Origin of the sequence: Sphingomonas sp. CD22, from assembly GCF_034556155.1 — a bacterium.
Taxonomy (GTDB): domain Bacteria; phylum Pseudomonadota; class Alphaproteobacteria; order Sphingomonadales; family Sphingomonadaceae; genus Sphingomonas.
Window position 1 is genome coordinate 443,164 of the sequence record NZ_JAYDYX010000002.1, and the last position, 55,773, is coordinate 498,936.

54 protein-coding genes and 1 tRNA gene (2 of these 55 cut by a window edge) are annotated in these 55,773 nt (G+C 69.0%); 25 read left to right on the forward strand and 30 right to left on the reverse strand.

Annotated features, from left to right (window positions below; genetic code table 11):
- The 5 genes in view from argH to SFC76_RS05470 are tightly spaced (at most 22 nt apart) and all read left to right on the forward strand, a layout consistent with a single transcriptional unit that may run on beyond the window.
- Positions 1-806, forward strand: the 3' portion of a protein-coding gene (argH, locus tag SFC76_RS05450) for an argininosuccinate lyase (protein ID WP_322848646.1). The gene continues 562 nt to the left of window position 1, outside the view; the window shows 806 of its 1,368 coding nt (coding positions 563-1,368); its start codon lies beyond the left edge, outside the window; the stop codon is at positions 804-806.
- The gene (locus SFC76_RS05455) at positions 803-1,039 is read left to right on the forward strand and encodes a hypothetical protein (RefSeq protein WP_322848455.1); all 237 of its coding nucleotides are present in this window, start codon (positions 803-805) and stop codon (positions 1,037-1,039) included. The genes argH and SFC76_RS05455 overlap by 4 nt, the downstream gene beginning before the upstream one ends.
- A 22-nt stretch (positions 1,040-1,061) precedes the next feature.
- Complete coding sequence (lysA, locus tag SFC76_RS05460; RefSeq protein ID WP_322848456.1) at positions 1,062-2,339, forward strand: diaminopimelate decarboxylase; 1,278 nt, start codon at positions 1,062-1,064, stop codon at positions 2,337-2,339.
- Entirely contained in the window at positions 2,309-3,094 is a 786-nt protein-coding gene (locus SFC76_RS05465) for a precorrin-2 dehydrogenase/sirohydrochlorin ferrochelatase family protein (protein WP_322848457.1), read from the forward strand. Before lysA ends, SFC76_RS05465 begins: the two co-directional genes overlap by 31 nt.
- Positions 3,091-4,044 (forward strand): zinc transporter ZntB, encoded by a 954-nt coding sequence (locus SFC76_RS05470; RefSeq protein ID WP_322848458.1) that lies wholly within the window; start codon positions 3,091-3,093, stop codon positions 4,042-4,044. The genes SFC76_RS05465 and SFC76_RS05470 overlap by 4 nt, the downstream gene beginning before the upstream one ends.
- Positions 4,045-4,388: 344 nt before the next feature.
- Here the strand turns inward: SFC76_RS05470 and fliS are convergent, their stop codons facing one another.
- From fliS to SFC76_RS05560, 18 genes are read right to left on the reverse strand one after another with little or no spacing between them, the layout of a single operon-like run.
- Complete coding sequence (gene fliS, locus SFC76_RS05475) at positions 4,389-4,787, reverse strand: flagellar export chaperone FliS (protein ID WP_322848459.1); 399 nt, start codon at positions 4,785-4,787, stop codon at positions 4,389-4,391.
- Positions 4,787-6,289 carry a flagellar filament capping protein FliD gene (fliD, locus tag SFC76_RS05480; RefSeq protein WP_322848460.1) on the reverse strand — a complete coding sequence of 501 codons (1,503 nt, stop codon included), beginning with the start codon at positions 6,287-6,289 and terminating at the stop codon, positions 4,787-4,789. The genes fliS and fliD overlap by 1 nt, the downstream gene beginning before the upstream one ends.
- A gap of 49 nt (positions 6,290-6,338) precedes the next feature.
- Positions 6,339-7,478 (reverse strand): flagellar type III secretion system protein FlhB, encoded by a 1,140-nt coding sequence (locus SFC76_RS05485; RefSeq protein ID WP_322848461.1) that lies wholly within the window; start codon positions 7,476-7,478, stop codon positions 6,339-6,341.
- Positions 7,478-8,248, reverse strand: coding sequence for a flagellar biosynthetic protein FliR (gene fliR, locus SFC76_RS05490; protein ID WP_322848462.1), 771 nt, complete (start codon positions 8,246-8,248; stop codon positions 7,478-7,480). Before fliR ends, SFC76_RS05485 begins: the two co-directional genes overlap by 1 nt.
- A 4-nt stretch (positions 8,249-8,252) precedes the next feature.
- The gene (gene fliQ / locus SFC76_RS05495) at positions 8,253-8,522 is read right to left on the reverse strand and encodes a flagellar biosynthesis protein FliQ (RefSeq protein ID WP_037535176.1); all 270 of its coding nucleotides are present in this window, start codon (positions 8,520-8,522) and stop codon (positions 8,253-8,255) included.
- An 11-nt stretch (positions 8,523-8,533) separates the two neighbouring features.
- Entirely contained in the window at positions 8,534-9,418 is an 885-nt protein-coding gene (gene fliP, locus SFC76_RS05500; RefSeq protein WP_322848463.1) for a flagellar type III secretion system pore protein FliP, read from the reverse strand.
- Positions 9,415-9,669 (reverse strand): flagellar biosynthetic protein FliO, encoded by a 255-nt coding sequence (locus tag SFC76_RS05505; RefSeq protein WP_038664023.1) that lies wholly within the window; start codon positions 9,667-9,669, stop codon positions 9,415-9,417. Before SFC76_RS05505 ends, fliP begins: the two co-directional genes overlap by 4 nt.
- 10 nt (positions 9,670-9,679) lie before the next feature.
- The gene (gene fliN / locus SFC76_RS05510) at positions 9,680-9,982 is read right to left on the reverse strand and encodes a flagellar motor switch protein FliN (RefSeq protein WP_038664020.1); all 303 of its coding nucleotides are present in this window, start codon (positions 9,980-9,982) and stop codon (positions 9,680-9,682) included.
- Positions 9,979-10,917: a flagellar motor switch protein FliM gene (locus SFC76_RS05515; protein ID WP_322848464.1), complete on the reverse strand. Its 939-nt coding sequence runs from the start codon at positions 10,915-10,917 to the stop codon at positions 9,979-9,981. The genes fliN and SFC76_RS05515 overlap by 4 nt, the downstream gene beginning before the upstream one ends.
- 4 nt (positions 10,918-10,921) lie before the next feature.
- Complete coding sequence (locus SFC76_RS05520) at positions 10,922-11,539, reverse strand: flagellar basal body-associated FliL family protein (protein ID WP_322848465.1); 618 nt, start codon at positions 11,537-11,539, stop codon at positions 10,922-10,924.
- Between the two features lie 20 nt (positions 11,540-11,559).
- Entirely contained in the window at positions 11,560-14,109 is a 2,550-nt protein-coding gene (locus SFC76_RS05525) for a flagellar hook-length control protein FliK (RefSeq protein WP_322848466.1), read from the reverse strand.
- A gap of 35 nt (positions 14,110-14,144) precedes the next feature.
- Positions 14,145-14,576 (reverse strand): hypothetical protein, encoded by a 432-nt coding sequence (locus tag SFC76_RS05530; protein ID WP_322848467.1) that lies wholly within the window; start codon positions 14,574-14,576, stop codon positions 14,145-14,147.
- Positions 14,569-15,897, reverse strand: coding sequence for a FliI/YscN family ATPase (locus SFC76_RS05535; protein WP_322848468.1), 1,329 nt, complete (start codon positions 15,895-15,897; stop codon positions 14,569-14,571). Before SFC76_RS05535 ends, SFC76_RS05530 begins: the two co-directional genes overlap by 8 nt.
- Complete coding sequence (locus tag SFC76_RS05540) at positions 15,891-16,652, reverse strand: FliH/SctL family protein (RefSeq protein WP_322848469.1); 762 nt, start codon at positions 16,650-16,652, stop codon at positions 15,891-15,893. The genes SFC76_RS05535 and SFC76_RS05540 overlap by 7 nt, the downstream gene beginning before the upstream one ends.
- Positions 16,645-17,667, reverse strand: coding sequence for a flagellar motor switch protein FliG (gene fliG / locus SFC76_RS05545; protein ID WP_416222386.1), 1,023 nt, complete (start codon positions 17,665-17,667; stop codon positions 16,645-16,647). Before fliG ends, SFC76_RS05540 begins: the two co-directional genes overlap by 8 nt.
- On the reverse strand, positions 17,664-19,346 hold the full coding sequence (fliF, locus tag SFC76_RS05550; RefSeq protein ID WP_322848470.1) for a flagellar basal-body MS-ring/collar protein FliF: 1,683 nt from the start codon (positions 19,344-19,346) through the stop codon (positions 17,664-17,666). The genes fliG and fliF overlap by 4 nt, the downstream gene beginning before the upstream one ends.
- Before the next feature lie 3 nt (positions 19,347-19,349).
- A complete protein-coding gene (gene fliE / locus SFC76_RS05555) occupies positions 19,350-19,709 on the reverse strand; it encodes a flagellar hook-basal body complex protein FliE (RefSeq protein WP_322848471.1) in 360 nt (119 codons plus the stop codon).
- A complete protein-coding gene (locus SFC76_RS05560) occupies positions 19,706-21,028 on the reverse strand; it encodes a sigma-54 interaction domain-containing protein (RefSeq protein WP_322848472.1) in 1,323 nt (440 codons plus the stop codon). Before SFC76_RS05560 ends, fliE begins: the two co-directional genes overlap by 4 nt.
- Positions 21,029-21,297: 269 nt before the next feature.
- Between SFC76_RS05560 and SFC76_RS05565 the strand changes: the two genes are divergently transcribed.
- Positions 21,298-22,323 (forward strand): flagellin, encoded by a 1,026-nt coding sequence (locus SFC76_RS05565; protein ID WP_322848473.1) that lies wholly within the window; start codon positions 21,298-21,300, stop codon positions 22,321-22,323.
- Between the two features lie 222 nt (positions 22,324-22,545).
- On the opposite strand, the gene SFC76_RS05570 is transcribed toward SFC76_RS05565, so the two are convergent.
- Positions 22,546-23,469 (reverse strand): L-threonylcarbamoyladenylate synthase, encoded by a 924-nt coding sequence (locus tag SFC76_RS05570; protein WP_322848474.1) that lies wholly within the window; start codon positions 23,467-23,469, stop codon positions 22,546-22,548.
- A gap of 36 nt (positions 23,470-23,505) precedes the next feature.
- Here SFC76_RS05570 and SFC76_RS05575 point away from each other — a divergent pair, with 36 nt between their 5' ends.
- Positions 23,506-25,224, forward strand: coding sequence for an acyl-CoA dehydrogenase (locus SFC76_RS05575; protein ID WP_322848475.1), 1,719 nt, complete (start codon positions 23,506-23,508; stop codon positions 25,222-25,224).
- A gap of 174 nt (positions 25,225-25,398) precedes the next feature.
- Positions 25,399-26,217: an arylamine N-acetyltransferase family protein gene (locus SFC76_RS05580; protein WP_322848476.1), complete on the forward strand. Its 819-nt coding sequence runs from the start codon at positions 25,399-25,401 to the stop codon at positions 26,215-26,217.
- A gap of 100 nt (positions 26,218-26,317) precedes the next feature.
- On the opposite strand, the gene SFC76_RS05585 is transcribed toward SFC76_RS05580, so the two are convergent.
- A complete protein-coding gene (locus SFC76_RS05585) occupies positions 26,318-26,674 on the reverse strand; it encodes a GntR family transcriptional regulator (protein ID WP_322848477.1) in 357 nt (118 codons plus the stop codon).
- Positions 26,675-26,724: 50 nt separating this feature from the next.
- Positions 26,725-27,303, reverse strand: coding sequence for a nitroreductase (locus SFC76_RS05590; RefSeq protein ID WP_322848478.1), 579 nt, complete (start codon positions 27,301-27,303; stop codon positions 26,725-26,727).
- A 118-nt stretch (positions 27,304-27,421) separates the two neighbouring features.
- Between SFC76_RS05590 and SFC76_RS05595 the strand changes: the two genes are divergently transcribed.
- A complete protein-coding gene (locus SFC76_RS05595) occupies positions 27,422-29,014 on the forward strand; it encodes a peptide MFS transporter (protein WP_322848479.1) in 1,593 nt (530 codons plus the stop codon).
- A gap of 128 nt (positions 29,015-29,142) precedes the next feature.
- Here the strand turns inward: SFC76_RS05595 and SFC76_RS05600 are convergent, their stop codons facing one another.
- Entirely contained in the window at positions 29,143-30,363 is a 1,221-nt protein-coding gene (locus tag SFC76_RS05600; RefSeq protein ID WP_322848480.1) for a dicarboxylate/amino acid:cation symporter, read from the reverse strand.
- Between the two features lie 59 nt (positions 30,364-30,422).
- Between SFC76_RS05600 and glmM the strand changes: the two genes are divergently transcribed.
- The 7 genes from glmM (at position 30,423) to SFC76_RS05635 (ending at position 37,137) form a co-directional block, all read left to right on the forward strand.
- Complete coding sequence (gene glmM / locus SFC76_RS05605; protein ID WP_322848481.1) at positions 30,423-31,775, forward strand: phosphoglucosamine mutase; 1,353 nt, start codon at positions 30,423-30,425, stop codon at positions 31,773-31,775.
- Complete coding sequence (locus SFC76_RS05610; protein WP_322848482.1) at positions 31,775-31,999, forward strand: DUF1272 domain-containing protein; 225 nt, start codon at positions 31,775-31,777, stop codon at positions 31,997-31,999. Before glmM ends, SFC76_RS05610 begins: the two co-directional genes overlap by 1 nt.
- A gap of 273 nt (positions 32,000-32,272) precedes the next feature.
- The gene (gene thiD / locus SFC76_RS05615; protein ID WP_322848483.1) at positions 32,273-33,040 is read left to right on the forward strand and encodes a bifunctional hydroxymethylpyrimidine kinase/phosphomethylpyrimidine kinase; all 768 of its coding nucleotides are present in this window, start codon (positions 32,273-32,275) and stop codon (positions 33,038-33,040) included.
- Positions 33,041-33,727, forward strand: coding sequence for a ribonuclease HII (locus SFC76_RS05620; protein ID WP_322848484.1), 687 nt, complete (start codon positions 33,041-33,043; stop codon positions 33,725-33,727).
- 175 nt (positions 33,728-33,902) lie between these two features.
- Positions 33,903-35,054 carry a site-specific DNA-methyltransferase gene (locus SFC76_RS05625; RefSeq protein ID WP_322848485.1) on the forward strand — a complete coding sequence of 384 codons (1,152 nt, stop codon included), beginning with the start codon at positions 33,903-33,905 and terminating at the stop codon, positions 35,052-35,054.
- A gap of 71 nt (positions 35,055-35,125) precedes the next feature.
- A complete protein-coding gene (gene folP / locus SFC76_RS05630) occupies positions 35,126-36,181 on the forward strand; it encodes a dihydropteroate synthase (RefSeq protein ID WP_322848486.1) in 1,056 nt (351 codons plus the stop codon).
- A 71-nt stretch (positions 36,182-36,252) separates the two neighbouring features.
- Positions 36,253-37,137, forward strand: coding sequence for a bestrophin family protein (locus tag SFC76_RS05635; RefSeq protein ID WP_038663948.1), 885 nt, complete (start codon positions 36,253-36,255; stop codon positions 37,135-37,137).
- Here the strand turns inward: SFC76_RS05635 and SFC76_RS05640 are convergent, their stop codons facing one another.
- Both SFC76_RS05640 and SFC76_RS05645 read right to left on the reverse strand, forming a co-directional pair.
- Positions 37,138-37,878 (reverse strand): SDR family oxidoreductase, encoded by a 741-nt coding sequence (locus tag SFC76_RS05640; RefSeq protein ID WP_322848487.1) that lies wholly within the window; start codon positions 37,876-37,878, stop codon positions 37,138-37,140.
- Between the two features lie 36 nt (positions 37,879-37,914).
- Positions 37,915-39,333: a sigma-54-dependent transcriptional regulator gene (locus SFC76_RS05645; RefSeq protein ID WP_322848488.1), complete on the reverse strand. Its 1,419-nt coding sequence runs from the start codon at positions 39,331-39,333 to the stop codon at positions 37,915-37,917.
- Positions 39,334-39,488: 155 nt separating this feature from the next.
- Between SFC76_RS05645 and SFC76_RS05650 the strand changes: the two genes are divergently transcribed.
- The 7 genes from SFC76_RS05650 to SFC76_RS05680 all read left to right on the forward strand — a co-directional run bounded on the left by SFC76_RS05650 (position 39,489) and on the right by SFC76_RS05680 (position 44,320).
- On the forward strand, positions 39,489-39,611 hold the full coding sequence (locus SFC76_RS05650) for an aa3-type cytochrome c oxidase subunit IV (protein ID WP_322848489.1): 123 nt from the start codon (positions 39,489-39,491) through the stop codon (positions 39,609-39,611).
- An 11-nt stretch (positions 39,612-39,622) separates the two neighbouring features.
- Positions 39,623-40,744, forward strand: a complete 1,122-nt coding sequence (locus SFC76_RS05655; RefSeq protein WP_322848490.1) for an NAD(P) transhydrogenase subunit alpha — start codon at positions 39,623-39,625, stop codon at positions 40,742-40,744.
- A gap of 68 nt (positions 40,745-40,812) precedes the next feature.
- Positions 40,813-41,208, forward strand: coding sequence for an endonuclease domain-containing protein (locus tag SFC76_RS05660; RefSeq protein WP_322848648.1), 396 nt, complete (start codon positions 40,813-40,815; stop codon positions 41,206-41,208).
- 2 nt (positions 41,209-41,210) lie between these two features.
- Complete coding sequence (locus SFC76_RS05665) at positions 41,211-41,510, forward strand: NAD(P) transhydrogenase subunit alpha (RefSeq protein ID WP_322848491.1); 300 nt, start codon at positions 41,211-41,213, stop codon at positions 41,508-41,510.
- A 45-nt stretch (positions 41,511-41,555) separates the two neighbouring features.
- Complete coding sequence (locus SFC76_RS05670) at positions 41,556-43,055, forward strand: NAD(P)(+) transhydrogenase (Re/Si-specific) subunit beta (protein WP_322848492.1); 1,500 nt, start codon at positions 41,556-41,558, stop codon at positions 43,053-43,055.
- A 195-nt stretch (positions 43,056-43,250) separates the two neighbouring features.
- Entirely contained in the window at positions 43,251-44,189 is a 939-nt protein-coding gene (locus SFC76_RS05675; RefSeq protein ID WP_322848493.1) for a MarR family transcriptional regulator, read from the forward strand.
- Positions 44,190-44,244: 55 nt separating this feature from the next.
- A tRNA-Val gene (locus SFC76_RS05680) sits at positions 44,245-44,320 on the forward strand.
- On the opposite strand, the gene SFC76_RS05685 is transcribed toward SFC76_RS05680, so the two are convergent.
- Both SFC76_RS05685 and SFC76_RS05690 read right to left on the reverse strand, forming a co-directional pair.
- Positions 44,321-45,052 (reverse strand): hypothetical protein, encoded by a 732-nt coding sequence (locus tag SFC76_RS05685; protein WP_322848494.1) that lies wholly within the window; start codon positions 45,050-45,052, stop codon positions 44,321-44,323. It abuts the tRNA gene before it with no gap.
- A 4-nt stretch (positions 45,053-45,056) separates the two neighbouring features.
- On the reverse strand, positions 45,057-46,265 hold the full coding sequence (locus SFC76_RS05690; protein ID WP_322848495.1) for a toxic anion resistance protein: 1,209 nt from the start codon (positions 46,263-46,265) through the stop codon (positions 45,057-45,059).
- 199 nt (positions 46,266-46,464) lie between these two features.
- On the opposite strand from SFC76_RS05690, the gene typA reads away from it, so the two are divergent.
- Positions 46,465-48,309 carry a translational GTPase TypA gene (typA, locus tag SFC76_RS05695; RefSeq protein WP_322848496.1) on the forward strand — a complete coding sequence of 615 codons (1,845 nt, stop codon included), beginning with the start codon at positions 46,465-46,467 and terminating at the stop codon, positions 48,307-48,309.
- Between the two features lie 57 nt (positions 48,310-48,366).
- On the opposite strand, the gene SFC76_RS05700 is transcribed toward typA, so the two are convergent.
- Entirely contained in the window at positions 48,367-49,173 is an 807-nt protein-coding gene (locus SFC76_RS05700; protein ID WP_322848497.1) for an SDR family NAD(P)-dependent oxidoreductase, read from the reverse strand.
- Positions 49,174-49,244: 71 nt separating this feature from the next.
- Here SFC76_RS05700 and SFC76_RS05705 point away from each other — a divergent pair, with 71 nt between their 5' ends.
- Positions 49,245-49,682, forward strand: coding sequence for a helix-turn-helix domain-containing protein (locus SFC76_RS05705; RefSeq protein WP_322848498.1), 438 nt, complete (start codon positions 49,245-49,247; stop codon positions 49,680-49,682).
- A gap of 18 nt (positions 49,683-49,700) precedes the next feature.
- Here the strand turns inward: SFC76_RS05705 and SFC76_RS05710 are convergent, their stop codons facing one another.
- From SFC76_RS05710 to SFC76_RS05720, 3 genes are all read right to left on the reverse strand, one after another.
- A complete protein-coding gene (locus tag SFC76_RS05710; RefSeq protein ID WP_322848649.1) occupies positions 49,701-52,016 on the reverse strand; it encodes a TonB-dependent receptor in 2,316 nt (771 codons plus the stop codon).
- Between the two features lie 226 nt (positions 52,017-52,242).
- Entirely contained in the window at positions 52,243-54,603 is a 2,361-nt protein-coding gene (locus SFC76_RS05715; protein WP_416222387.1) for a TIM-barrel domain-containing protein, read from the reverse strand.
- A gap of 116 nt (positions 54,604-54,719) precedes the next feature.
- Positions 54,720-55,773, reverse strand: the 3' portion of a protein-coding gene (locus SFC76_RS05720; RefSeq protein WP_322848499.1) for a tryptophan halogenase family protein. It continues 461 nt past the right edge of the window; only the last 1,054 of its 1,515 coding nucleotides appear in the window; its start codon lies beyond the right edge, outside the window; the stop codon is at positions 54,720-54,722.

Consider the following 55,773-nt stretch of genomic DNA (forward strand, 5'->3'; position numbering starts at 1 on the left):
ACCTGTGTCCGTTGGGCTCGGCGGCGCTGGCGGGAACGAGCTTCCCGCTCGACCGGCAGATGACCGCGGCGGCCTTGGGCTTCGACGGCCCGACGCGCAACAGCCTCGATGCGGTGAGCGACCGCGACTTCGCGATCGATTACCTCACCGCCGCGACGCAGACCGCGCTGCACCTGTCGCGGCTCGCCGAGGAATTCGTGCTGTGGGCGTCGCAGCCGTTCGGCTTCGTCGCTTTGTCCGACCAATGGTCGACAGGCAGCTCGATCATGCCGCAGAAGCGCAACCCCGATGCCGCCGAGCTGGTGCGCGGCCACGCCGGGCGCATCCTCGGCTGCCAGACCGCGCTGATGGTGACGATGAAGGGCCTGCCGCTCGCCTATTCGAAGGACATGCAGGACGACAAGCCGCCGGTGTTCGAGGCGCACGACCTGCTCGGCCTGTCGATCGCGGCGATGACCGGCATGATCGAGAGCGCGACCTTCCGCACCGACCGGATGCGCGGGCTGGCCGAGAGCGGCTTCGCCACCGCGACCGATTTCGCCGACTGGCTGGTGCGCGAGGCCGGCCTGCCGTTCCGCGAGGCGCATCACGTCACCGGCCGCGCGGTCAAACGCGCCGAGGAACTGGGAGTGCGGCTCGACGAACTGCCCTATGCCGAATTCCAGGCGATCGACGCGCGGGTGAACGAGAGCCTGTACGACGTGCTGTCGGTCGATGCCTCGGTCGCCAGCCGGACCAGCTTCGGTGGTACCGCGCCCGCCAACGTGCGCGCCGCGATCGCGGCTGCGCGGGAGAGCCTGTCATGAAGCGCCTGATCCCCCTCGCACTGGTGCTGGCGCTCGCCGGCTGCGGCGCCGCCAAACAATTGCAGCCCGCACCGGGCGCGTCGTTGCCGCCTGCGCCCTATGGCGCCAAGGCGACGCCCACCCCGGCGCAATTGCTCACTCCGACGACGCAGCAGCGACCGCAGCGCAGCGACGAGTTGCTCAGCAACTCCGAACAGCGGCGCAGCGACGATTTCGACCTGCCCCCCAATTGATCGCGAGATAGATCAAGGCCCGATGAACCATTTCGATTACCGCGACGGCATTCTCCATTGCGAGGACGTGCCGATGACCCGCATCGCGGACGAGGTCGGCACGCCGGTCTACGTCTATTCGACCGCGACCTTCCGCCGCCATGCGCAGGTGTTCCGCGACGGGTTGAAGGACCTCGGCCGCGTCCACCTCGCTTATGCGATCAAGGCCAACCCCAATGTCGCGGTGCTGCGCGTCCTTGCCGAGGAAGGCTATGGCGCCGACGTCGTCTCGGGCGGCGAGATGGCGCGCGCGCTGGCGGCGGGCATCCCGGCGGCGGACATCGTCTTCTCGGGCGTCGGCAAGACCCGCGCCGAACTGTCGCGCGGGCTCGACGAGGGGATCGGCCAGTTCAACCTCGAACTGGAGGAAGAGGGCGTCGTCCTCGCGCAGATCGCGCACGCCAAGGGCAAAAGCGCGCCCGCGGTGCTCCGCGTCAATCCCGACGTCGACGCCGGCACGCACGCCAAGATCTCGACCGGGCGCGCCGAGAACAAGTTCGGCGTGCCGATCGATCGGGCGCCGGCGATGTTCGACCGGCTCGCGCCCCTGGACGGCATCGACCTGCGCGGCGTCGCCTGCCACATCGGCAGCCAGCTCGCCGATCTCTCGCGGCTGGAAGAGGCGTATCGCCGGATCGGGCAGCTCGTCGCGGACCTGCGTGCCGCCGGCCACACGATCACTCGCGTCGATCTCGGCGGCGGCCTCGGGGTCCCGTACAAGGCGGGCGATGTGCTGCCGAGCCCGGCCGATTACGGCGCGATGGTCGCGCGCGTCACCGAGGGCTGGGACGTCGAGCTGATGTTCGAGCCGGGCCGCGTCATCGCCGGCAATGCCGGCGTGCTGCTGACCGAGGTGATCTGGGTCAAGCCGGGCGTCACCAACCCCTATGTCATCGTCGATGCGGCGATGAACGACCTCGCCCGCCCGGCGCTCTACGACGCCTGGCACGATTTCGACGCGGTCGCGCCGAGCGGCGAGCGGATGACCGCCAATATCGCCGGCCCGGTCTGCGAAAGCGGCGACACCTTCGCGATGGGTCGCGATATCGACGCGGTGAAGAGCGGCGACCTCGCGGTGTTCCGCACCGCCGGCGCCTATGGCGCGACGATGGCCTCGACCTACAACAGCCGCGCGCTGGTGCCCGAGGTGCTGGTCGACGGCGATCGGTTCGCGGTGGTCGCCGACCGGATCGCGGCGGAGACGATCCTCGCCGCCGAGCGGGTGCCCGAATGGCTGACGCCGGGACGCGTGGCGCGGTGACGCTGCATAGCCTGCCGCTGTTCGTGCGGCTGGTGGGCCGCCCGGTGATCCTGCTCGGCAGCGGCGAGCCCGCCGATGCCAAGCGCCGGCTGCTCAAACGTGCCGGCGCCGTCATCGTCGGCGAGGAGGCTGCGGCGGCGCTCGCGGTGATCGCGATCGAGGACGAGGGCGAGGCGCTGGCGGCGGTGGCGCGGCTCAAGGCGCGCGGGCTGCTGGTCAATGCGGTTGATCGGCCCGACCATTGCGACTTCACCACGCCGGCGATCGTTGATCGCGCGCCGGTGCTGATCGCGATCGGCACCGGCGGCGTGTCGGCGGGGTTGGCGGCGGCGCTGCGCCAGCGGCTCGAGGCGCTGCTGCCGGCGGGCCTCGGCGCGCTGGCGGACCGGTTGCAGGCGGCGCGGCCGGCGCTGCGCCGGCGCTACCCCGATGGCGGCGAGCGACGCCGGGCGCTTGGGGCGGCGATGGCGGCGGGCGGCGCGCTCGATCCGCTGGTCGGGGAGGGCGATGTCGAGCGCTGGCTCGCCGCCGATCAGGCGCGCGCCACCGGCCATGTCCGCATCGTGCTGACCTCCACCGATCCCGACGACCTGACGCTGCGGCAGGCGCGCGCGCTCGCCAACGCCGACCGCGTGCTCCACCACCCCGGCGTACCCGCGGCGATCCTCGATCGCGCGCGGGCCGATGCGGCGCGGGAACCGTGGTGCCCCGACACGGCGTCGGACGGCCTCACCGTCGAGCTGGTGATGGCATGAGCGGGTTCGGCTATCGCATCACCGACGGCAAGGTCGAGCGGGTGGCGGTCAAGGCGGCGCTGTCCTGCACCGCCGACTTCGTCTGGGTGCATCTGACCAGCAACGAGGCGGAGGCGCAGGCGTGGCTGCACGATACGGCGGGGCTCGACGATTACGTCGTCGATGCGCTCACCGCGAGCGAAACGCGGCCGCGCTGCGAGGCGTTCGCCGATGGCGCGTTGCTCAACCTGCGCGGCCGCTCGACCGAGGAGGTCACCTCCGGCGATGCGCTCGCCTCGGTGCGGATCTGGGCGATCAAGGGCCGGGTCTATTCGGTGACGCGCCGCGCGCTGATCGGCATCGCCGAGGTCGAGAAGGAGGTCGAGGCCGGCGAGATCGTCGATCCCGGCGACTTCATCGCCGCGGTATCGACCGCGATCACCAGCGATCTCGACCCGCATGTCGCCGATCTCGGCGACGAACTCGACGATTGCGAGGAGCGGCTCGACGCGAACCGCGTCTTCGACCTGCGCCGTACCGTCACCCGCGTCCGCGTCGCCGCGATCGGCTATCGCCGGTTCCTCAGCCCGCAGCGCGCCGCGCTGGAGAAGCTGGCGACGCTGCCCGGCGCGTGGCTGGCGGAGGACGACCGCCGCCACCTCGCCGCCGCCGCCGATCGCGCCGCGCGCATGGCCGAGGAGCTCGAATCGATCCGCGAGCGCGCCTCGCTGATGCACGAGGCGCTGACCGACCTCAGGAGCGAGCAGATCGACGGTCGTTCGCTGGTCATCTCGATCATCGCGATGATCTTCCTGCCGTTGACCTTCATCACCGGCGTCTACGGGATGAACGTCGCCGATCTGCCCTATGCGCAGAAGCCCTGGGCGTTCGACGCGATCATGGGGCTCTGCGCGGCGATCGCGGTGCTGGTGCTCGGCTATTTCTCGCGCCGGCACTGGTTCCAGAAATAGTCTGTCACCACGGGCTCCTTCGAGCATCCTGCGAAAAGCCCGATGTACCCCGGCGAAGGCCGGGGTCCAGTGGGGAAGGCCGCGGTAAGTCATTACAAAGCTTCACCAAACTGGGCCCCGGCCTTCGCCGGGGTACGGCTCTGGTGTGCAACATACGACTTTCGCAGAGGTCTCGACACAATCCGGGATCCACCGGGCCGCAAGAGAGCGATTTCGCCTCAAGCCTCTCTCCTCGCCGCGGGGTGGACCCCGGAACGAGTCCGGGGTGACGGCGTGGGCTGGGAAAGTGCGGGGCCAACAGGAACACCAATATGCGATCGCCATCCCGGGGGTAGGGCGGATGGTTACGCCGCGCGCGCGGTGCGCCAGGCTTCGGCGATCTCGCTGAGGCTGCTCGCCGCTTCACGGAACGGGGTGGGGTCGTAGCCGACCGAGGCGTGGATCACCGTCTGCCGGATGCCCGCGTACAGCCGCGCCAGCGTGGTCGACACCTCGCCGCCGCGCTCGAAATCGAGGCCCGATTCGAGCGCGAACAGGATCGCGGTCGCGCGGGTCACGCGCTCGCTCTTGGTGCGCAGCTGGTTGTGCTCGACCGCCCAGGCCGCCGCGCGCAGCGCCGACACCAGTTCCTCGTACAGCAATTGCACGAGGCCGGGGCCTTGCGCATCGGCGGTGCGGCCGACGACGTCGATCTGGCGATAGGTGGCGTAGGGATCGCCCCGAAGTGTGGTCGCGTAGGCCATTACTTGTCCGAATTCCAAGCCTTGATCTGGTTTTCGAGGAACGTCTGGGTCGATTTGTAGGCGGCGACCTTGCTGTTCATCGTCGAGAATTGCTGCGTCAGCCGGGTCGACATCGCATCCGACAGCGTCGTGATCTTCGCCTGTTCGTCGGTCAGCGCGCCCTGCGCCTTGGTGTAGCGCGCGGTCGATGCGCCCAGCCCGGTGATGCTGCTCGCCGCCGCCAGCGAGATGCCGCTCAACGTGCTCGCCAGGCCCAGCGCGTTGCCCGAGGTCGTCGCGAACATCGCCTCGACCTCGTCGGGATAGGCCGCCATGGCCTTGTTCAGCGTTGCGGTGTTGACGCTCAGCGTGCCGTCGCGGTTGGTCGAGACGCCGAGCTGCGCGAGCGTCGTGGGCGCATTGCCGTTGCCGGTGGATACCAGCGACTTGGTGGTCAGCGACTGGAGCGAGCGCAGCAGCGTCTTGGCGGCGGTATCCTGTTTGAGGTCGCCGGTGCCCGCGTCGGTCACGCCCTTCGCGCTCGCAAAGACCTGGTTGTAGGTGTCGACGAAATCGCTGACCGCCTGCGCGATCGCGCTGGTCGGGCGGGTGCTCGACAGCGCCACCGGGCCGTTCGAGACCGCGTTGAGCTGCAGCTTCACGCCGCTGACGAGGTCGGTGACGGTGTTGCTGCTGCGCTGCACGTCGACGCCGTCGACGGTCAGCCTGGCGTTGGCGGCGGTGCCGGTCAGCGTCGTCGCGGCGCCGGGGGCGACGTTGAACTGGCTGAGCTTGCTGTTGGCATCGTCGGCCTGGAGCGTGAACGCCTGGTTGGTGCCGGTGGTCCCCTTCAGCGACAGCACCGCCTTGCCGTCGGCATCGGTGATGACGCTGGCGGTGACGCCCGCCTTGGCCGCGTTGATCGCGCTGGCGATGCCGTCGAGGCTGCCGTCGGTGACGTTGATCGACACCGCCGACCCGCTGGTCGCGGTAAAATCGGTCATCGCGGTGCCGGCGGCATTGTAGGTCGCGGTGCCGAGCTTGAGCGTCAGCGTACCGGTGGCGATCGTCGCGCTGCGGTCGGCGACCGCGGCGGAGCGCGCACCCTGCGCCGAGGCGAGCGCGGTGACGGTGATGCTGGAGCTAAGGTTGCCGACCTTGCCGCCGCTGATCGCGGTAGCGCCGAGTGCGGTCGGATTGGAACTGACCGGCTGCGTCTGCAACGTGCCGTTACCGCTCAGCGAGCCGAGCGCGGTTGAGAATGTGGCGATTGTGCTCTTGAGCGTGCTCGCCGCCGAGATCTGCGCGGTGAGCGCGGTGTTGCGGCTGGCGATCGCGGCGTTCTTGGCGGCGAATTGCGCCTGCACGAGCGCCGTCACCAGCGAGCCCGTATCGACGCCCGATCCGGTGTTGAGCGAGGTCAGCACCTGCTGCGCGGCATTCTTGGTGACGCCCGCGCCGGTGGTCGCCGCCGGGGTGGGCGTCGGCGTCGGCGTGCTGGTCGTGGCAGTCGTGGTGGTCATCGTCGCACTCCGCGCTTCATTCCTGTTAACGACCGCAGCCGCCGGGATTTTAGGATTTCCTTGGCGCTATCTTGATGCCGTGTTCGTCGAAGCGGGCGCCTTCGGGCACGTCGATCGGCGGCTGGACGATGCCGCCCGCCGCGGCGTTGACGTTGAAGACGAAGGCGAGGACGGTGGCGATCGCGACGTACAAATCGTCGCGTACTTCCTGCCCTTCGCGGCTGGTGTAATAGACCGCGCGGGCGAGCAGCGGATATTCGAGCACCGGCACGCGCATCTCGCCCGCCGCCTCGCGGATCGCCAGCGCGATCGCGCCGCGGCCCTTGGCGACGACCACCGGCACCTGGTCCTGCCCGCGATCGTAGCGCAGCGCGACCGCGAAATGGGTCGGATTGGTCAGCACGACATGCGCCTCCGCCACCGCCTTGCGCACGCCGCCGGTCGCCATCGCGCGCTGCATCGCGCGCTGATGCCCCTTCGCCTCCGGCGAGCCCTCGGTTTCCTTATGCTCGTCGCGCACTTCCTGTTTGGTCATGCGCAGCTTGCTCAGCAGCTGCATGATCTGCACCGGCACGTCGAACAGCGCGATCGCGAAAAGGCCGCCGGCCATCGCGATCATGATGCCGGTGAAGGTGCCGCCCAGCTCGCTCACCGCATCGCCGAGACTCGACGAGGTGAGGCCTAGCGTCGCCCGGCTCGATTTCCACAGCATATAGCCGCCGATCACGCTGAGCAGCACGACCTTGAGCAGCGACTTGCCGAGCTCGATCCACCCCTGCGGCCCGATGATCCGCTTGAGGCCGGAGGCGGGGTTGATGCGATTGCCCTTGAAGGCCATCAGCTTGTTGTTCCAGGTCAGCGAGCCGAGGCCCGCCGAGCTGACGATCGTCGCGATCACGCTGACCGCGAACAACGTGATGAGCGAGGGCAACAGCTTGAGCCCCGCCTCCTGCAACGGCCGCCATGGCGAGAAATCCTCGACGTCGGCCCGGTCGAACTGGAAGCTCGCCGCCATCACCGCCTTGCAGGCGGCGAGCAGCGAGGGGCCGGCGAAGATCAGCCAGGCGACGCCCGCCATCACCACCAGCGCGGTGGCAAAATCCTTCGACTTGAGGATGTTGCCGTCTTCGGCCGCCTTTTGCTTGCGCTTGGCGGTTGGGGCTTCCGTCTTGTCGCCACCCTCCGACATCAGCCGTTCACCAGCGCTTGCGTCGCGGCGAGGCCCTCGCGGACAATGACGAGCATATAGTCGCCCATCGCCGGGAAGGCGACGGCGAGCGCGATCACGCCGACCGCGAGGCTGGCGGGCATGCCGACCGAGAACAGGTTGAGCGCGGGTGCGGCACGGCTGACCATGCCGACGATGATGTTGAGGCAGAGCAGCAGGAAGCCGACCGGCAGCGCGAGCAGCAGCCCGGCGAGGAAGGCATAGCCGCCGAAAAACGCGATCTGCTTGAGCTGGTCGGGCGCGATCCAGGTGCCCGGCGGCATCGTCTCATAGCTCTTCACCAGCAGTTCGACGAGGACGAGATGGCCGTCGACCGAGAGGAACAGCAAGGTCAGCATCACGCTGAAGAACTGGCCGAGTGCCGGGGTCGAACGGCCGTTCTGCGGATCGACCGACGAGGCGAAGCCGATCCCCATCGAACCGCCGATGATCTCCGAGGCGATCATCGGCGCGGCAAAGGCGATCTGGAGGATGAAGCCGATCGCCGAGCCGACCAGAGCCTCGGCGAAGATCGCGAGGAAGGTCGCGACCGCGAAGATCTGCGCGGGCGGCACGATCGGGTGGACGGCGAGCACGAAGATGCCGATCGCGCCGGACAGGCCGACGCGCACCGGCAACGGGATCGCCACCGCGCCGAACACCGGCGCGACGATGAACGCCGCCCCGATCCGCACCATGACGAACATCAACGCCCAGAGTTTGGGCTCGATCGCGAGGCCGAAGCCGAGCATCGACCTACTTCACCAGATCCGGAATGCGTTCGAACATGCCGACGGTGAAATCGGTGAGCAGGCCGAGGATCAGGCTGCCGAAGATCATGATCGAGAAAGCGACGACGAGCAGCTTGGGCACGAAGCTCAGCGTCTGTTCGTTGATCGACGTCGCCGCCTGGATCATGCCGAGGATCAGCCCGGCGAGCAGCGCCGGGATCAGGATCGGCGCGCTGGCCAGCGCCAGCACCCACATCGTCTGGTTGGCGACGGTGAGGAAATAATCTGCGTCCATGGCTGCGCTCCTCAGGTCGCGAACGAATTGGCGAGGCTGCCCATCGTCAACGCCCAGCCGTCGACGAGCACGAACAGCAGCAATTTGAACGGCAGCGAGATGATCGTCGGCGACAGCATCGCCATGCCGAGCGCCATCAGCACCGTCGCGACGACGAGGTCGATGACGATGAACGGCAGGAACATCAGGAAGCCGATCTGGAACGCGGTCTTCAGCTCCGAGGTGACGAAGGCGGGCAGCAGCACGGCGAACGGAATGTCGGTGGGCGAGGCATAGGGGCCGGATTTCGCCATGTCGGCGAACATCGTGACGTCCTTGATCCGCGTCTGCTTGACCATGAAGGCGTGGAGCGGCGCGCCGGCGCGTTCGATCATCTGCGTGCCGGCGAGCTGGCCGGCGGCATAAGGCTGGATCGCCTGCGTGTTCATCTGGCTGATCGTCGGTGCCATGATGAACAGCGACAGGAACAGGGCGAGCCCGATCAGCACCTGATTGGGCGGCGTTTGTTGCAACCCCAGCGCCTGGCGCAGCACCGCGAGGACGATGACGATCCGAGTGAAGCTGGTCATCATCAGCAGGATGCCGGGCAGGATCGTCAGCAGGCCCATGATGATGAGGACCTGGAGCGACAGCGACAGCGGCGCCGACTGCGTCCCGCCCGAGGCGGCGCCCGAACTCAATTGCCCCAGCGCGCGATCGACCGCGTCGCCGACACCAGGCGCCGGCGCGGCGGGTGTGCCTTGCGCGAAGGCGGGCATCGCGATCAGCAGCGCGAGCGCGATCGCGAGGATCGCCCACAGCCATTTGTGCGCACGGTCGCGGCCACCGCGGCGCGACGCGCGCGCGGGCCGGATCAGCGCTGGCCCATGGCCGTTGCGGGTGACGGTGATGCTCACTGGTCCACCTTGTCGATCAGCGTGACGCCGCCGCGGCCGACCGAGACGAGCAGCCGCTTGCCCTCGAAATCGAGCACCGCGAGCCGCAGGCCCGGCGAGATCATCATCGTTTCCTTGATCGCGATGAGCCGGTTGGGCGCCTTGCCGGGCATCCGCGTCTCGAGCTTGCGCCAGGCGTAGAGGCAGCCGATCATCAGGCCGCAGACCAGCGGCAGCAGGATGACGAGCTTGAGGATATAGGACCAGAGCATAAGTCTGCCTTCAGCCGCGCGAGGGAGCGGATTTGTCGGGGGTGACCAGTTCGGTCATCCGCACGCCGAAGCGGTCGCCGACGGTGACGACCTCGCCGCGGCCGATCAGCGTGCCGTTGACGAAGACGTCGAGCAGTTCGTTCGCCTGCCGGTCGAGCTCGATCACGCTCGATTCGCCCAGGGCGAGCAATTCGCGCAGCGTGAGCTGGGTGGAGCCGATCTCCACGGTCAGCTTGACATCGACGTCCTGGAGCAGCCGGAAATTGGCGGCCACCCCCGCATCGAGCGGAAAGCCGCCGGTCATATCGTTCATGCGTCAGGTCCTTCGTCGTCGAATCGGGCAATGGAGGTAAGGCGGACGGCGGCGTGGCCGTTCGAGGTGCCGACGGTGCCCTTGCCCAGGCAGTCGCTGCCGACCATCACCGGCACTTCCGGGCCGAAGCTGATCGGGATCACGTCGCCCGGCTTGAGGTTCATCAGCATCGACAGCGGCACCACCGGCTCGGCGAGCACCGAGCGGATCGGGAAGCGGACGTTCATCGCGGCGCGGGTCAGCGACGTGCGCCAGGCGGGGTCCGCCTCCTGCTTGTCGAGCACCTTGCCGGTCAGCGTCGGCGCGTGCGGCTTGAGCGCGGTCACCGGGTAGAGCAGGTCGATGAACACCGGCTTGTCGTCGCCCGCGGCGAGACCGAAGCGGGTGACGATCATCGCATCGTCGGTATCGGTAGCGAGCATCGCCGGGTTGATCTCGACCCGCGTCGGGGTGAAGTCCATCCGCGCCAGCGGCTCCCAGGCGGAGCGGAGCGGGCCGGCGATCGCGGCGCCGATCTTGCCGACGATCGCCTCGGCGGCGGGCGAGAATTCGGCCGGCACCACCGCGGGCGCGGCGCCGGTGCCGCCGAAGAACAGGTCGAGCATCTCGAGCACGAACACGCCGTCGAGCACGCACAGGCCGGTCGCGCCCTGCGGCGACATGATCAGCGGCAGCCACGCGGTCAGCCCGTCGGCACGCTCCGTACGATAGTCGCCGAATCGCTGGACGACGAGCGGCTCGGCCCAGGCGCGCACCTCGCGCCGCAACAGCGGCTCGAACACGCCGCGCAACGCCCGCGCGAGCCGCGCCGACAGATGCTGCAGCGTGTGCAGGTCGCCGAACGGATTGAGCTTGGTCTCGCCGAGCCGCGCCGCATGCGCGGCGGGGCGGCGTTCCCTTGCCCGTCGTTCGGAGGTTTCTGCGGCATTAACCATGGGCTCACTGAACAACGAAATTGGTAAAGTAGACGTTACTGATGCCGCCGAATCCTTCTTTTTGTTCGAGAGTCGTGTTGATCGCCTTGGCGATGCGCTGCTGCATCTGCTGCTTGCCGGCGGAGCTGAACACCTGCTCCTCGGGCGTGTCGCCGAGGGTGAGCAGCACCGCCGAACGGATCGCGATGTCGTTGGTCTTCAGATTTTCGATGACCGTATCATCATAGGGGGTCGAGACGGCGATGCCGACCTGGATGACGTGCACCGAATCCTGCAGGTTCGAGGTGAACTGCGGGTCCATCGCGTAGTAATTGGAGGCGTATTTGTCGCCGTCGCCGCCCGAGGGCGTGTGCTTGCCGCCGCTCGCCGCCGCGTCACCGCCATGGCCCTCGCCGCCTTCGCCGCCCGCGGCGGGGCGCTTCTGTTCGGCTTTGGGGATCAGCTTGGGGCCGTGCTCCTCGGGCGCCGCGGCATGGCCGCCGCCGATCAGGCCGCTGCTCGCCGCATAGACGCCGGCGCCGACGCCGCCGCCCACCAGGACGACCAGCGCGACCACCATGATCACGATCTTCTTCATGCCGCCCTTCTTCTTCTTGGGGGCGTCTTCGGGTTTGTCGCTCATCGTCTCATATCCTCAGGAAGTCAGGCGACGCGGCCGTCGGCGGCGGCGTCGGTTTCGGGGGAGGGCGCCCGGGCCGGCGAGGCCGGCTGGCGCGCGGAGGTCTGGTTCTGGCGCGGCTGCTGTTGGCCGGTCTGCGCCTGATTGGGTTGCGGCTGGCCGCTGGCGGTCTGCGCCGACGCCTGGCCGGAGGGCTGGCCCTCCGACTGGGTTTGCGACTGGCCCTGTGACTGGGTTTGTGACTGACCGGTATTGGTCTGGCCGGCCGGTGCCGCCTCGACGACGGTCTGGCCGATGCGCAGGCCGCGTTCCTCGGCGATCGCGGCGAGGCGGGGCTGGGCATCCTCGATCAGCGTGCGCGTCGTCGCATCGGCGGCGGCGAAGCGGACGTGGATCGCATCGCCGACCGTCTTCACCGCGATATCGATCACGCCGAGCGCGTCGGGGACGAGGCGGATGCGCGTGTCGTTGGCATTGGCGGCGTCGCGCAGCGTCTCGATATGGTCGATCATCGCCGCCGGCCAGCCGTTCTGGCGCAGGTCGAGCGTCGGTTGCGGATCGGCGATGGCGCTGCTGCCGGCGACGGGCGCGAGCGCGGACGTCGCGGTCGGCGCCAGCTCGGCCGGCTCGGCGGCGCGGCGCTCGTCGGCACCGGCGGCGGCGTGGATCGCGGCACCGAACACCTGCGAGGCCGGTGCGGTCGTGCCCGCGGGCGCCTGCGGCAACGCCGCCGCCTGCGGCCGCAACGCGACCGTCTGGCGCGTCGTGCCGCCGACCTCCCGCACGAACGCGCGCGGCTGCGGCACCGGGGTGGCGGGCGCAGGGGCGGCGATCACGGGCGCGGCGGCGATCGCGACCGGCGCTACCGCCGCGATGACGGGGGACGTGGCGGGGGCAGGTGCCGACGCGGTTGCGGGCACCGGCGCAGCGACCGCCGGCTGCGTAGCGGGGGTGACCGGTGTGGCCTCTGCCGGTGTGGTCGCGGTGGGGACCGGCGCGGCGATGGTGATCGGCTGCGGCGCGCTCGCGGGGGCGGGGGCCGGTGCGAGCGGCGCATCGGCGGCCGCGACTGCCGGACGATCGCCGATGACGGCAGGCGGGGCCCGGTCCGCCACCGTCGGCGGGACAGGCGCGGCAGATGGCGCGGAGGCGATCGGCGTCGTCGTCTGGCGCTGCGCCGAGCGGACCCGCGTCGTCGCCGGACCGGCGCTTGCGTTGCCGACGGGCTGCGATCGGGCGATCTGCACCGGCGCGGCGGCCGTGGCTACCGCCTCGGCCACGACCGGCGCGGCCGCTGCGGGCGCTGCGGGCATCGGAGGCGGTGCGGTATCGGCGATGCGCGGCGCGACCGGAGCGGCGTCGTCGGATGGCTTCGGCGTGGCCGGCGAGGGCTGGAATTGGTCCGGCAGGAGCGTCGGCGCGGCGGGCGTCCGTGCGACCGCCGGCGGCGTCGGTTCGGGCGCGCGCGCCGGCGTGGTCACGGCCGCGAAAGCATCCGCTCGCGGTGGCTGTGTGGCGGTCGGTGCCGTGGGCTGCGGCACCGCCGGCGGAGCGATCGGGGCGGGGACCGCCGTCTTGGTGGCCACCGCGACGCGACGGACCTGTTGCGGCTGTTCCGAGACGACCGGCGTCGGCGTCGGCGTGGGCGCCGGCGTCGGGGCGGCCTGGGCGATCACCGCGGCGTCCGGTTGCGGCAACGCCGGCGTGTCGATGGCTACCGGGACGGCGGCCTCGTCGCTCTGATCGCTGGGGGTGGCGGGTGCCTCGTCCGGTTGAGACGGCGCTGGCATGGCGGGATCGGCTACACGCGGTGTGGCCGTGCGTGCGCCGCGCACCGGCGCCTCGGCCTTGCCGGCGGCGCGTTTCGTCGGCGCTTCGGGTGTGACGACGACGGCATCCGCGACCGGCGCGGGTCGCGGGGCGTCGCCGGCTTGCGAAGCGATCGACGTCGCCGCCGGGAGGGTCGCGACCACCGGTGCCGGATCGGGCGACGGTGCGGCAGCCGGCGTCGGCCGACGTTCGACGGTCTTGGCGGCAAGGCGCGCGGCTGCGTCGGACTGCTGTGCCGGGATCTCGGGGGTTGCCGGCGTCGCCGGTGCGGCTGCGACCGGCAACGGATCGGCGGTCGCGACGTCCGTAGCGGGCACCGTTGCCGCAAGCGCCACCACCGAAGCGCCGTTGTTCGCAACCGGCCGGAAGCTGCGCGGCGTCGCGACCGGCACCGCCTCTGCCACCGGCATCGCGGCGAGCGCCGGCGGCACGTCGAGCGGCGCGGGTACGGGAATGTCGACCGCCGCCAGCCACGCGAGCGCGGGATCGACCCTTGCGGTCACCGTGGCGGTCGGCAGCGGCATGCCGGGAGCGGCAAGGCCTTGCCGGCCGGTGTCGATCGGCGTGATGGTTACGGTCATGGCCGCGGGGGCGGCAGCCGGCGGGGCGGACAGGGGCACCACATCCGCCTCGCCGCCCACCGCCAGCATCGACAGCGCGAACATCTCGCCGCCGGCCGGCGACGCGCCCTTGCCCGGCAGGCCGGGGGCGATCGTGGCGACGGCAGTGGCGGGAGTGATCATCGGGGCAATCTCGTCGAGAGGGTGTCCCGCTGCGATCAGCAAGGATCGTGCCGTTTTGCCTTCAGCGGCGAAACGGGCGGCGTTTCCTCCAGCGCGCGCATCTCGGCGACCGCGGCGGCGCGGCGGGCGCGGTCGAGCAGTTTCTCGATCGCGCTTTGGTCGCGCTTGGCGGAACGGGTCGCCTCGGCGGCGCGGTTGACGAACGCTTCGGCGGACTGGAGCCGCGCCTGCGCCGCCGCGGACGATTGGTGCAGCCGGTCGCGGAAATGCGCCTGCGCGCCCATCGCCGCCGCGCTGGCGTGCGTGTCCGGCGTCGGCGACACCGCATCGGCGAGCGCCTGGATGCGGCGGGCGAGATGCTCCTCGCTGGCGAACTTCTCGTGCGCGCGCACCTCGTCGGCGCGGGTCAGGCCGAGCTGGAGCGTGCGCACGCGATGGATGCGCGCAAGCTTCCTGGCGTCAGGCACCGAACACGCCGGTCAGCTCGCCGATCGCATCGCCCAGCGAGACGATCTCGTCCGATCCCTGTTTGATATATTCCATCACCGCCGGATGCGCGGCGATCGCCGCGTCGATCGCCGGATCGGCGCCGGGGCGATAGGCGCCCATCAGCACCAGATCGCGATTCTCTTCATAGGTCGCGAGATGGCGGCGCAGCACGCGCGCGGCATGGACGTGGTCGGCATGCGCGATGTCGGTCATCACGCGGCTGACCGAGGGGCCGATGTCGATCGCCGGATAGACGCCGCGCTCGGCGAGATGGCGGTTGAGCACGATATGCCCGTCGAGGATCGAGCGCGCCGAATCGACCACCGGATCGTTGCCGTCGTCGCCGTCGGCGAGCACGGTGTAGATCGCGGTGATCGAGCCGCCGGTGCGCACGTCGGTGCCGGCGCGTTCGATGAGGTTGGGCAGCATCGCGATCGCCGACGGCGGATAGCCGCGCGCGGAGGCGGGCTCGCCGAGCGCCAGCCCGATCTCGCGGCCGGCATGCGCGACGCGGGTGAGGCTGTCCATGATCAGCAGCACCTTCTTGCCCTCGTTGCGGAAGGCTTCGGCGATCGCGGTGGCGCGCAGCGCGCCGCGGATGCGCAGCACCGGCGAATGGTTGGCGGGCACCGCGACCACGACCGAGCGCTGGCGCGCGGCACCGGCGACCTTGGTTTCGAGGAAGTCGGCGACCTCGCGGCTGCGCTCGCCGATCAGGCCGATGACGATCACGTCCGCCTGCGCGGCGCGGACCATCATGCCGAGCAGCACCGACTTGCCGACGCCCGAGCCGGCCATGATGCCGACGCGCTGGCCCTGGCCGATGGTGAGCAGCCCGTTGATCGCACGCACGCCGACGTCCATCGGTTCGAGCACGCGGCCACGGTCGAGCGGCGATTGCAGCTTGCCGGCAAGCGGCCACGTTCCCGCGCCGCGGATCGGGCCGAGCCCGTCGATCGGTCGCCCGGCGCCGTCGACGACGCGGCCGAGCAGGGCCGCACCCACCTCGGCCTCCCCGGGCGAGCCGATCGGGCGCACCGGCGCGCGCGGCAGCAAGGCCGCGGGGCCGCCGAGGTTCATCAGCAGCGTCCGCCCGTTGCGGAAGCCGATCACCTCCGCCTCGACCTTGGCGTCACCATGGCCGCCGATCTCGCAGATCGTGCCGACGGGGAGCGACAGCCCGATCGCTTCCATCAGCAGCCCGTCGTAGGACGAGAGCCGTCCCGACACCTTGGGCGTCGGGCGGAAGTCGGCGGCGGCGAGCGTTTCGAGATAATCGGCGGTGAAGCGGTTCAACACGCGCGCGCCTCCAGCGGCGGTACGGGCACGCGGTCGATCGCCTCGGCGAGCTGGCCGAGCCACAATTCGGGGCCGTCCTCGACCAGCGTCGAGGCGCTTTCGAGCACGAAGCTGCCGCGCGTCAGCGAGGCGTCGCCGGCGGCGAAGATCGTCTTGGGCAGCGATCCCTCGACCAGCGGCAGGTCGTCGGGATGAAGCCGCAACAGCGCCGATTCACCGGCCTCCGCCAGCAGCTCCGCCGCCGCCTCGATCCGCGCGTTGAGCACCGCGGGCGCGACGCCGCATTCGCCGACCAGTTTGTTGACCAGCAGCAGCACCGTCTGGCGCAACTGCCCGGCAATATGGTCGCGATCGAGCTGGTGGCCGTTGGCGAGTGCCGCGGCGAGCTGGGTGAGCAGCGCCCGGTCGCGGTCGCCGGTGGCGCGCGCCGCGGCGGCGGCGGCGGCGAGGCCCTCGGCATAGCCGGCGGCATGCGCGGTCTCGACCGGATCGATGAAGCCGCTCGGCTCCGCCTCGGTGTCGAGCGGGTCCCAGCCGCGCGTCGGCTTGTCGCCGCCGGGGTCGGCGGGGCTGAAATGGCGCGGGCCACTGCGCGGCTCGGATGCCGGCGCGGCGGCGGCGCCGCCACCCATCGTCCGTTCCAGCGTCGCCCACATCTCGCGCGGCGAGAAGCCGGCGGGGGGCGCGAAGGCGGCCTGCAACAGATGCGCGGCGGTGTCGTGGCGTGCGGCGAAACCCGCGACGAAGTCAGACATAATCGTCGTCGCCTGCGCCCATCATGATCGTGCCGTCCTTGGCGAGGTTGCGGGCGATGCCGATCATCGCCTTCTGCGCCTCCAGCACCTCGGCGAGCTTCATCGGCCCGCGCGCCTCCATCTCGTCGCGGATGCCGTCGGCGGCGCGCGCCGACATGCAGCCGAGGAAGCGGTTGCGCGCCGTCTCGTCGACGCCCTTGAGCGCGCGCGACAGGATGTCGCCGTCGACGTTGCGGATGAGCGTGCCGAGATTCTTGTCGTCCATGTCGAGCAGATTGTCGAAGACGAACATCGCCTCCTCGATCGCCTTGGCGACGTCCTTGTCGATCTTGAACAATTTCGGCAGCACCCGCTGTTCGGTCGCCTTGCGCGCACCTTGCAGGATCTTCGCCGCCTCGCGCGTGCCGCCCAGCGACAGGCCGCTCGCCGAGCTGCCGCCGCCGCTGCCGCCGCGCCGGTTGGCGAGCACCGTCTTCAGCGTGTCGATCGCATCGGCGTTGATCGGCCCCAGCCGCGCGATGCGGTGGAGAATGTCGGGCTGCACCGCATCGGGCAGCAGTTCGAGCACCTGGCCGCCGACCGCGGGATCGAGATTGGCGATCATCACCGCGGCGATCTGCGGATGCTCCTTCTCGATCATCTGCGCGATCTCGCTGGCGTCGAGCCAGTCGAGCAATTCGAGTTCGCACGCCGCCTCGGGCGGGGTGATGCGGGCGAGCACGCTCTCCGCCTTCTCCGCGCCGAGCGCGCGGTTCATCACCGCCTCGATCCGCGGGCGCGGTTCGAAGGTGACGCCGGTACGCTCGCGCGCCTTGCCGACGAAATCGTCGAGCACGTCCTCCATCTCCTGTTCGGAGACGTCGGCGACCGCGAACATCGCCGAGCCGAGCTGGCGCACCTCCTCGGGGTCGAGCTTCTGGAGGATGGCCGCGGCCTCGTCCTCGCCGACCAGCATCATCAGCACCGCGGCGCGCTCGACGCCGGTGTAGGTGCGCGCGGGGGCGACGGTGGTCACTTGGCGTCCGCCTTGATCATGTCGCGGATCGCCAGCGCGGCGCGCGCCGGATTGTCGCGGGTGAAGCCGCGGACCGCTCCGATCCGGTCATCGACCGTCTGCGACGCCTCGAGCCGGTCGAGGCTGACCGCCTCGTGCACGGTGATGCCGTCGTTCTCGGCGCCGCCGCCCGGCGAACCGCCCGGCCCGGCGAGCGCCGGCGTCGCATCGTCGCGCTTCTTCATCAGGCCCTTGGCGAGCGGGCGCACGCCGAGCAGCAGGACGAGCAGCGCGATCAGGATCGCGGTGCCGTTGCGCGCGAGCACCGGCAGCCAGGCATTGTCGTACCAGGCCGGGCCGCCGGTGTCGGCGGAGGCGTCGGCGAACTTGCGGCTGATCACCGTCACCTGATCCTGGCGGGCCTGGTCGAAACCGACCGCGCTCTTCACCAGATCGGTGATCTGGCCGATCTCCATCGCGGTGCGCCGCGTCTTGTCGGGATCGCGCAGCAGCACGGCGACCGACAGCCGCTTGACCGAACCGGGGGCCTGGCGCGTCACCGACACTTCCTTGCCGAGGTCGTAGGCGCGCTGGAAGCTGTCGCTCTGCTTGTTGGGATTGGGGGCGGGGCCACCCGCGACCGGCGTCGGCGCCGCGGCGGGCGCACCGCTCGCGCCATTGGCGGGCTGCGGCGTCTGCAACTGGCTGGCGGGCGGCGGCGTGTTGGACAGCGCGCCGGGGATGCCGCCCGGCGTCGCCGGACCGTTCGCCTGGTTGCCGACCCAATTGCCGGTCTCGGCGCGCAGCGTGCCCGCCTTGTCATAGGTCTCGCGCGTCGCCTGCGTCTGGTCGAGGTTGATGTCGGCCTGCACCTCGGCGGTGAAATTGCCCGCGCCGACCAGAGGAGTGAGCAATTGCACCAGCTGCTGGCGGACCTTGTCCTCGGTCTTGCGCTGCATCTCCAGCCGCGCGTCGCTGTCGCCGTCGACGCCGCCGGCGCCGGGCTTGGACAGAAGCGCGCCCATCTGGTCGACGATCGTGACGCTTTCGGGCTTCATCCCCGGCACCGACGAGGCGACGAGATTGACGATCGACTGGACCTGCGCCTGGCTGAGCGCACGCCCGCCCTGCAATTTGACGACCACCGACGCCGACGGCGCGGCATTGTCGCGCACGAACACCGATGCTTCGGGCATCGCGAGATGGACGCGCGCCTCGGCGACCGCGTCGATATCCTCGATCGAGCGGGCGAGTTCGGTCTCGCGCGCCTGGCGCAGCCGTTCGCCCTCGACCGCGCGGCTGACGCCCATCGGCAATTGGTCGAGGATCGCATAGCCGCCCGGCGCCTGCTTGGGCAGGCCCTGGCCGGCGAGCAGCATCCGCGCCTTGCTGAACTGGTCCTCGTCGACGGTCAGCGCACCGGTGCCGTCGTCGATGCGGCTGGCGATGTTCGCCTGCGTCAGCGCGCTGGTCACCGCCTGCTTGTCGGCATCGGTCAGGCCGGTGAACAGCGTCTTCTGCGTCGGCGTGGCGAAGGTCATCCAGGCGAGCGCGGCGGCGCCGATCAGCGCGACGAGCATCGCCATCGGCAGGCTGCGCCGCACCGCGGGCTGCGCGAGCACGCCCTTGATCTGCAACAGCGGGTTGGCGAATTTCTCGGGCAGGGCCGAGGGCGAGGCGGGGGCGAGGGCAGTGCTCATCGATTACACCGGCATGCTCATGATGTCCTTGTACGCGGACAGCAATTTGTTGCGGACTTGCAGCGTCGCCTCGAACCCGACCGAGGCTTGCTGGCGGGCCAGCATGACCTTGGCGATGTCGACCGTCTCACCACGTTCGTAGCTTTCGGACAGCGCCGAGGCCTTGTTCTGGCCGGCGTTGACGTCCTTCAGCGCGTCCTGCAGCGTGTCGGCGAAGCTGGTCGGCTTCGTCGCACCCGCGGGGGCGGCGCCTTCGCTGGCGCTGGCGCGGCTGAGCGCCTGGTTGCGTTCGAGGATCTGCGCGCGCAGCTGCATCACGCGGTCGACGCTCATCGCGCCGCCGACTCCGGCCACGCCGCTCATGCCGACGCCGCCATGCTGAGCGGACGGGCAAGGTCGTTACCCTGTTCGCGCGCCTTGGCGAGGCGATAGCGCAACGTGCGTTCGGAGATGCCGAGCCGGCGCGCGGTCTCGATCCGGCTGCCGCCGCAGGCCGCCAGCGTCTCGCGGATCGCCTGGAATTCGCTCATCTGCACGACGTTGCCCAAGGTGGCGGGCTCGCTCGCGACCGGCGCAGCGGGATTCGCCGCCTGCGGGAACAGCTGCGTCACCGGTGCGGGCTCGCGGTGGAAGGTGAAGCTGACCGGACGATCGAACACGATGTGGCTCGCATCGATCGTGTCGCCGCCGGCGAACAGCAGCGCGCGCTGGATCACATTCTCCAGCTCGCGGACGTTGCCCGGCCAGTCGTGGCGGACCAGCGTCTCGACCGCCTCGGCGGTCGGCCACGGCACGACCGCGCGGGTGCCGGCATGGCGCAGGATCATCGTCGCGGCGAGCGCGGGAATGTCCTGCGGCCGCTCGGCGAGCGGCTTGGTCGACAGCGGGAAGACCGACAGGCGGTAATAGAGATCGGCGCGGAAGCGGCCGGCGGCGACTTCGCCCTGCAGGTCGCGGTTGGCGCAGGCGACGACGCGCACGTCGATCGCCTGCGGCACCGAGGCGCCGATCGGCACCACCTCGCGCTCCTGCAACACGCGCAGCAGCTTGGCCTGCAGTTGCAGCGGCATTTCGGCGATCTCGTCGAGCAGGATGGTGCCGCCGTCGGCGGCGCGGAAGAAGCCCTCGCCACCCGACGAGGCGCCGGTGAACGCGCCCTTCTGGTGACCGAACAGCAGCGCTTCCAGCATCGTCTCGGGCAAAGCGGCGCAGTTGATCGCGATGAACGGGCCGTTGCGGCGCGGCGACTGGTTGTGGATCGCGCGGGCGAGCACTTCTTTGCCGGTGCCGGTCGGGCCGTTGATCAGCACGGTGATGTCCGCCTGCGCGACGCGCTCGGCGAGCGCCAGCAGCGCGAGGCTTTCCGGATCGGCGGCGGTCGGCATCTCGGCACCGGCGACGAGCGCGCGGGCGAAGCCGTTGCCGACCGCGGCATCCTCGGGCCCGAAGGCGATGCGCGCCGGATTGCCGTTGCGCGAGGGCAGCACGTGCCGGCCCTCGCTACCGATGATCACCGACCGCGCCGGCGCCGGCGGCGCCTCGCCCTCGGCGATCAGGAACAGATCGGCCGCCCCGGGCTGCCCGGTCTCGTACGAGCCGAGGCCGAAGCCCTGCGCACGCAGGCTGGAGACGAGTGGATAGTGACGCTGCAACACCGCAGCGGAAGAGAAAATCGAACGCATTGCTATCCCCCAAGGACGAGCTCTCCAATGCGGGTTCCAGAGTAAATGCCGGATTAAAATTCGTTCCTGACCGGCAAAATTTTTCCGGGCGCGCCGCGCGCGTGCCGCCCGCGCCTCTACGCGCGCGTGTACGCATGCGAGGGACCGGCAAAATCGGGCTGCTGCATTTTTTCGCTAAATCCCCGTCGGGACTGGCCGTTCTCTCATTTGGCGGCTCGGCCCTCCGCTCTGGGGGCGGCGGGGAGCGCCGCAGCTTTTGGAGAATTCACATGACCGTCATCGGTACCAACATCGCTTCGCTGCGTTCCGCGAACGCTTCCACCTCGGCCAACATGCAGCTCTCGACCGCCATGGAGCGCCTGTCGACCGGCAAGCGCATCAACTCGGCGAAGGACGACGCCGCCGGCCTCGCCATCTCGACCTCGATGGGCGCGCAGGTCCGCGGCATGAACCAGGCGATCCGCAACTCGAACGACGGCATCGCGCTGGCCCAGACCGCCGACGGTGCCCTCAGCGAAGCCACCAACATCCTGCAGCGGATGCGCGAACTGGCCGTCCAGTCGGCATCGGGCACCTACCAGGCCGACGACCGCTCGAACATGAAGACCGAAGTCGCCGAACTGCAGAAGCAGCTCACCAACATCGCCGGCACGACCTTCAACGGCGTCGGCCTGTTCGACTCGGCGAACGACAAGAGCGTGACGATCCAGGCCGGTGCCGGTTCGGCCGATCAGGTCAACCTGAAGATCAGCAAGCTCGACATGGCGTCGGTCAGCGGCGTGGCGGGTGCCACGGTCGCCGCAAGCCTGGCGACCGTCGCTGCCGGTTCGCTGGTCGGCACCAGCCGCAAGATCACCGCGGAAGACGTCGCTTACGGCGCCAAGACGGGTGGCGGTGCCACCGCGCTGACCTCGACCGACATCGGCACGACGAAGACGCTGGCTGCCGGTGACACCTATTACACCGCCGCCACGACCGGCGACAACACCGGCGGTATCGACATCAGCACGGCCGCCGGCGCCAAGACGGCGATCGACACGATCGACGCGGTGCAGAAGTCGGTCAACACCACCCGCGCCTCGATCGGTGCCGGCCAGAGCCGTCTCCAGTCGGTCGTCAACAACCTGACCACCAACGTCACCAACCTGACCGACGCGAAGAGCCGCATCGAAGACGCCGATTTCTCGGCCGAAACGACCGCCCTCGCCAAGGCGCAGATCCTCAGCCAGGCGTCGACCGCGATGCTCTCGCAGGCCAACCAGAGCCAGCAGGGCGTGCTGAAGCTCCTCCAGTAATCCCAAGACCGGCGCCGGCGCTGCCCCCCAAGGGCGTTGGCGCCGACCGAGCTCTCCCCCCAAGGACGAGCAAAGCCAGAACCTCGGTGGCCACCGCCACCGGGGTTTTCGGCTATGTCGGTCCGGCGGACGCTGCCGGTCCCTAAGCCGGATCGACACGCAGGGTTTTGGAAAAAATCCTCCCCCGCAAGGGGAGGACTTTGATCGAACATCCACCCCGCTTTAACGGTGCGCCGCGCGGCCCAGCCGATCGTTGATCGCCTCGCCCAGCCCGTCGTGCGGCACCGGCGCGACCGCGATGGCCGTCCGGTCGCTGGCATCGGCGCGATGCAGCGCATCGAACAGCCGCGCCGCCGCCTCGCGCAGGTCGCCCGACGCCGAGAGGTTATCGTCGCCCGTTACGGCACCATAGCCGATCAGCCATTCCCCCGGACGCGCCGCACCCGCCTCCAGCCTTAGCGGTTTGCGCGGCGCATAATGGGTCGCGAGCTGCCCCGGCGCGGTGACCGCAGACTCCTTTATATAGGGGGTCGTCGCGAACGGCAGTTCGGCGGCGGTGATCGGCCCCGGCCGCAGGATCGTCCGCCCGGCGATGATCGTCGATTCGAGCCCCGCCTCGGTCGCCCCGTCGTCGAGGATCAGCGGCACCCGCGTGCCCAGGCTCGCCGCGACGTGCGCGGCGCGCGTCGGGCTGATCGCGTTGCTCGCATTGGCCGACGGCGCGGCGAGCGGGCGGCCGGCGGCGGCGATCAGACCCTGCATCGCGCGATGCCGCGGCACCCGCAGCGCCACCGTCGTCAGGCCGGCGGTCACCAGCGACGCGATCGGCGCGCCCGCGCGCAGCGGCAATACGAGCGTCAGCGGCCCCGGCCAGAACAGTGCCGCCAGCGCGCGCGCATCGTCGTCGAACACCGCGAGCCGTTCGGCGGCGGCGAGATCGGCGACATGGACGATCAGCGGATTGAAGCTCGGCCGCCCCTTCGCGGCATAGATGCCCGCCACCGCATCGGCGTTGCCGGCATCGGCGGCGAGGCCATAGACCGTCTCGGTCGGCACCGCGACGCATTCGCCGCGGGTGATTCGCGCCGCCGCCTCGGCGAGCGCGGCCGTGCCGTAGGGTAAGATGCGCGGGTTTGGATCGGCCATCCGTCCGGCCTATATCGCGTGCAATCCTAGGAGAGAATGATGTCCTTTACCGCAGCCGTGGCCGACCAGCGTTTCGTGCTGGAGCATGTCGTCCGCATCGCAGAAATCGCCGCGACCGAGCGCTTCGCCGCCGCCAGCCCGGACGTGGTCGACGCGGTGCTCGAAGGCGTCGGCCAGTTCGCGAGCGGCGAATGGGCGCCGCTCAACCGCGAGGGCGATACGGTCGGCGCGAAATGGTCGCCCGACGGTGTCCATATGCCGGCGAGCTTCGTCAAGGCGTATAAGGATTACGTCGAGGGCGGCTGGGGCACGATCGGCGTGCCCGAGGATTTCGGCGGCCAGGGGCTGCCCTTCGCGATCCAGACCGCGGTGCTCGACACGCTCGGCTCGGCCAATATGGGGTTCGCGCTCTGCCCGACGCTGACCGTCGGCGCGATCGAGGCGCTGATCCACCACGGCAGCGCGGAGCAGCAGGCGCTCTATCTGCCGCATCTGGCGACCGGCGACTGGACCGGCACGATGAACCTCACCGAGCCGCAAGCGGGCAGCGACGTCGGCGCGCTCCGCGCCACCGCCAAGCCGCTGGGTGACGGCAAATGGTCGATCAAGGGCACCAAGATCTACATTTCGTTCGGCGACCACGACATGGCGGACAATATCGTCCACCTCGTCCTCGCCCGGACGCCCGATGCGCCCGCCGGCACGCGCGGCATCAGCCTGTTCCTCGTGCCCAAATTCCGGTTGAACGACGACGGCACGCCGGGCGATTTCAACGACGTCCGCGTCGTCTCGATCGAGCACAAGATGGGGCTGCACGCCTCGCCGACCTGTGTGCTGTCGTTCGGCGATCACGACGATTGCATCGGCGAGCTGATCGGCGCCGAACATGCCGGCATGCGCGCCATGTTCACGATGATGAACAATGCGCGGCTCAACGTCGGCCTGCAGGGCGTGCAGATCGCCGAGGGCGCGACACAGAAGGCGGTCGGCTATGCGCTCGAACGCGTCCAGTCGGCGCGCGCCGGCTCGTCCAACAAGGAGGCGGTGCGGATCGTCGATCATCCCGACGTCCGCCGCATGCTGCTGCGGATGAAGGCGCAGACGCAGGCGGCGCGCGCGCTCGTCTATTATGCTGCCGGTCAGGTCGATCGTGCCGGGCTCGGCGACGGCGCGGCGAAGAACCGGCTCGAGGTGGTGACGCCGCTCGCCAAGGCGCACGGCACCGACATCGGCAACGAGGTCGCCTCGCTCGGCATCCAGGTCCACGGCGGCATGGGCTATGTCGAGGAGACCGGCGCGGCGCAATATTTCCGCGATGCGCGCATCACCCCGATCTACGAAGGCACCAACGGCATCCAGGCCGCCGACCTCGTCGGCCGCAAGCTGGCGCTCGACAATGGCGGCGCCTTCGCCGCGCTCGTCGCCGACATGCGCGCCGAGGCGGCGCATCCCGAACTGGTCGCGCTGATCGACACGGTCGATGCGATCGCCCGCCGCCTCGCCACCGCGGACGCCGACGACAAGCTCGCCGCCAGCTATCCGTTCCTGACGATGACGTCGGTCGCGGTCTGCGGCTGGCTGATGGAACGCGAAGGCCGGCATGCGACGGGCGACGAGGAGTTCGCGATCGTCAAGCGCGCCGCCGTCCGCTTCTACCTCGACCAGATCGTTCCCGAGGCGCACGGCCTCAAGGCCGCGGCAACGGCGAGCGCCGAAGTGCTCTACGCCGTCCCGGCAGAGGCGTTCGCCGCCTGAACTGAAGTCCTCCCCCGCCAGGGGGAGGTGGCAGCGCGCAGCGCTGACGGAGGGGGAGGAAAGGGCGGCAGCTATCGCTATATAGCGCCGCCTATCCGCCCCCTCCACCACTCGGCTGACGCCGAGCGGTCCCCCTCCCCCTTGCGGGGGAGGAATTGTCTCCAAGGACCCACCATGTTCGACCTCGACGCCTATCTCGCCCGCATCGGCCTGCCTGCCCGCGTCACGCCCGACGCCGAGGGGCTCGGCCGCCTCCAGCGCGAACATCGCCTGTCGATCCCGTTCGAGAATCTCGACGTCCGCCTCGGCCGCGGCATCGCGATCGATGGCGATTCGGTCTTCGCCAAGCTCGTGACGGCGAAGCGCGGCGGCTATTGTTTCGAACAGAACCGCCTGTTCATGGACGCGCTGACTGCGCTCGATTTCACCGTCCGGCCGCTGCTCGCGCGCGTCTGGCTCGGCGTCACCGACGCGCCGCCGCTGACCCACACGTTCAGCCTGGTGACGATCGACGGCCGCGACTGGATCGCCGACGCCGGCTTCGGCGGCAGCTACGCGCCGGTGATGGCGCTCGCCGACGGCTGGGAGGCGGAGGCGTCCGATGGCGCCTGGTTCCGGCTCGACCGCCACGCCGAGCACGGCTGGATGCTCAGCCGCAAGGGCGACCCCGGCTCGACCGACGGCCGCGGCACCGGCGAGGGCTGGCAGCCGCAATATAGTTTCCACGAGACCGCGGTGTTCGACGCCGATCTCGCTTTGTCCAACCATTGGGCGTCGACCGCGCCGCAGAGCCGCTTCACCCAGCACACCATCGCCAGCATCGTCCTGCCGCACGGTCTCGCCGGACTCACCGACCGCCGCTACCACCGCCGTGCCGGCGACAACCGCAGCGCCGCCGAGATCACCGACCCGCGCGTCTATCGTATGCGCATGTCGCTGATGTTCGGCATCGACCTGACCACCGAGGAAGTGGCGACTTTGGGGCTGTTCTGAAGAAGAGCGGGTTCGCGCGATGACGCGAAGACGTCTCGCCAGCCGCGCATTTGGTCTATCACGCAGCTCGGGGAAAACGAGACTGCGCGGACACGCCTTCCTACGCCTGCTCGCATTCCAGCAGGTCGGCGGCGTCCAAGCCGAGCAGGTCGATATAGCCACGGATCCGCGGCCATTGCGTCTCGACGAACGCCGCGCGCTCCGCCGCGCGCAACTTCTCGGACGCGCCCGGCAGCACGAACATGCCGACGCCGCGGCGGACCTCGACATAGCCGTCGTCCTGAAAGCTCTGATAGGCCTTGGCGACGGTCAGCGGATTGGCGCCATGTTCGGCGGCGAAGGCGCGCACCGAGGGGAGCTGGTCGCCGGCGCGATAGTCACCGCGCAGGATGCCCGCTGCGATGGTGCCGCGTAACCGGATATAGACCGGGCTGTCCTCGTTGCTGAACGCTGTCATGCTGACTTAATACACCAACCGCCAGAAAGGTCCATAACAACCTGTCCGTCCTATCCCATGTTGGGCCAGTGCGAGACGGTTCGTGCCGGATCCGGGCGGGGCCGTTCGTCGAGCGGCCGGCTCGGCGTGCCGATGAAGACGAAACCGGCGATCCGCTCGGGTGCGGCGCCGAGCCCGTCGCGCACCGCATCGGAAAAGGTCGGCCATCCCGTCAGCCAGCCCGCCGCGAAGCCCAGCGCATGCGCCGCGTGGAGCAGGTTCATCGTCGCCGCGCCGGCGGACAATTCCTGCTCCCACAACGGAATCGGGCTGCTCGTCACCGGCGACGACAGCACCACGACCAGCGTCGGCGCCTGCCGCGCGAACTGGTCGAGCGCGTCGATGTCGCCGCGCGGCGCCTGCGGCCGTTCGGCGCGATAGGCGTCGGCGAGCAGCCGCGACAGCGCGTCGCGATCGTCGATGACGACGAAGCGCCACGGCGCGAGCTTGCCGTGATCGGGCGTGCGCGCGGCGATCGCGAGCATCTGGTCGAGCTGCGCGGCGTCGGGGCCGGGGGCGACGAGGTCGCGCGGCTTGCCCGAGCGGCGGGTGGCGAGCAGCGAAAGCGGCGTGCTGGTGTCGTTGAACATGATGCCGTCACCATAGCCCGTGGCGGCGATGTTTACAGCAGGGGATCAGCCGTTAGGTTGCCGCGATCCGCCGCCCGGTCGGGCCGGCGCCATGAATGTGTTGGAGTTGTCAGACCTTATGGCCATCGCATCAGCGAGCGGGGGCGGCGTACCGGCCCACGCGCGCACCTTCCTCGGACATCCGCTCGGACTGTTCCTGCTGTTTTTCGTCGAGATGTGGGAACGGTTCTCATATTACGGCATGCGGGCGATCCTGGTCTTCTATCTGACCAAGCACTTCCTGTTCGGCGAACAGCCAGCGTTCGCAGTATATGGTGCCTATACGGCTTTGGTCTATATCACGCCGATTATTGGCGGCTATGTATCAGACCGTTATCTGGGGCCGCGCAAGGCCGTGCTTGCGGGCGGAATATTCATCACAGTCGGCCATCTGCTTATCGCCGCAGTAGAAGCGCCAGCAGGCGTGCAGGGAAGCGCCCTGAATGGCTTCTACCTCGCGCTCGCCTTCATCATCGTCGGCACCGGCTTCCTCAAAGGCAATATCTCGGTGCTGGTCGGCAAGCTGTATCCGCGCGACGATACGCGTCGAGACGGCGCGTTTTCCATCTTTTACATGGGGATCAACACCGGCGCGTTCATCGGCCCGCTGCTGATCGGCTATCTGGGTGAGCGGATGGGCTGGTCTTATGGATTCGGGGCGGCCGGCGTCGGTATGGCGCTGGGCCTGATCGTCTTCATTCTGCTCCGCCGCGACTTGCACGAGGTCGGAGAGCCGCCGGTGCCGGCGGCGCTCAAGGCACGGACGCCGCTCGGTCTTTCTGTCGAATGGGTGATCTATGTCGGCGCATTCGTCGCTGTGCTGCTGGCCTGGTCGCTGGTGCGCAATCAGGGCGCAGTCGGCACGCTGCTGATCGCCGGATCGGTGTTTACCGTCGGCTATATCCTGCTCACCTCGTTCCGCGCCTTGCCCAAGGTCGAGCGGCATCGCATCTTCGCCGCGCTCTTCCTCGTCGCGCTGTCGCCCTTGTTCTGGGCGTTGTTCGAACAGGCGGGATCGTCGCTCAACCTCTACACCGACCAGTCGGTCGATCGCACGGTGCTGGGCTGGGAGATGCCGGCATCGTGGTTCCAGTCGGTCAATTCGTTCTTCATCATCACGCTCGCGCCGCTGTTCGGGCTGTTGTGGACCGCGATGGGCAAGCGCGGCATCGAACCGTCGGCGCCGTTCAAGTTCGGCATCGGCCTCGTGCTGGTCGGCGCGGGTTTCTTCGCGCTGATCATGGGCGCGCCGGCGAGCGGCCTGACCCCGGCGATCTTCGTCATCCTGCTCTACATGCTGCATTCGATGGGGGAATTGTGCTTCTCGCCGATCGGTCTGTCGTCGATGACGCGGCTGTCGGTGGCGAGCATGACCGGGCTGATGATGGGCACATGGTTCCTCGCCACCGCGGCGGGCAATTTCATCGCCGGCCTGATCGCGCAGGCGACCGGCGGCGAGGGCGCCGGCCCGGCGCAGGTGCTGGAGGTCTATGGGCGGATCGGCTGGTTCTCGATGGGCGTCGGCGTCGTCGTGCTGGTGCTCGCACCGTTCGTGACGCGGCTGATGCACCTCGACACGATCGGCGACGATGCGCACGCGCTGGCGGGCGAGGCAGCGATCGGCGAGCCTGCGGCGGCTGGCGTGAACACGCGCGAGGAGCGCAAGCCTTAATTCCTCCCCGATACGGGGGGGGGACGGCCGCGCAGCGGTGGTGGAGGGGGCTCTCCACGCAATACACCGCCTGTGACGGCCCCCCTCCACCAGCTGCGCTGGTCCCCCTCCCCGCAAGCGGGGAGGAATTAGCTCCGCTTCCCCACCACCCCGGTCACCGCGACGTCCATCGTCACGTTGCCGACGGTGCGGAACAGGTCCGGCACCGTCTCCACCGCGACCAGCAGCCCCAGCGCCTCGATCGGCACGCCCATCGCGAACGCCACCGGCGCGACGCTGGCGAAGAAGCTGACCGTTCCCGGCAGCGACACCGATCCCATCGTCGTGATCGCCGCGGTGGCGATGCCCGCGGCGAGCTGCCCCGGCCCGATCGGCACGCCGAGCCAATGCGCGACGTACAAGGCCACCGCGAGGTTCATCGCCGGGCTGGTCGCGCGGAAGATCGCCACCGCCACCGGCAGGACGATCCCCGCGGTCGCCGGCGCGACGCCGATCTCGGCCGAACCCTTCAGCATCGCCGGCAGCGAGGCGAGCGAGCTTTGCGTGCTGATCGCCACCGCCTGCGCCGGCGCGACCGCGCGGGCGAAGCGGCGCAGCGGCACGCCGCCGGCGAAGCGCGCCACCGGATAAGCGGCGAGCAGCACGATCAGCCCGATCGTCGATACCATCACGATATAATGGAGCAGCGCGCCGAACGCCGCCGCCCCGGTGCGCGCGCCGACGCCGTAAGCGAGCGCGAAAATGCCGATCGGCGCCAGTTTCAGCACCCAGCCGATGATCACCAGCATCGCATCGGTGATCGCCTGGAACAGGTCGGTCAGCCGCCGCCGTGCCGCCTCCTCCAGCCGGGTAATCGCGAAGGCGAAGGCGAGCGTGAACACCGTCAGCGGCAGGAACGCATCGCCCGCCGCCGCGCCGACGACGTTGGTCGGTACGATCGTCGCGAAGAAATCGGCGAGCGTCGGCACCTTGCCCATCGCCGGTGCCGCGGTCAGCGCGCTGCGCAGCGCCACCGACCAGGCCTCGGGCAACGGCCATAGTTCGAGCAGCAGCGGCATCACCACCGCCGACATCAGCGTCGTGCACCACAGCACGACGACGAACAGCACCACCGCGCGCCCGGCGATCCGCCCCGCCTTCGCCGCCTCCGCGGTGGCGGCGATGCCGGTGACGAGCAGCCCGACGATCAACGGCACGATCACCATCTGCAAACCGTGCAGCCACGCCTCGCCGATCGGCTGGCTGACGCTGGTGACGCGCAGCGCCCAATCCTTGTCGAGCGCCACCGCGGCGATGCCGAGCGCGATGCCGGCGACGAGCGCCAGCAGGATACGGGTGGCTTGCGACATCGGGTTCCTTGGCGCATCGGGAGATCGAGCAAGCGGCATAGCGGAACGGATCGCACGCAATGGCAAGGAAATATTTCGGCACCGACGGCATCAGGGGCGCGACCAACGCCGGCGCGATGACCGCGAGCATGGCGATGAAGGTCGGCATGGCCGCGGGCACCTATTTCCAGCGCGGCGAGCACAAGCATCGCGTGCTGATCGGCAAGGACACGCGGCTGTCGGGCTATATGCTCGAATCCGCGCTCGTCGCCGGCTTCACCAGCGTCGGCATGGACGTCATCATGGTCGGCCCGCTGCCGACCCCGGCGGTGGCGATGCTCACCCAGTCGATGCGTGCCGACATCGGCGTGATGATCTCGGCGAGCCACAATCCCTTCGCCGACAACGGCATCAAATTGTTCGGCCCCGACGGCTACAAATTGTCCGACGAGGCGGAGGAGACGATCGAGCAATTGATCGACAGCGCCAAGGAGGGCGACGTGCCGCTGTCGCCCTCGGCGCAGATCGGTCGCGCCCGCCGCATCGACGACGCGCAGGGGCGCTACATCCATTTCGCCAAGGCGACCTTCCCCGAGAACCTCCGCCTCGACGGGCTGCGCGTCGTGATCGATTGCGCCAACGGCGCCGCCTATAAGGTCGCGCCGATGGCGCTGTGGGAATTGGGCGCGGACGTCGTCTCGATCGGCATCACGCCCAACGGCACCAACATCAACGACGGCGTCGGCTCGACCGCGCCGCAGACCCTGTCCGAGACGGTGGTCGCGGCGGGCGCCGACATCGGCATCGCGCTGGACGGCGACGCCGACCGGCTGATCATCGTCGACGAGACCGGCCGGGTGGTCGACGGCGACCAGTTGATGGCGACGATCGCCGCCGGCTGGGCGCGTGCCGGGCGGCTGGCGGGTGGCGGACTGGTCGCGACGGTGATGTCCAACCTCGGCCTCGAACGCCATCTCAAGGCGCAGGGACTGGGGCTCGTCCGCACCAAGGTCGGCGACCGCTACGTGCTCGAGAAGATGCGCAGCTCGGGCTATAATGTCGGCGGCGAACAGTCCGGCCATATCATCCTGTCGGATTACGGCACCACCGGCGATGGCCTCGTCGCCGCGCTGCAGGTGCTCGCCGAGCTCAAGCGATCCGGGGCGCCGGCGAGCGAGGTGCTCCACCGGTTCGAGCCGCTGCCGCAATTGCTCAAGAACGTCCGCTTCGCCGGCGGCAAGCCGCTCGACGACGCGTCGGTCCAGTCGGTGATCGCCGCCGCCGAGGCCGAACTCGCCGGCACCGGCCGCCTCGTCATCCGCCCCTCGGGCACCGAGCCGGTGATCCGCGTGATGGCGGAGGGCGACGACGCGCGCCAGGTCGAGACGATCGTCGATCGCATCTGCGACGCCGTGCGGCAGGCCGCCGCCTGATGCTCGCGATGCGCCCCGATTGCGAACGCTGCGGCGCCGACCTGCCGGCGGATGCGCCCGGCGCGTTCATCTGCTCGCTGGAGAGCACCTATTGCAGCGAATGCGCCGACGATCTCGACGAGCGTTGCCCCGACTGCGGCGGCGAACTCCTCGACCGGCCGACCCGCGCCGGCAAGGTCCTGAAGGCGCATCCGGCCGCCGCGGAGCGCCGCTTCCAGAGCTGAGCGGTTTTCGCGCGAAGACGCGAAGGTGGAGCGCGCGCGGCAGCTTCACCTTCTGCAGCTGCGGCCAGTGCCGCGGCCGGGAGGAAGCGCTGCCGCAGTGCCGGACGCAACACCTTTGCGTCTTCGCGTGAACCACCTTCTTCTGTTCTGTTGCCCCCGACCTGTGGCATGGGTCGCCGCCATGGCGCACACGATCAGCCACCCTATCGGCATCGCACTGTCGGACGCGGGATCTTTCCGATGCCGACGTCCCGCCAAAGTCCGGCGCGTACGATGATCCCGCGCGTGCTCCTCGTCGCCGGCTCGGATTCGGGCGGCGGCGCCGGTATCCAGGCCGATATCAAGACCGTCACGATGCTCGGCGGCCATGCGATGACCGCGATCACCGCGATCACCGCGCAGAACACGCTGGGCGTGCAGGCGGTGCACGCCGTCCCCGTCGACATGGTCGCCGCGCAGATGCGCAGCGTGATCGAGGATATCGGCGTCGACGCGGTCAAGATCGGCATGATCGGTTCGGCGGAAATCGCGCATGCGGTCGCCGACCTGCTCGACCAGCTCGACGTGCCCATCGTCTTCGATCCCGTGATGGTCTCGACCAGCGGGTCGGTGCTCGCCGATGCCGCCACCATGGCCGCCTTCGAACGGTTGATGGGCGTCGCCTCGGTCGTGACTCCCAATATCCCGGAGATGGCGGCGCTCGGCGGCGAGGCGGCGGTGCTCGCGCACGGTTGCCATGTCGTCGCCAAGGGCGGCCATGGCGAGGCGGCCGAGATCACCGATCGGCTGCTGTCGCCGCAGGGCGAGATCCGCCGCCTGATCGGCAAGCGATTCGACACCGTCGATACGCACGGCACCGGCTGCACGCTGGCCAGCGCGCTCGCCACCGGGCTCGCCAGCGGCCTCGGCATCGAGGCGGCGTTCGAGCAGGCGGTGCGCTTCGTGCGGATCGCGATCGTCAACGCGCCGGGTCTGGGCGGCGGCCACGGCCCGATCGGCCATACGCTCGGCGTCGTCCCCTTCGACGAACTGGAGGGCTGAATGCCCGGTTGGAAGCATGAGAAGACCTGCCTGCCCCCCGTCGCCGGGGTGGACGAGGCGGGGCGCGGGCCGCTCGCCGGGCCGGTGGTCGCCGCCGCGGTGGTGCTGCCGGCGAAGGGCACGCCGCGCGGCATCGACGATTCGAAGAAGCTCTGCGCCGCCGAACGCGAGCGCTTGTACGGCCTCATCACCACCCGCGGCGTCTATGGCCTCGGCATCGTCGAGCCCGCCGAGATCGATACGCTCAACATCTATTGGGCGACGATGAAGGCGATGACGCTCGCGGTCGACGCGCTGGTGGCGCGGCTCGGCTGCGATCCCGGCCATGTGCTGGTCGATGGCAACCGCCTGCCGCGCTGGACCTATCCGGCGACCGCGATCGTCTCGGGCGACGCGCACAGCCTGTCGATCGCCGCCGCCTCGATCGTCGCCAAACATACGCGCGACGGCATCATGCTGGAGCATGCCGCGGTCCATCCGCAATACAATTGGCATTCGAACAAGGGGTACGGCTGCAAACATCATCTTGCCGCGCTGCGCGAGCACGGACCGACGCCGCTCCACCGGCGCAGCTTCGCGCCGGTCGCCGCCGCTTATGCCCGAATCACGGGCAGCGGTGGTTCGGCTTCGTTGCAGCTCGACTTCGAGCATGCCGACGGCAAAAATTTGCAGCAAGTCGCGCGCTGAGTCTTTTGAGTCACAGACCCCAGCACTTGGGGTCGGCGATGGCCGCGCTTCCCAACATCTGGATCGAATGCGCGGCGGCCGGTCGCGTCGGCCGCACGATGGGGCATAACGTTAACCAATGATCCCTTGACGTGAGTCCGGTGTTTCGCGCGAATAGGGCGGCAAGGGGGACGTAATGGCGGTTATCGAGAAGGTCAGGCAGTCGCGGGTCGCGGCGCGCAAAGCGGCGCCGTTGCCGGCGTGCCCGGCCGCACCCCTTCCCCTGGACAGTATCATCCGCGGCGATTGCATCGCGGCGATGCGTGCGCTGCCCGACAAGTCGGTCGACATGGTCTTCGCCGACCCGCCCTATAATCTCCAGCTCGGCGGCGAGCTGTTCCGTCCCGACGGCACGCACGTCGATGCGGTGACCGACGATTGGGACAAATTCGACACCTTCGCCGCTTATGACGCCTTCACCCGCGCCTGGCTGGCCGAGGCGCACCGCATCCTCAAGGATGACGGCACGATCTGGGTGATCGGCAGCTATCACAACATCTTCCGGGTCGGCGCTGCGGTGCAGGATCTCGGCTACTGGATCCTCAACGACATCGTCTGGCGGAAAGCCAATCCGATGCCCAACTTCCGCGGCACCCGCTTCACCAACGCGCACGAGACGCTGATCTGGGCGGCGAAGGGCGAGGGCGCCAAATACACCTTCAACTATCGCTCGATGAAGACGCTCAACGACGAATTGCAGATGCGTTCGGACTGGGAATTCCCGATCTGTGGCGGCGGCGAGCGGCTTAAGAAGGGCGGGGTCAAGGTCCACCCGACGCAGAAGCCCGAGGCCTTGCTGTACCGAATCCTGCTCGCCTGCACCAAGCCGGGCGACGTCGTGGTCGATCCCTTCTTCGGCACCGGCACCACCGGCGCGGTGGCGAAGCGGCTGGGGCGCCGCTGGATCGGTATCGAGCGCGAGGGCGATTATATCGCCGCGGCCGAGGAGCGGATCGCCGCGGCGCTGCCGCTCGACGAATCGGCGCTGGCGACGATGCAAAGCCCGCGCCAGCAGCCCAAGGTCGCCTTCGGCGTGCTGATCGAGAACGGCTATCTGACGCCCGGCGCGGTGCTGACCGACGCCAAGCGCCGTTTCCGCGTGACGGTGCGTGCCGACGGCAGCCTGCTCTCCGATTGCGGCGCGGCGGGATCGATCCATAAATTGGGCGCGGCGCTGCAAGGCGCGCCGGCGTGCAACGGCTGGACCTTCTGGCACCACGACGGCGAGGGCAAGCTCAAGCCGATCGACACGTTGCGACAGACGTATCTGCTGGCGACGCAGCCGTAAGCCATTCCTCCCCTGCGCGGGGAGGAATTAGACATATTGCCTTGTCGGGGCCGTCGTCGGAAGGACCGGCGATGAGTCTCCATCTTCGCCCGGTCCAGTTCGTCGACACCCCCGTCACCCAGCCCGACGGCGCCGTCGCGCGCCTCGCCGGCGGCCTGCAATGGTTCGCCGCTTACGAGGTCATCGAAGCGGGCCACCGCCGCACCGTCCCCGTCGCCGACGTCGCCACCCTCGGCGACCGCGCGGTCCGCCTCCACGCCGCGATCACGAAGCCCCGCCCGCCGCTCCAGCTCGGCGCGCGCACGCTGCGGCTCGATCAGCCGCTCGTGGCGGGCATCCTCAACGTCACGCCGGACAGTTTCTCCGACGGCGGCCGCCACGGCGGCGACCCTGCCGCCGCGGCCGCCGCCGGCGTCGACATGGCCGCCGCCGGTGCGGCGCTGATCGACCTCGGCGGCGAATCGACCCGGCCCGGTGCGGCACAGGTCTGGGAGGGCGACGAGATCGCCCGCGTCGTCCCGGTCGTCGAACGGCTCGCGCGCAGCGGCACCTCCGTTTCGATCGACACCCGCAAGGCCGCGGTGATGGAAGCCGCTCTCGCCGCCGGCGCGCATATCGTCAACGACGTCTCGGCGCTGCTCTGGGACGAGCGCGCGCTCGACGTGGTGGCGCGGGCGCAATGCCCCGTCGTGCTGATGCACTCGCCCGACCCGAAGGAGGGCGGCCACGCGCGCACCGGCTATCGCGACGTGCTGACCGAGGTGTTCGACTGGCTCGACGCGCGCATCGCCGCGGTCGTCGCGGCGGGGATCGACCAATCGCGGATCATCGTCGATCCCGGCATCGGCTTCGGCAAGACGCTCGCCGAGAATCTCGCGCTGATCAACGGCCTGGCGCTGTTCCACGGTCTCGGCTGCCCGATCATGCTCGGTGCCAGCCGCAAGCGGATGATCGGCGCGCTCGACAATGAAGCGCCCGTCGAGGCGCGGCTCGGCGGCAGCCTCGCGCTGGCGCTGAAGGGGGCGGAGGCGGGGGTGCAATTGCTCCGCGTCCACGACGTCGCCGCGACCGTCCAGGCGCTGCGGATCTGGCGTGGCCTGCGCGACCGGGCGCTGGTCGGTGGCTGAATTGTGATTTTGCGTTGCGGCAGATCGATTGTTGATGCGTTCGGGCCGTTCCGATCCCATTTGGACACGCTATGATCGTTGCAACCACCCCCCGCTTCACCCGCGTCGTCGCCGAAGTCTGGAAGCCGCTGGTGATCCTGTTCATCTGGGATGTCATCGTCACCGTCAGTTACTATGCGTTGGAATTCAAGGCGCCGTCGCTGCCGCTGACGCTGTTCGGCACGGTGCTCGCGCTGCTGATCGGCTTCCGCGACAATTCCGCTTATCAGCGCTGGTGGGAAGGCCGCGTGCTGTGGGGCGCGATGATCAACGCCTCGCGCAGCCTCAGCCGCGAGGCGCGCAACTTCCTGCCGGTCGACGAGGCGCACGATCTGCGCCGCACGATCGTCATCCGCCAGATCGCCTATGTGAACGCGCTGCGCTGCCAATTGCGCCGCCAGCCGGTCGACGAACAGGTGCTCAAATTCCTGTCTCGCGGCGAGGCGGAACCGGCGCTGACGCGCAGCAACATCGCCAACGGCCTGCTCGACGGCACCGGCCGCCGCATCGACGATGCGCGCCGCCGCGGCTGGATCGACACCATCCAGCAGACGCGGATGGAATCGACGATGGTCGACATCGCCAATGCGCAGGGTGGGATGGAGCGGATCAAGAACACGCCGCTGCCCAATCAATATCGGTTTTTCCCGACGCTGTTCACCCACATCTTCTGCATCCTGCTGCCGATCGGGCTGGTCGAGACTTTGGGCTATGCGACGCCGCTCGGCTCGACGCTGGCGGGGCTCATGTTCCTTGCGGTGCTGCAGATCGGCGACGATCTCGTCGATCCCTTCGCCAACACCGTCCACGACGTGCCGCTGACCGCGATGTGCCGGACGATCGAGATCGACCTGCTCCAGTCGATCGGCGATCCCGCGCCCGAGCCGACCAAACCGGTCAAGGGCGTCCTGTGGTGATCACAACGTATAGCCGCCGTCGCTGACCAGGCAGGTGCCGGTGATCAGCGCCGCCGCGTCGGAAAGGAGGAAGCCGATCTGCGCGGCGATCTCCTCCGGCTTGGCATAGCGGCCGAGCGGCGTCGCCAGCGCGGCGAGTTCGGCGAAGGCGGCATCGCGTCCGACCGCGGCGACGCGCTCGGCGAACATCGGGACCGCATCCCACACCGGCGTCTCGACCCCCGCCGGGGCGATCGCGTTGACGCGGATGCGGTTCGCCGCGCCTTCCTTGGCGGCGACCTTGACGAGATGGATCAGCGCCGCTTTCGACGCACCATAAGCGGCAACGCCGGCCTCCGCCTTGATCCCCGCCGCCGACGCGGTCGCGACGATCGCACCGCCGCCGGTCATCGCCCGCATCGCGGCCCGCAGCGTCAGGAACGCACCGTCGAGATTGACGCCGAGGATGCGTCGCCATTCGGCGAAGGACAGGTCGGCGATCGGCCCCGCGCCGGCCACCCCCGCATTGATCACCGCGCTATCGACCCCCGCGAGATCGGCGGCGACATCGTCCCAAAATTGTTCGTCGGCGACATCGCCCGCCAGCGCCTTGATCGGACACGGCAAAGCGACCCGCGCCAGCGCCGCGGCATCGGCATCGACCAGCACCAGCCGTTCCGCTCCCGCTGCGGCGAGATGCTGCGCGGTGGCGAGGCCGATGCCCGAAGCGGCGCCGGTGACGAGGATGTGGTGACAGGGCATCCGCCGATGCTAACCCCGCCCCGCCGCCGGGGGAAGTCAGGCGGCGTTGTCGATGCCGAGTTCGCCGAGCTTGCGATAGAGCGTCGAGCGGCCGATGCCGAGGCGTCGGGCGACCTCGGTCATCCGGCCGCGGTAATGGCCGATCGCGAGGCGGATGACGTCGGCCTCGATATCCTCGAGCGGGCGCAGATTGCCGTCCGGCCGGAACAACGTGATGCCGCCGGGGGAGGCGCTCGCCGAGCCGGCCGTGCCGGTGCGGCGGTCGCCGAGCGCGGCGATCTGCGGGAAGTCGGCGCGGGTCAGCGCCGCGCCCTCGCAGAGCACCGCGGCGCGGAACAAGGCGTTCTGCAACTGGCGGACGTTGCCCGGCCAGTCGTATTGCACCAGCAGCGCCAGCGCATCGTCGGTGATGCCGAGCGGCCGCAACCCCGGCTGCTGCGCGATCCGCGCCAGCAGATGGCGGGCGAGCGCCGGCACGTCGCCCAGTCGCTCGCGCAGTGGCGGGATCGTCACCTGGACGACGTTGAGCCGGTAATAGAGGTCCTCGCGGAACCGCCCCGCCTCGACTTCTTCGAGCAGCTTCTTGTTGGTCGCGGCGATGACGCGCACGTCGACCTCGCGGGCATGACGCGCACCGATCGGCTGGATCTCGCCCGATTGCAGCACGCGCAGCAATTTGACCTGCGTCTCCAAGGGCATCTCGCCGATCTCGTCGAGCAGGATGGTGCCGCCGTCGGCGTCGGCGAACTTGCCGATCTTGCGCTCGAACGCGCCGGTGAAGGCGCCTTTCTCATGCCCGAACAGCTCCGATTCGACGAGGTTGGCGGGGATCGCGCCACAATTGACGGTGACCATCGGCTTCTTCGACCGCGGACTGGCGGCGTGGATCGCATCGGCGACCACCTCCTTGCCGACGCCGCTCTCGCCCTCGACGAGCACCGGCACCCGCGCGCGCGCCGCCTTGGCGGCGATCGCCAGCGCGGCGCGGAAATCGGGTGACGATCCGACGATCTCGTCGAAGGCGAGCAGCGCCGGGATCTTCTCGGTCAGCGGGCGCAACTCGCCCGCGGCGGTGCCCGCCACCGCGGCTTCCAGCGCGGCGAGCAGGCGTTCGGGGGCGAGCGGCTTGACCAGGAAATCGGTCGCGCCGGCGCGCATCGCCGCCACTGCGTGCATCACCGAACCGTTGGCGGTGAGCATCAGGATCGGCAGCGCCGGGCGCCGTTCGCGCAACTCGGCGATCAGCGGTGCGGCATCGGCATCGGGTGCCCAATGGTCGAGCAGGATCGCATCGAGCTGCATCCCGTCCTGCGTGCCGAGCTGCGCCAGCGCCATCTCGCCGTCGGCGGCGAAGATCGACCGCCAGCCCGCGCGGGCGGCAAGCGCCGACACCAACCGGCGCTGCGCGGGCTCGTCGTCGATCAGCAGAAGCAGGCGCTGTCCGTTGCGCGTCATGGTATTTTCCTGTCCCGGTTCGGGGCACCTGATACAAGCTACCGGTAAAGGCGGACTTAAGCCCACCGTCCGGCGCCCGCCTTGACGGCCGCGGCGCTTTGCGGGCAGGTATTGCCACAAGGGCGCAGACGCCACGAGCAGACGAGGGTTGGATGATGGCCGGCAATGGTGACCTGAAGGCGCATGAATCGACCTATCTTAGCGTCACGAAGATGCTGTTCTGGGGCGCGATCGCCTGCGCGGTGATCGTCGCGCTGGTGATCTGGGCGATCGCATAGGCGCCGATGGCATGAAGATCGCCGTCCTCAGGGAACATGCAGACGGCGAGCGGCGGGTCGCAGCGACGCCGGAAACCGCCAGGAAGTTCATCGCGTTAGGGGCGACCGTCGCGGTAGAGGCGGGGGCCGGCGCCGGCGCCAACTACGCCGACCGGGCCTATGCGGAGGCCGGTGCCGCGGTCGCCGATCGCGCCGCGACGCTGGCGGGTGCCGATATCCTCCTCGGCGTACAGGGCCCCGATCCGGCCGGGCTGGCGGGGGCGGCACCGGGGGCGTGGATCGTCGCCGGCCTCAATCCGTTCGGTGACCGCGCGCGAATCGACGCTTATGCCGCCGCCGGTTACGAGGCGCTGGCGATGGAGTTCATGCCGCGCATCACCCGCGCGCAATCGATGGACATCCTGTCGTCGCAGTCCAACCTCGCCGGCTATAAGGCGGTGCTCGACGCCGCATCGGAATATGGCCGTGCCTTTCCGATGATGATGACGGCGGCGGGGACGGTCAGCGCCGCCAAGGCGTTCGTGATGGGGGTCGGCGTCGCCGGGCTGCAGGCGATCGCCACGGCGCGGCGGCTCGGCGCGCAGGTGTCCGCCACCGACGTGCGCGCCGCGACGCGCGAGCAGATCCAGTCGCTCGGCGCCAAGCCGATCTTCGTCGAGGCGGTCGCCGGCATCGAGGGCGAGGGCACCGGCGGTTATGCCGGCGAGATGAGCGACGACTATAAGGCGGCGCAGGCCGAGCTCGTCTCCAGCCATATCGCCAAGCAGGATATCGTCATCACGACGGCGCTGATCCCCGGCCGCCCGGCACCGCGGCTGATCAGCGACGCACAGGTCGCGTCGATGAAGCCGGGCAGCGTGATCGTCGACCTCGCGGTCGAACAGGGCGGCAACGTCGAGGGCGCGGTGGCGGGCGAGATCGTCGAACGCCACGGCGTCCGCATCATCGGCCACCGCAACACGGCCTCGCGCCTGCCCGCCGACGCCTCGGCGCTGTTCAGCCGCAACCTCTACAATTTCCTGTCGACCTTCTGGGACAAGGACGCCGGCCGCCCGGTGCTCGACGCCGAGATCGGCGACGCGGTGCGACTGACCAAGGACGGACGGATCGTCAGCCCGCGGTTGCTGTCGTGAGCAATCCTCCCCGGCACGGGGAGGGGGACCGCCCGGCGAAGCCGGGTGGTGGAGGGGGCGTGCCGCGCATGTTGCGCCCCGAAGTGGCACTCGCGCGCAAGCTGCGGCGGGAGATGAGCTTGGCGGAAGTGCTGCTCTGGGAGCAGGTCCGCGGTCGCAAGCTGGGGGTGAAGGTCCGCAAGCAGCATCCGATCGGGCCATACACTGCGGATTTCTACTGCGCGAAAGCCAGATTGGTGATCGAAGTGGACGGCGAGGCCCATGACCGCGGCGACCAGCCCCGGCGTGACGCATCGCGTAACGGTTTCATGTTGGAAAACGGGTACAGGGTGCTCCGGATCGGGGCCGCCGACATTCTGCGTGACATGGATGCGGTGATCACCGCGATCCGTGCGTCTGCGGCGGTCCCCCTCCACCACTCGCCGGCGGCGAGCGGTCCCCCTCCCCGTGCCGGGGAGGATTAGGAATGGACTTCGTAGCGATCCTGTCGATCTTCGTGATGGCGTGTTTCGTCGGCTATTACGTCGTCTGGTCGGTGACGCCCGCGCTGCACACGCCGCTGATGGCGGTGACTAACGCCATCTCCAGCGTGATCATCGTCGGCGCGCTGATCGCCGGCGCGGCGGCGGGCAGCACTTCGTCGAAATGGCTCGGGCTGCTCGGCGTCGTGCTCGCCAGCATCAATATCTTCGGCGGCTTTGCGGTGACGCAGCGGATGCTGGCCATGTACAAGAAGAAGGAGCGGCCGGTGTCGGCCAAGCCGTGATGCGCGGCGCCGACGGCCATCGTCTTTCGAGGATCCGGGGGTAGGATGGAACACGCAACCGCAGGCAGTTCGTTCGCGGCGCTCGCCTATCTGATCGCGGGGGTGTGCTTCATCCTCGCGCTGCGCGGCCTGTCGTCGCCGGTGTCGAGCCAGCGCGGCAATCGCTTCGGCATGATCGGCATGACGATCGCGCTGGTGACGACGCTGGTGACGCACGTGCCGCGGACGCTTGATTTCGTCGAAGTACCCGGCGCCGCTGCCATGGTGTCGGGCATCGACCTCGTCACCGTCGTCGAGCTGCTCGCCGCGATCGGCATCGGTGCGGCCATCGGCCTCGTCACCGCGCGGCGGATCGCGATGACCGCGATGCCGCAGCTCGTCGCCGCCTTCCACAGCCTCGTCGGCCTGGCCGCGGTGCTGGTCGCCGCCGCCGCCTTCCTCAACCCGATCGCCTTCGGCATCGCCGACATGGTGATCCCGATGCTCGGCCGGCCGTTCGCGGCGATCCATCCGGTCAGCCGGATCGAGATGGGGCTGGGCGTCGCGATCGGTGCGATCACCTTCTCGGGCTCGGTGATCGCCTTCCTCAAGCTCAACGGCAATATGGGCGGCAAGCCGATCCTGCTGCCCGGCCGCCACCTCCTCAACCTCGGCGTACTCGCCGCGATCCTGCTGCTGATCGTCGCCTTCACCCAGGACCAGAGCCCCTGGATCTTCTGGACGATTACCATCCTCAGCTTCGCGATCGGCTTCCTGCTGATCATCCCGATCGGCGGGGCGGACATGCCCGTGGTGGTGTCGATGCTCAACAGCTACTCGGGCTGGGCGGCGGCGGCGATGGGTTTCACGCTGCACAATAGCGCGATGATCATCACCGGCGCGCTGGTCGGCTCGTCGGGCGCGATCCTCAGCTATATCATGTGCCGCGCGATGAACCGCAGCTTCATCAGCGTCATCGCCGGCGGCTTCGGCGCGGAGAGCGGCGGCGGGGGCGGCGACGGCGCCAAGGTCGACCGGCCGTGGAAGCGCGGCAGCGCCGAGGACGCCGCCTTCCTGATGAGCCAGGCCGAACAGGTCATCATCGTTCCCGGCTATGGCATGGCGGTCGCGCAGGCTCAGCATGCGCTGCGCGAAATGGCCGACAAGTTGAAGGCGCACGGCGTCCGCGTCAAATATGCCATCCATCCCGTCGCCGGACGCATGCCGGGCCATATGAACGTGTTGCTCGCCGAAGCCAACGTGCCGTACGATGAGGTCTTCGAGCTCGAAGACATCAATTCCGAGTTCGCGCAGACCGATGTCGCCTTCGTCATCGGCGCCAACGACGTCACCAATCCCGCCGCCAAGACCGACAAGAGCTCACCGATCTACGGCATGCCGGTGCTCGACGTCGAAAAGGCGAAAACGGTGCTGTTCATCAAGCGGTCGATGGGCGGCGTCGGCTATGCCGGCGTCGATAACGACGTGTTTTACATGGACAATACGATGATGCTCCTCGCCGATGCGAAGAAAATGGTCGACGAGATCGTCAAATCGCTCGACTGACATCATGGTGCATCCGATTCGGAGGTGATAACCTTCTAAACATGCTTACCGCCGTCGCGATGATGCCGGAACGGAGATGAATGCGGGCGAACCGTTCGCGGTGCCGCTTATTCTGCGTCTATGGGGATCACAACGCTGGCTGATGCCAAAACGGAGAGACGCCCGGCGCGTCCTTATGGCGATCGCGGCCACCCCATGCTGCTGATCGCCGACGCCGCCGCCGCCGGGCCGTTCCACGCCGCGATCGACGCCGCGGGCGTACGCCTGCTCCAGCGCGTCGGCTGGGCCGAGGTCGCGGCGCTGCTGCCGCGGCTCGGCGGCCGGCCGGTGTTCGCGATCGAGGCGCGCGACGTGGATGCGGCGACGCTCGATGCGGTGCTGCCGCTCCTCGCCGATCATCTCGCGGCGGAGGAGGGGAGGGCGGTGCTCGCGCTCGGCACCGCGCAGATCGATCTCGTCGCCCGGCATCTGCTCGGCGAGCGCATCGAATTGCTCTGCGATCCCAGCCCGGCGCAGCGTCTCGCCGCGCTAATCGAGGCGGCTCGGCGGATGCCGCCGACGCTGCAGGAGGGCCTGTCCGATACGGTGCGCAGCGACCGCGAGCCCTTTTTCCACGCCGGCCGCGAGAGCGACGAGGAGCGGTTGCGACGGCTCACCGACGGCATGGCGCGCATCTCGCGCTTCGCCGCCGATTTCGTCCACAACCAGCCGGTGACGGGCACGGCCGAGCTCGGCGACCGCCGCGTGCGCTTCGACAGTGAGCCCGCGATCGGCCACGCCGTGCGTCCGCAGGACGTGCGCCGCGTCATCCATCGCCGGCAATTGCGCAGCAAGTTCTTCGGCCAGTTCGGCGGCGAGGCGCTGTTCGAAGACCCGGCCTGGGACATGCTGCTCGACCTTTTCGCCGCCGAGCTGGAGGGCACGCAGGTCAGCGTGTCGAGCCTGTGCATCGCCGCCGGCGTCGCGCCGACCACCGCGCTGCGCTGGATCGCCAAGATGACCGAGATGGAGCTGTTCATCCGCCATCCCGACCCCGCCGACCGCCGCCGCGCCTTCATGACGCTCTCGCCGCGCGCCAGCGAGGCGATGCAGGCCTATATGATCGCGCTACGCAAGATCGAGGCGGCGGGATGACCGCACCCCCTTGCGGATCGCCGCGCGCTTTGGCAGGGCAGGCGAACCCGCAAGGGGGCGATTAGCTCAGTTGGTAGAGCGTCTCGTTTACACCGAGAATGTCGGCGGTTCGAGCCCGTCATCGCCCACCATCACTGCGTGCCGCCGGCCTCGTCGCGGTATTTGATCTCGAGATAGCGGCCGCGGGTCGACAGCGTGTCGAGGTCGTTCTGCGCCAGCCGCGCGGTCATGTCGGCGATTTCCTGTTCGATCAGCCGCAACCCCGCGACCAGCTCGGCGTCGGGCGTACGGCCGTTGCGCTCGACGCGGCGCAGCGGTTCGGGAACGCGGGCATAGTCGTTGACGAAGGCGGGCAATTGCTCGCCGATCAGCCGGCGGACCTCGAACGCCTCCTCTTCGCGGCCGTCGAGCCGGCCGAGCTGCGGCGACAGCGTCTCGAGCCGCACGCCGATCTGGTCGATCAGCCCGCGCGCGGGGGCGGGCAGGGCGGGGCGCTGCGCCTCCAGCCAGCGTTCGGTCTTCGCGGGCAGCGCCTTGATGTCGACCTCGCGCAGCACTTTCTCGCTCGGCGCGCGCGCGATCGGGGCGAGCGCGATGCCGATCGTCACCGCCGCCATCAGCAGCATGACCGCCAAAAAGCCGAAGATGCCCAAGGGGATGAACATGCCGGCGACGCCGGCGGCAAGAAGGATCAGCGCATCGACCGCGCAGATGATCGCCAGCCGCGTGCCGACGCTGGTCGCCTTGCGTTTCAGCCGCTTGCCGTGCGCACGATAGGTCGCGCCGACCTGTCCGCGATAATCCTCGCTGATCCGCGCCATCGCGGCGCGGGCGCGTTCGATCTGCTGGTCGACCTCGGTCATATCGTCACACCGATTCGAGACGGTAGGAATCGCCCGCGCCCGGCCCCTTGAGCGCGGCCTGATTGGCGCCCTCGGCACGCGCGATATAGCCCTTCGACTTCTCCACCTCGTTGCCGAGCGCGGTGACGGTGGTCTTCATCGAATCGAGCGCCTTGAGCTTGAAGGAATCGATCGCGTCCATCGTGTCGTAGATGTTCTGGAAGGCGCGTTGCAGAGTCTCCAGCGGGATCGTCGAGGCGGCGGCCTGTTCGTGGATCGCCGCGGTGTTCGAACGCAGCAATTTGCCGGTCGAATCGATGATGTTGGCGGTCGTCGTATTGAGCTGCGTGATCGATTCGAGCACGAGTTTCTGGTTGGTCAGCGCCTGCGCGACGGTCACCGCGGTGCGCAGCGCCGAAACGGTGGTGGTCGAGGCGCGGTCGACGCCCTTGACCAGCTCGACGTTGTTCTTCTTGACCAGATCGAGCGCGAGATAGCCCTGCACCGTCACCGCCATCTGGGTGAGCAGGTCCTGCGTGCGCTGGCGGGTGTAGAAGAGCGCGGTCTCGCGGATCGCCTTGGCCTTGGCGGGGTCGCTATGGTCGAGCTCGTTGGCCTTGTCCTCCAGCCTGGCGTCCATCGCCTTGCTGAGGTGGATCATCTGCTCCAGTCGCCCCATCGCGCTCCACAGATTGGCGCGCTCGGTATCGATCGCGGCATTGTCCATCAGCAGCTCGTCCTTGCCGGCGGCGAGGTTCTTGAGGATCGAGCTGATATGCGTCTGCGACGATTGGTAGCTGTCGAAATAGTCGCGCATCTTCGACCCGAAGGGGATGATGCCGAAGATCTTCTTGGGGCCGGAGAGCGCGCCCTTGCGGCCGGGATCGAGGTCCTCGATCACCCGGCGCAGCTGCGCCAGGTCGGCGCCGACGCCGGTGTCCTTGTCCATCGCGCGGATCGGCCGGTCGAGGAAGCGGTTCGACTGGCCGGCGGCCTCGCGGATTTCCTTGGCGCCCATCGCGGTGATCGCATCGACGCGCTTGCCGAATTCGGGGCTGTTGACGTCCTGCGCGACGAGATCGTCGACGAAGGTCTCGACGCGGGTGTCGAGCTGCGTCTTTTTCGCCTCGTCGATCGGCACGAGCCCGGCGGCGCGTTCGGCGGCGACGGTCGGCACGGGCTCGGGCGGCGTCAATACCAGGTCGCGTTCGGGCGTTTCCACGTTCGTCGCCATTCCATTCATCTCCAAGGCCGTGCCGGGTAAAATGGCCGTCTTCCATGCCGACGGCAAGTGTATTGGCGTGATAACACGCAAATGGCACGGCGCGGGGCGGCCGGGGTGCCGGCGGGGCATGTCATGGCTCCCCTTCCCGCGGCGCAACATTTCGGCTATGGGGGCGCGCAATCCAAGCTCCATCTTATCAGGAATTCCCATGAGCCTCCGCAACGTGGCGATCATCGCGCACGTCGATCACGGCAAGACGACGCTGGTCGATCAGCTCTTCCGCCAGTCCGGCACCTTCCGAGACAACCAGCGCGTCGAAGAGCGTGCGATGGATTCGAACGACCTCGAAAAGGAGCGCGGGATCACGATTCTCGCCAAGCCGACCTCGGTCGACTGGGCGCCTCCGGGCGGCGGCGAGAGCATCCGGATCAACATCGTCGACACGCCGGGCCACGCCGATTTCGGCGGCGAGGTGGAGCGGATTCTCAGCATGGTCGACGGCGTCGTCCTGCTGGTCGATTCGTCGGAAGGCGCGATGCCGCAGACCAAGTTCGTCACCGGCAAGGCGCTCGCGCTCGGCCTGAAGCCGATCGTCGTCGTCAACAAGGTCGACCGTCCCGACGCGCGCATCCAGGAGGTGCTCGACGAGGTGTTCGACCTGTTCGTCAGCCTCGACGCCAACGACGAGCAGCTCGATTTCCCGGTGCTCTATGCCTCGGGTCGCAACGGCTATGCCTCGACCGACATGGACGCGCGCGAAGGCACGCTGATCCCGATGTTCGAGACGATCGTCAACCACGTCCCCGCGCCCAAGGTGGAAGTGGAGGACGTGCCGTTCACCTTCCTCGTCACGCTGCTCGACCGCGACAATTTCCTCGGCCGCATCCTCACCGGCCGGGTCAATTCGGGCACGGTGCGGACCAACCAGGCGATCCACGCGCTCGATAACGACGGCAACATCATCGAGGCGGGCCGCGCGTCGAAGATCCTGTCGTTCCGCGGGCTCGATCGCGTACCGGTCGACGAGGCAAAGGCGGGCGACATCATCAGCCTCGCCGGCCTGACCGTCGCGACGGTCGCCAACACGATCGCCGACATCACCGTCACCGAGCCGCTGCACGCGCAGCCGATCGATCCGCCGACGCTGTCGATGCGCTTCGCGGTCAACGATTCGCCGATGGCGGGTCGCGAGGGCACCAAGGTGACCAGCCGCATGATCCGCGACCGCCTGTTCCGCGAAGCGGAATCGAACGTCGCGATCAAGGTGACCGAGGCCGCCGACCGCGACAGCTACGAAGTCGCCGGCCGCGGCGAGTTGCAGCTCGGCGTGCTGATCGAGACGATGCGCCGCGAGGGCTTCGAGCTCGGCATCAGTCGCCCGCGCGTGCTGTTCGGCGAGGACGAGAACGGCAAGAAGACCGAGCCGTACGAAACCGTCATCATCGACGTCGACGAGGAGCATTCGGGCACCGTCGTCGAGAAGATGAACCTGCGTAAGGCCGAGCTGACCGACATGCGTCCGTCGACCGGCGGCAAGACGCGCATCACCTTCTCCGCGCCGTCGCGCGGCATGATCGGCTATCACGGCGAGTTCCTGTCGGACACGCGCGGCACCGGCATCATGAACCGGCTGTTCGAGAAGTACGGCCCGCACAAGGGCACGATCGAAGGCCGCAAGAACGGCGTGCTGATCTCCAACGGTGCCGGCGAAGCGCAGGGCTATGCGCTCGGCCCGCTCGAGGATCGCGGCGTGCTGTTCGTCGGCCACGGCGAGGCGCTGTATGAAGGCATGATCATCGGCGAGAACGCCAAGACGGACGACCTCGAGGTCAATCCGATGAAGGCGAAGCAGCTGACCAACTTCCGCGCCAGCGGCGGCAAGGACGATGCGATCCGCCTCACCCCGCCGAAGAAGATGACGCTGGAGCAGGCGATCGCCTATATCGACGACGACGAGATGGTCGAGGTGACGCCGAAGACGATCCGTCTGCGCAAGCGCTTCCTCGACCCGAACGAGCGCAAGCGCGCGAGCCGGTCGAAGCAGGCGGCGTAAGCCGGCCGCGATCGTCGCGAAAAGGGGGCGTCCGAGCGATCGGGCGCCCCTTTTGCGTCAGGCGTCGACGGTCGCGCGATAGCGGGCGGCGGGGCGGTTGCCGCCGAGCACCGGTACCATCGCCGCGCGCGCCTGATCCGCGGCGAGCCACAGCCCCTCGTCGGCGAGCGGCGGGATCGTCACTTCCTCGCGCGCGTCGAAGCCGACCAGCGCGGCGTCGACCAGATCGCCGACCTCCATCACGATTTCCGCCGGGAAGCTGTCGATGTCGATACCCGACCGCTCCCAGATCTCGGTGCGCGTCGCGGCGGGCAGCACCGCCTGCACATAGACGCCGCGATCGGCGAGCTGGCGGTTGAGCCAGCGGCTGACGGTGAGCAGATGCGCCTTGGTGCCGTTATACGCGCCGTCGAACGTCTCGACGACCTGCGACAGCACCGACGAGACGTTGACGATCGCGCCGCCGCCCCGCGCGACGAAGGCACGGCCGGCCGCAGCGGCGAGCCGGGTCGGGGCGGTGACGTTCAGCGCGATCAGCCGCGCGATCGCCTCCGGCTCGGCGGTAAGCAGATTGCCGGTCAGGCTCATCCCCGCATTGTTGACGAACAGGCCGATGCCGGCGTCCTCCGCCAGCCGCGCCTCGACCTTGGCGACGTCCGTCTCGTCCGTGAGGTCGGCGCGCAACACCGCGACGCTGCGGCCGGTCTCGGCGTGGAGGCGATCGGCGAGCGCCGACAGGCGCGCCTCGTCGCGCGCGACGACGATCAGGTCGTGGCCACGACGCGCCAGCCGGTCGGCATAGGTCGCGCCGATGCCGGCAGAGGCGCCGGTGATCAGGGCAGTGGGCAGGGGTGAATCGGTCATCTCACATCTCCTTCACCCCGCCTCCGGGCCGGGTGACTTGCGAAAAGATAGAGAGTCGCTATCTTATTGCAATGGACTGTGACGAATTATCCAAGGGCGCCTGCCCGCTCGGCCGGGGCATCGCGCGGGTCGGTGATGGCTGGAGCATGCTGGTGCTGCGCGACGTGGCGCGCGGCGTGCATCGTTTCGACGCGCTGCAGAAGGGGCTGGGGATCGCGCCCAACATCCTGACGCGGCGGCTGGCGGCGCTGGTCGAGGACGGGCTGCTGGAACGGCGGCGTTATTCGGAGCGGCCGCCGCGCCACGAATATGTGCTGACCGCGATGGGGCGGGATTATCTGCCGGTGCTCCACGCGCTGGGTGCGTGGGGCGCGCGGCATTTCGGCGACGAGACGATCGTGCGGCTGGTCGCGGCGGACGGCCATGTCGTCGAGCCGGTGGTGATCGACGCGGTCACCGGCACGCCGCTCGTCGACATGGAACTGACGGTGACCGCGGCGGCGCCGTGAGACGCCGCCGCGGCCCGATCAGCGGAACCGGCCGCTGACCGAGACGCCGATGATCCGCGGTTCGTTGAACACCGCGGCCATATAGTTCTCGATCACGCCCTTCAGGTTCTTCTCGTTGGTGATGTTGCGGGCGAAGGCGGCGATTTCGTAATTGTCGTCGGGCGTGGTGTAGCCGATCTTCAGGCCGCCTTCGAAATTGCCCTTCGCGTAGAATTCGCGCGTCTTGTAGAGCACGAAATTGGTGTAGCCCTGGATGTTCCAGTCGGTCGCGACGAACAGCTTGCCGTCGTTGGCGAGCGGCAGGTCGTAACGCGCGGTGGCGTCGAGGTTCCAGCGCGGCGCGTTGGGCAGGGGGTTGCCGTCGATCTGCGCGAAGGTGTTGGCACCGACGCGGATCGTCGGATCCTGCACGGTGCAGACCACCACGCCGTTGAGGATGCAGACCTGCGCATAGACGCGCTTGTCCCTGATCTTCGAGGCCAGGGCGCTGGCGCCCAGCGTGAAGGTCAGGTTGCGCACCGGGCGGAACTGCGTGTCGATCTCGACGCCGTAGGCGCGCGCCTTGTCGGCGTTGAACAGCACGCCGTTGCCGTTCACGTCGTTGCCGTTCAGCTGGATGTCCTTCACCGTATAGGTGAACAGCGACGAATTGATGCGCAGCCGGCCGTCGAGGAAGATGCCCTTGGCACCGACCTCATAAGAGGTGATCGTCTCGCTGTTCGCGGTCGAGAAGGGCGAGTTGAACACCGCCGAACGCCCCTGGATCGTCGGGCCGCGGAAGCCGCGGGCGACGCGGGCGTACAGGCTGTTCGACGGATCGAGCTGATACAACGCCGAGACGTCCCAGCTCGGCTCCTTGCCCTCGAGCCGGACCGCTTTGGGGGCGTTGGGATTGAGCAGGCGGAACTGGTCGACCGTCCCGGCGGCGTTGAACACCGGCTTCACCAGCGTGGTGCGCTTGATGTCCTGCGTATAGCGGCCGCCGGCGGTGATCGTGAAGTCGGGCGTGACCTTGAAGCTCGCCTGACCGAACCCGGCCCAGCTGGTGTTGATGTCGCGCAGGCGCACCCAATTGTTCGGATTGCGGGCCGCGGTGGTGAGGAAATAGGTGCGCTGGTAGAATTCGGTCGTGTCGTTCTGGCGGAAGTAGAAACCGCCGACCTGCCACGTGAACCGCTGGTCCGATTGCGAGGCGAGGCGCACCTCCTGCGTATATTGGCCGAGCGCGCGGATGTTGCCCTGGCTCTCGCCGAAGCCGTTCGCCACGCCGTTGACCGGGAAGTTCGCCGCCGCGCCGCCGTCGGTGTCGCCGCGGCTGTAGCCCGAGGTGGTCTCATAGGCGCTGATCGAGGTCAGCGTGACCGGCCCGAAGTCATAGGCCGCGTTCACCGAGCCGCCGTAGGTGTCGTAATCCTGCGGATTGTCGTTGCCCTCGTCGAGCGCGATGCTGCTCCGCGGCTCGGCCGAGACCGAGTTCGACCCCTTCTTGAGCGCGGCGCGGTGGAAGATCGTCGAGGTGCCGTGATAGCCGCGGGCATGGCCCGAGACGTTGACCGAGAAGGCCTCGGTTGGGGTGAGCAGCACCTGCAACCGCACGTCGCGCTCGTCGAAGCCGCCCATCGCGTCCTTCTGCGGGGTGCGCGTGCCGTCGGCGCTGACCCCGGCGAAGCGGTTGTCGACCCAGTCGTTGCGATGCTGGATCAGGCCCGACAGCCGCACCGCGACCTTGTCCTCGATCAGCGGGCCGCCGACGCCGGCGTCATAGGTGAAGGTGCCGAGGCTGCCCGCCGACGCCGAGACGCGGCCCTGCCAGGTCTGGCTGGGGTGGATCGTGTCGAACTTGATGATGCCGGCGGTGGTGTTGCGGCCGAACAGCGAGCCCTGCGGCCCGCGCAGCACTTCCACCTGATTGACGTCATAGACCGGGTTCGACTTGAGCACGACATGCTCGAGGACGACGTCGTCTTGGATGATCGACACCGGCTGGCTGGCGCCGAGATAGAAATCGATGTTGCCGAGGCCGCGAATGTAGAAGCGCGGGAAGATGCGCCCCGTCGTCGTCTCGATATACAGGCCGGGGACGCGGCCGGAGAGCGACAGGATGTCCTCGCCGCCCGCCTGGAAGGTGCGCAGGTCGCTGCCGCCGACGACGGCGACCGATAGCGGCACGCGCTGCAGGTTCTCCGAGCGGCGCTCGGCGGTGACGACGATATCGCCGAGATCACCGGTGGCGTCCTGCGTCGCGGTCGTATCGGTGGCGGCGGCGTCGGTCGCGGGCGTCGCGGTCTGGGCGAGCGCGGGCGCGGCGAAGCCGGCGGCGCCGAGCAGCAACATGGTCTTGAGCAAGCGCGTGGTCACGATGGGTCCCCCTTGTGGTTACGGGGGACCGGCCGCCGGGCGGTCGCCAGGGTGTTCCCTTGCGCGACCTGCCGGCGATGATGGCGACCGCCCCCCGGCGGACCTTCGCGCTAGAAGCCGATTGTGTCGGCTTCGTGAATCTATGTGTCTCGAAAACCACACCTTCCCCGCTTTCGACGGGGAAGGTGGGAGGCGTGGCGGCTTATTTGGCCTGCACGACGCGGACGAGCGCGGCGGCGTCCTGCCCGGTCGGCAGGCGGCCCGACGCGGCGAGCTTGCCCGTCGACTGGGTCCAGCGCAGCGTCGCGGTCTTGCCGCCGGTCTTGCGATTGGCGTTGGTAACGCCGTCGTCGTCGTAGAGCGTGAAGCTCGCGTCGCGCCCGGGATAGACGCGGATGCTCTCCAGCGGCTGCGCGGTCGCGGTGCTCGGCACCTGCACCCCCATCGGCACGATCGATCCGGCGCGGACGAACAGCGGGATCTTGTCGATCGGCGCCGCCGCGTCGACGGTCTGGCCGCCGGTATAGCGCCGCTCGGTCCAGTAATCGTACCAATCGGCGCCGGCGGGCAGATAGACCTTGCGGCTGGTCACGCCCTGATCGGTCACCGGCGCGACGAGGAAGGCCGGGCCGAACATATATTGGTCGCCGATCGTCGCCACCGCGGGATCGTTGGGGAAATCCATGAACAGCGCGCGCATGAACGGCGCGCCGGTCTCCGCGGTCTGGTGCCCCAGCGCGTAGAGATAGGGGATCAGCGCATAGCGCAGCCGCAGGAAGCCGGCGAGCACCGGCTCGGCGGCGGTGCCGTAATCCCATAAGGCGGTGCCCGGCCGCTGGCCGTGGATGCGCAGCGTCGGCGTGAAGCTGTTATAGGCGAACCAGCGCGTGAACAGTTCGGGGTAATCGGCATAGCTCGGCGCCATCGCGGTCGCGCCCGCGGGGTCGAGCAGCGGCGCATGCTCCGCCTTGGGGCCGGCGGGATATTGCCAGCCGCCGGTGTCGCTGCTCCAATAGGCCATGCCGGTTGCGGTGAAGCCGAGGCCGGCGGGCACCTGCCGGCGCAGCGCCTCCCACGTCGATTGCACGTCCGACGACCAGAACAAGGCGCCGTTGCGCTGCGTGCCGAGATAGGCGGCGCGCGACAGGATCAGGTTGCGCATGTCGGGCCGGTCCTTCGCCGAACCCTCCGCGACGCTGCTGGTGTGCACCAGCGGATAGAGATTGTGATAGCGATCGCCCGAGCCGATCGAGAATTGGTGGCCGTCGGGGACCAGATCGGGCTCGGTCTCGTCGAGCCAGAACCAGTCGAAGCCCTGGCTGGCGATATTGTCGCGGATCTTGGTCCAGAACCATTGCCGCGCTTCGGGATTGGTCGAGTCGAGCAGCGCGCCGGCGCGGTCGGCGCGGATCGGCAGGCCGTCGACGACGCTGCCGTCCTTGTCGTGGAGCAGCCAGCCCTTGGCGCCGAGGAAGTCGTAATAGCGCGATTCCCGCTCGAAGCGCGGCCAGACGCTGATGATCGAATGCATCCCCATATTGTGGAGCGTGTCGTTCATCCCCTTGGGATCGGGGAAGAAAGTCCGGTCGATATCGAGCTGGCCCATCCGCGACCAATAGAACCAGTCAAGCACCATCACGTCGAGCGGCAGGTTGCGCTGGCGATAGCCTCGCGCAACGTCGAGCAATTCCTTCTGCGTCTCGTAGCGCGCCTTGGACTGGATCAGGCCGAACGCCGCCTTGGGCGGCAGCGGGGTGGCGCCGGTCAGCTTCGCATAGCCGGCATACAGCTGGTCGGTGGTGTCGCCGGTGATGACGAAGAACGAGACGCGCTCGCCGACGTTCGACTGCCAGTGCGTGGCATTGTGCAGGCCGGGCGAAACCGTCGTCGCCGAGGCATTGTCCCAGACAATGCCATAACCCTTGTTGGTGACCATGAACGGCACGCAGACGCTCTCGCCGGCGGGCGCATCGTAATTGTGGCGGCAGTCGATCGTGCGGCCCTTGAGGTCGAGCACGCCCTCCTGATTCTGGCCGAGGCCGTAATAATGTTCGCCCGGCTGCACCGCGAAGCTGGCGCCGACGCGGAAGGTCTTTTCGTCGTTGACGGTATGCGGCGCCATTTCCCAGCCGGTCATGTCGAGCAGGGTGCGGCCGTCGGCGCCGCGCACCGAGATCGCCACCGGCGGCAGCGACGGCGCGAAATAGCGCTGCATCTGCGTCGGCGCCTTGGGCCAGGGCTGCGCGGCGACGGTGAGGGTCAGCGCCGGCGAGGCGAAGACGTCGCCGCTCGCGTCGCTGCGATGGCTCCAGCCGGCGGCGTCGGGTTTGGCGTTGGGGCCTTCGCCCGGCGGCGCGACCGCGAGCGCCTTGTCGAGCGCGATCGTCACGCGGACGATGTTGGGGGCATACGGTTCGATCGCGACGATGCCGCCGTTGCGGTCGACGATCGCGATTGGATCGGCCGCGGCGGGGAGCGCGGCGAGCGCGGCGATGGCCGTCCCCGCGGTCAGCACATGGCGCAGAAGGTACGGCTTGCGGACGGCATGCATCGGCTCGGTCATCGAATCTCTCCCCCCGGACCAATCACTTGCCCGTGTCATCTTTTACTTATGAGGGGATCGTTCACCCGTGCAAGCGACAACCGCAGCTAGCCCGACGTTGGTCGCCCCACGCCACCCTAACGCGGCGCCGGGCAATGTCGCGCGATGAAATCGCGATGCGGCGGCATATGTGCCGCCGCCGCCGCGGTGACCTTGCCGATCCGGTCGAGCGCCGCGCGCGCCTCGGCGAGCGGCAGGGCCGCGCCGAGCGGATCGTAATCCGATGCGGTCAGCCCCTGGCCGTCCATCACCGCCAGCCAGCTCGTCTTGGTGAACAATTCGTCGGTCTCGCGGAAGACACGGCCGGTGCGGCGATAGATCGCGATCCGTTCCGCCAGCGTCTCCGGGATCGGCATCTCGGCGAGCCGTCGCCAATAAGCGGTATCGCGGCGGCCGGTGGCGTGGAAGTGGAGGATGACGAAGTCGCGGATGCTGTCGAACTCGGTCGCCATGAGCCGGTTGTAGCGGCGGATGTCGGCCGGCTCGAACGCGCGCGTCGGCAGCATCTCGAGCAGCCGCGCGATGCCCGACTGGATCAGATGAATGCTTGTCGATTCCAGCGGCTCGAGAAAACCGCCGGACAGGCCGAGCGCGACGCAATTGCGCACCCAGAGCGCCGATCGCCGCCCCGTGCGGAAGCGCAACGTGCGCGGCTCGGCCAGCGCCTCGCCTTCCAGATTGGCGAGCAAGGTCGCGGTCGCCTCGTCCTCCGAGACATGGTCGCTGGCGAAGACATAGCCGTTGCCGACGCGGTGTTGCAGCGGGATGCGCCATTGCCAGCCCGCGGCCCGCGCGGTGGCGCGGGTAAAGGGCGGCGGCGGCCCGGTCACCGCGCTCGGCACCGCCACCGCACGATCGTTGGGCAGCCACGCCGACCAATCCTCGAACCCCGCGCCGAGCGCGTCGCCGAGCAATACGGAGCGGAAGCCCGAACAATCGACGAACAGGTCCGCCTCGATCCGGCCGCCGTCGGCGAGCGTCACCGCTTCGACAAAGCCGTCTGCGCCGCGCAGCACGACATCGACCACCCGGCCCTCGCGGCGGATGACGCCGGCGGCCTCGGCCCGCCCGCGCAGGAAGCGCGCATACAGCGCGGCATCGAAGTGGAAGGCATAGCCGATATGCGCCAGC

Excerpts from the sequence above, each read along its gene's own strand:
- SFC76_RS05625 (WP_322848485.1), top strand. The coding sequence starts at position 33,903 with ATGGCGGTTATCGAGAAGGTCAGGCAGTCGCGGGTCGCGGCGCGCAAA.
- SFC76_RS05570 (WP_322848474.1), bottom strand. The coding sequence starts at position 23,469 with ATGGCCGATCCAAACCCGCGCATCTTACCCTACGGCACGGCCGCGCTC.
- SFC76_RS05670 (WP_322848492.1), top strand. The coding sequence starts at position 41,556 with ATGGAACACGCAACCGCAGGCAGTTCGTTCGCGGCGCTCGCCTATCTG.
- fliQ (WP_037535176.1), bottom strand. The coding sequence starts at position 8,522 with ATGGACGCAGATTATTTCCTCACCGTCGCCAACCAGACGATGTGGGTG.
- SFC76_RS05455 (WP_322848455.1), top strand. The coding sequence starts at position 803 with ATGAAGCGCCTGATCCCCCTCGCACTGGTGCTGGCGCTCGCCGGCTGC.
- SFC76_RS05515 (WP_322848464.1), bottom strand. The coding sequence starts at position 10,917 with ATGGTTAATGCCGCAGAAACCTCCGAACGACGGGCAAGGGAACGCCGC.
- SFC76_RS05645 (WP_322848488.1), bottom strand. The coding sequence starts at position 39,333 with ATGACGCGCAACGGACAGCGCCTGCTTCTGCTGATCGACGACGAGCCC.
- SFC76_RS05700 (WP_322848497.1), bottom strand. The coding sequence starts at position 49,173 with ATGACCGATTCACCCCTGCCCACTGCCCTGATCACCGGCGCCTCTGCC.
- SFC76_RS05655 (WP_322848490.1), top strand. The coding sequence starts at position 39,623 with ATGAAGATCGCCGTCCTCAGGGAACATGCAGACGGCGAGCGGCGGGTC.
- SFC76_RS05565 (WP_322848473.1), top strand. The coding sequence starts at position 21,298 with ATGACCGTCATCGGTACCAACATCGCTTCGCTGCGTTCCGCGAACGCT.
- typA (WP_322848496.1), top strand. The coding sequence starts at position 46,465 with ATGAGCCTCCGCAACGTGGCGATCATCGCGCACGTCGATCACGGCAAG.
- SFC76_RS05465 (WP_322848457.1), top strand. The coding sequence starts at position 2,309 with ATGGCTGACGCCGGGACGCGTGGCGCGGTGACGCTGCATAGCCTGCCG.
- SFC76_RS05505 (WP_038664023.1), bottom strand. The coding sequence starts at position 9,669 with ATGCTCTGGTCCTATATCCTCAAGCTCGTCATCCTGCTGCCGCTGGTC.
- SFC76_RS05640 (WP_322848487.1), bottom strand. The coding sequence starts at position 37,878 with ATGCCCTGTCACCACATCCTCGTCACCGGCGCCGCTTCGGGCATCGGC.
- SFC76_RS05540 (WP_322848469.1), bottom strand. The coding sequence starts at position 16,652 with ATGTCTGACTTCGTCGCGGGTTTCGCCGCACGCCACGACACCGCCGCG.
- SFC76_RS05715 (WP_416222387.1), bottom strand. The coding sequence starts at position 54,603 with ATGACCGAGCCGATGCATGCCGTCCGCAAGCCGTACCTTCTGCGCCAT.
- SFC76_RS05470 (WP_322848458.1), top strand. The coding sequence starts at position 3,091 with ATGAGCGGGTTCGGCTATCGCATCACCGACGGCAAGGTCGAGCGGGTG.
- SFC76_RS05685 (WP_322848494.1), bottom strand. The coding sequence starts at position 45,052 with ATGACCGAGGTCGACCAGCAGATCGAACGCGCCCGCGCCGCGATGGCG.
- SFC76_RS05660 (WP_322848648.1), top strand. The coding sequence starts at position 40,813 with ATGTTGCGCCCCGAAGTGGCACTCGCGCGCAAGCTGCGGCGGGAGATG.
- glmM (WP_322848481.1), top strand. The coding sequence starts at position 30,423 with ATGGCAAGGAAATATTTCGGCACCGACGGCATCAGGGGCGCGACCAAC.
- SFC76_RS05600 (WP_322848480.1), bottom strand. The coding sequence starts at position 30,363 with ATGTCGCAAGCCACCCGTATCCTGCTGGCGCTCGTCGCCGGCATCGCG.
- SFC76_RS05690 (WP_322848495.1), bottom strand. The coding sequence starts at position 46,265 with ATGGCGACGAACGTGGAAACGCCCGAACGCGACCTGGTATTGACGCCG.
- fliD (WP_322848460.1), bottom strand. The coding sequence starts at position 6,289 with ATGACCACCACGACTGCCACGACCAGCACGCCGACGCCGACGCCCACC.
- thiD (WP_322848483.1), top strand. The coding sequence starts at position 32,273 with ATGATCCCGCGCGTGCTCCTCGTCGCCGGCTCGGATTCGGGCGGCGGC.
- SFC76_RS05710 (WP_322848649.1), bottom strand. The coding sequence starts at position 52,016 with ATGTTGCTGCTCGGCGCCGCCGGCTTCGCCGCGCCCGCGCTCGCCCAG.
- SFC76_RS05635 (WP_038663948.1), top strand. The coding sequence starts at position 36,253 with ATGATCGTTGCAACCACCCCCCGCTTCACCCGCGTCGTCGCCGAAGTC.
- lysA (WP_322848456.1), top strand. The coding sequence starts at position 1,062 with ATGAACCATTTCGATTACCGCGACGGCATTCTCCATTGCGAGGACGTG.
- fliN (WP_038664020.1), bottom strand. The coding sequence starts at position 9,982 with ATGAACGATATGACCGGCGGCTTTCCGCTCGATGCGGGGGTGGCCGCC.
- SFC76_RS05665 (WP_322848491.1), top strand. The coding sequence starts at position 41,211 with ATGGACTTCGTAGCGATCCTGTCGATCTTCGTGATGGCGTGTTTCGTC.
- SFC76_RS05485 (WP_322848461.1), bottom strand. The coding sequence starts at position 7,478 with ATGTCGGAGGGTGGCGACAAGACGGAAGCCCCAACCGCCAAGCGCAAG.
- SFC76_RS05525 (WP_322848466.1), bottom strand. The coding sequence starts at position 14,109 with ATGATCACTCCCGCCACTGCCGTCGCCACGATCGCCCCCGGCCTGCCG.
- fliF (WP_322848470.1), bottom strand. The coding sequence starts at position 19,346 with ATGAGCACTGCCCTCGCCCCCGCCTCGCCCTCGGCCCTGCCCGAGAAA.
- SFC76_RS05595 (WP_322848479.1), top strand. The coding sequence starts at position 27,422 with ATGGCCATCGCATCAGCGAGCGGGGGCGGCGTACCGGCCCACGCGCGC.
- SFC76_RS05560 (WP_322848472.1), bottom strand. The coding sequence starts at position 21,028 with ATGCGTTCGATTTTCTCTTCCGCTGCGGTGTTGCAGCGTCACTATCCA.
- SFC76_RS05590 (WP_322848478.1), bottom strand. The coding sequence starts at position 27,303 with ATGTTCAACGACACCAGCACGCCGCTTTCGCTGCTCGCCACCCGCCGC.
- SFC76_RS05620 (WP_322848484.1), top strand. The coding sequence starts at position 33,041 with ATGCCCGGTTGGAAGCATGAGAAGACCTGCCTGCCCCCCGTCGCCGGG.
- folP (WP_322848486.1), top strand. The coding sequence starts at position 35,126 with ATGAGTCTCCATCTTCGCCCGGTCCAGTTCGTCGACACCCCCGTCACC.
- SFC76_RS05580 (WP_322848476.1), top strand. The coding sequence starts at position 25,399 with ATGTTCGACCTCGACGCCTATCTCGCCCGCATCGGCCTGCCTGCCCGC.
- SFC76_RS05705 (WP_322848498.1), top strand. The coding sequence starts at position 49,245 with ATGGACTGTGACGAATTATCCAAGGGCGCCTGCCCGCTCGGCCGGGGC.
- SFC76_RS05610 (WP_322848482.1), top strand. The coding sequence starts at position 31,775 with ATGCTCGCGATGCGCCCCGATTGCGAACGCTGCGGCGCCGACCTGCCG.
- SFC76_RS05650 (WP_322848489.1), top strand. The coding sequence starts at position 39,489 with ATGGCCGGCAATGGTGACCTGAAGGCGCATGAATCGACCTATCTTAGC.
- SFC76_RS05520 (WP_322848465.1), bottom strand. The coding sequence starts at position 11,539 with ATGAGCGACAAACCCGAAGACGCCCCCAAGAAGAAGAAGGGCGGCATG.
- fliS (WP_322848459.1), bottom strand. The coding sequence starts at position 4,787 with ATGGCCTACGCGACCACACTTCGGGGCGATCCCTACGCCACCTATCGC.
- fliE (WP_322848471.1), bottom strand. The coding sequence starts at position 19,709 with ATGAGCGGCGTGGCCGGAGTCGGCGGCGCGATGAGCGTCGACCGCGTG.
- SFC76_RS05575 (WP_322848475.1), top strand. The coding sequence starts at position 23,506 with ATGATGTCCTTTACCGCAGCCGTGGCCGACCAGCGTTTCGTGCTGGAG.
- fliR (WP_322848462.1), bottom strand. The coding sequence starts at position 8,248 with ATGCTCGGCTTCGGCCTCGCGATCGAGCCCAAACTCTGGGCGTTGATG.
- SFC76_RS05585 (WP_322848477.1), bottom strand. The coding sequence starts at position 26,674 with ATGACAGCGTTCAGCAACGAGGACAGCCCGGTCTATATCCGGTTACGC.
- SFC76_RS05675 (WP_322848493.1), top strand. The coding sequence starts at position 43,251 with ATGCTGCTGATCGCCGACGCCGCCGCCGCCGGGCCGTTCCACGCCGCG.